Origin of the sequence: Dickeya fangzhongdai (assembly GCF_002812485.1) — a bacterium.
Lineage (GTDB): Bacteria > Pseudomonadota > Gammaproteobacteria > Enterobacterales > Enterobacteriaceae > Dickeya > Dickeya fangzhongdai.
This window is the reverse complement of sequence record NZ_CP025003.1, coordinates 4,030,294-4,087,964: the sequence shown is the minus strand read 5'-3', so window position 1 is coordinate 4,087,964 and position 57,671 is coordinate 4,030,294. Positions and strand designations below refer to the sequence as shown.

At 57.3% G+C, this 57,671-nt stretch carries 48 protein-coding genes and 3 CRISPR repeat arrays (2 of these 51 only partly in view); of the genes, 33 read left to right on the top strand and 15 right to left on the bottom strand.

Features of this window, described 5'->3' with window-relative positions:
* Both uvrA and CVE23_RS18340 read left to right on the top strand, forming a co-directional pair.
* Nucleotides 1-1,051, top strand: the 3' end of a protein-coding gene (uvrA, locus tag CVE23_RS18345) for an excinuclease ABC subunit UvrA (protein ID WP_049855540.1). It extends 1,781 nt beyond the left edge of the window; the window shows 1,051 of its 2,832 coding nt (coding positions 1,782-2,832); the start codon falls outside the window, past its left edge; its stop codon occupies nucleotides 1,049-1,051.
* Nucleotides 1,052-1,141: 90 nt separating this feature from the next.
* Nucleotides 1,142-1,561: a secondary thiamine-phosphate synthase enzyme YjbQ gene (locus tag CVE23_RS18340; RefSeq protein WP_039692539.1), complete on the top strand. Its 420-nt coding sequence runs from the start codon at nucleotides 1,142-1,144 to the stop codon at nucleotides 1,559-1,561.
* 4 nt (nucleotides 1,562-1,565) lie between these two features.
* On the opposite strand, the gene CVE23_RS18335 is transcribed toward CVE23_RS18340, so the two are convergent.
* Both CVE23_RS18335 and CVE23_RS18330 read right to left on the bottom strand, forming a co-directional pair.
* Nucleotides 1,566-2,891, bottom strand: a complete 1,326-nt coding sequence (locus CVE23_RS18335) for a GGDEF domain-containing protein (RefSeq protein WP_167389555.1) — start codon at nucleotides 2,889-2,891, stop codon at nucleotides 1,566-1,568.
* Between the two features lie 274 nt (nucleotides 2,892-3,165).
* Nucleotides 3,166-4,710 (bottom strand): sensor domain-containing diguanylate cyclase, encoded by a 1,545-nt coding sequence (locus CVE23_RS18330; protein WP_225622699.1) that lies wholly within the window; start codon nucleotides 4,708-4,710, stop codon nucleotides 3,166-3,168.
* A 1,037-nt stretch (nucleotides 4,711-5,747) separates the two neighbouring features.
* Here CVE23_RS18330 and CVE23_RS18325 point away from each other — a divergent pair.
* The 7 genes from CVE23_RS18325 to cas6f all read left to right on the top strand — a co-directional run bounded on the left by CVE23_RS18325 (nucleotide 5,748) and on the right by cas6f (nucleotide 17,132).
* Nucleotides 5,748-7,448 carry a methyl-accepting chemotaxis protein gene (locus CVE23_RS18325; RefSeq protein ID WP_100850099.1) on the top strand — a complete coding sequence of 567 codons (1,701 nt, stop codon included), beginning with the start codon at nucleotides 5,748-5,750 and terminating at the stop codon, nucleotides 7,446-7,448.
* Nucleotides 7,449-7,838: 390 nt separating this feature from the next.
* Nucleotides 7,839-8,708: a CRISPR direct-repeat array (repeat unit 28 nt; unit sequence TTTCTAAGCTGCCTACTCGGCAGTGAAC).
* 296 nt (nucleotides 8,709-9,004) lie between these two features.
* Entirely contained in the window at nucleotides 9,005-9,985 is a 981-nt protein-coding gene (cas1f, locus tag CVE23_RS18315) for a type I-F CRISPR-associated endonuclease Cas1f (RefSeq protein WP_038920154.1), read from the top strand.
* Nucleotides 9,982-13,257, top strand: a complete 3,276-nt coding sequence (cas3f, locus tag CVE23_RS18310; protein ID WP_100850097.1) for a type I-F CRISPR-associated helicase Cas3f — start codon at nucleotides 9,982-9,984, stop codon at nucleotides 13,255-13,257. The genes cas1f and cas3f overlap by 4 nt, the downstream gene beginning before the upstream one ends.
* A gap of 14 nt (nucleotides 13,258-13,271) precedes the next feature.
* Nucleotides 13,272-14,612 (top strand): type I-F CRISPR-associated protein Csy1, encoded by a 1,341-nt coding sequence (gene csy1 / locus CVE23_RS18305; RefSeq protein ID WP_100850096.1) that lies wholly within the window; start codon nucleotides 13,272-13,274, stop codon nucleotides 14,610-14,612.
* Nucleotides 14,609-15,547, top strand: a complete 939-nt coding sequence (csy2, locus tag CVE23_RS18300) for a type I-F CRISPR-associated protein Csy2 (RefSeq protein WP_100850095.1) — start codon at nucleotides 14,609-14,611, stop codon at nucleotides 15,545-15,547. The genes csy1 and csy2 overlap by 4 nt, the downstream gene beginning before the upstream one ends.
* A gap of 16 nt (nucleotides 15,548-15,563) precedes the next feature.
* Nucleotides 15,564-16,571, top strand: a complete 1,008-nt coding sequence (gene csy3 / locus CVE23_RS18295) for a type I-F CRISPR-associated protein Csy3 (protein WP_100850094.1) — start codon at nucleotides 15,564-15,566, stop codon at nucleotides 16,569-16,571.
* A gap of 6 nt (nucleotides 16,572-16,577) precedes the next feature.
* Nucleotides 16,578-17,132 carry a type I-F CRISPR-associated endoribonuclease Cas6/Csy4 gene (cas6f, locus tag CVE23_RS18290; RefSeq protein WP_100850093.1) on the top strand — a complete coding sequence of 185 codons (555 nt, stop codon included), beginning with the start codon at nucleotides 16,578-16,580 and terminating at the stop codon, nucleotides 17,130-17,132.
* Nucleotides 17,133-17,261: 129 nt separating this feature from the next.
* Nucleotides 17,262-17,950: a CRISPR direct-repeat array (repeat unit 28 nt; unit sequence GTTCACTGCCGTGTAGGCAGCTTAGAAA).
* Nucleotides 17,951-18,403: 453 nt separating this feature from the next.
* Here the strand turns inward: cas6f and CVE23_RS18280 are convergent.
* The 3 genes from CVE23_RS18280 to CVE23_RS18270 form a co-directional block, all read right to left on the bottom strand.
* Nucleotides 18,404-19,597, bottom strand: a complete 1,194-nt coding sequence (locus CVE23_RS18280) for an amino acid aminotransferase (RefSeq protein WP_100850091.1) — start codon at nucleotides 19,595-19,597, stop codon at nucleotides 18,404-18,406.
* 41 nt (nucleotides 19,598-19,638) lie between these two features.
* Nucleotides 19,639-20,253, bottom strand: a complete 615-nt coding sequence (locus CVE23_RS18275) for a YitT family protein (protein ID WP_100850090.1) — start codon at nucleotides 20,251-20,253, stop codon at nucleotides 19,639-19,641.
* Nucleotides 20,254-20,504: 251 nt separating this feature from the next.
* A complete protein-coding gene (locus tag CVE23_RS18270; RefSeq protein ID WP_033112060.1) occupies nucleotides 20,505-20,981 on the bottom strand; it encodes an Lrp/AsnC family transcriptional regulator in 477 nt (158 codons plus the stop codon).
* Nucleotides 20,982-21,363: 382 nt separating this feature from the next.
* Here CVE23_RS18270 and CVE23_RS18265 point away from each other — a divergent pair, with 382 nt between their 5' ends.
* From CVE23_RS18265 to bhsA, 3 genes are all read left to right on the top strand, one after another.
* A complete protein-coding gene (locus tag CVE23_RS18265; protein WP_049855550.1) occupies nucleotides 21,364-22,737 on the top strand; it encodes an amino acid permease in 1,374 nt (457 codons plus the stop codon).
* Between the two features lie 97 nt (nucleotides 22,738-22,834).
* Nucleotides 22,835-23,162: a CRISPR direct-repeat array (repeat unit 28 nt; unit sequence TTTCTAAGCTGCCTACACGGCAGTGAAC).
* Between the two features lie 205 nt (nucleotides 23,163-23,367).
* Nucleotides 23,368-24,135, top strand: a complete 768-nt coding sequence (locus tag CVE23_RS18260; protein WP_100850089.1) for a transporter substrate-binding domain-containing protein — start codon at nucleotides 23,368-23,370, stop codon at nucleotides 24,133-24,135.
* A 243-nt stretch (nucleotides 24,136-24,378) separates the two neighbouring features.
* Nucleotides 24,379-24,627, top strand: coding sequence for a multiple stress resistance protein BhsA (gene bhsA, locus CVE23_RS18255; RefSeq protein ID WP_038920143.1), 249 nt, complete (start codon nucleotides 24,379-24,381; stop codon nucleotides 24,625-24,627).
* Between the two features lie 134 nt (nucleotides 24,628-24,761).
* Here bhsA and alr read toward each other — a convergent pair whose 3' ends face one another.
* A complete protein-coding gene (alr, locus tag CVE23_RS18250) occupies nucleotides 24,762-25,838 on the bottom strand; it encodes an alanine racemase (RefSeq protein WP_100850088.1) in 1,077 nt (358 codons plus the stop codon).
* Nucleotides 25,839-25,908: 70 nt separating this feature from the next.
* On the bottom strand, nucleotides 25,909-27,312 hold the full coding sequence (dnaB, locus tag CVE23_RS18245) for a replicative DNA helicase (RefSeq protein WP_038665989.1): 1,404 nt from the start codon (nucleotides 27,310-27,312) through the stop codon (nucleotides 25,909-25,911).
* Between the two features lie 121 nt (nucleotides 27,313-27,433).
* Between dnaB and CVE23_RS18240 the strand changes: the two genes are divergently transcribed.
* Nucleotides 27,434-28,435, top strand: coding sequence for a quinone oxidoreductase (locus CVE23_RS18240; protein ID WP_100850087.1), 1,002 nt, complete (start codon nucleotides 27,434-27,436; stop codon nucleotides 28,433-28,435).
* A gap of 370 nt (nucleotides 28,436-28,805) precedes the next feature.
* Nucleotides 28,806-30,212, top strand: coding sequence for a cytochrome P450 (locus CVE23_RS18235; protein ID WP_100850086.1), 1,407 nt, complete (start codon nucleotides 28,806-28,808; stop codon nucleotides 30,210-30,212).
* Between the two features lie 414 nt (nucleotides 30,213-30,626).
* On the opposite strand, the gene pspG is transcribed toward CVE23_RS18235, so the two are convergent.
* Nucleotides 30,627-30,902 (bottom strand): envelope stress response protein PspG, encoded by a 276-nt coding sequence (pspG, locus tag CVE23_RS18225; protein WP_049853828.1) that lies wholly within the window; start codon nucleotides 30,900-30,902, stop codon nucleotides 30,627-30,629.
* A 175-nt stretch (nucleotides 30,903-31,077) separates the two neighbouring features.
* The gene (gene dusA / locus CVE23_RS18220; protein WP_100850084.1) at nucleotides 31,078-32,094 is read right to left on the bottom strand and encodes a tRNA dihydrouridine(20/20a) synthase DusA; all 1,017 of its coding nucleotides are present in this window, start codon (nucleotides 32,092-32,094) and stop codon (nucleotides 31,078-31,080) included.
* 145 nt (nucleotides 32,095-32,239) lie between these two features.
* Between dusA and parS the strand changes: the two genes are divergently transcribed.
* Together parS and CVE23_RS18210 are read left to right on the top strand one after the other, a co-directional pair.
* Nucleotides 32,240-32,692, top strand: a complete 453-nt coding sequence (parS, locus tag CVE23_RS18215) for a type II RES/Xre toxin-antitoxin system antitoxin (RefSeq protein WP_033569168.1) — start codon at nucleotides 32,240-32,242, stop codon at nucleotides 32,690-32,692.
* Nucleotides 32,692-33,150 carry an RES family NAD+ phosphorylase gene (locus CVE23_RS18210; protein ID WP_038666006.1) on the top strand — a complete coding sequence of 153 codons (459 nt, stop codon included), beginning with the start codon at nucleotides 32,692-32,694 and terminating at the stop codon, nucleotides 33,148-33,150. Before parS ends, CVE23_RS18210 begins: the two co-directional genes overlap by 1 nt.
* A 37-nt stretch (nucleotides 33,151-33,187) precedes the next feature.
* Here the strand turns inward: CVE23_RS18210 and CVE23_RS18205 are convergent, their stop codons facing one another.
* On the bottom strand, nucleotides 33,188-33,895 hold the full coding sequence (locus CVE23_RS18205; protein ID WP_049853830.1) for a UTRA domain-containing protein: 708 nt from the start codon (nucleotides 33,893-33,895) through the stop codon (nucleotides 33,188-33,190).
* Nucleotides 33,896-34,146: 251 nt separating this feature from the next.
* Here CVE23_RS18205 and CVE23_RS18200 point away from each other — a divergent pair, with 251 nt between their 5' ends.
* Genes CVE23_RS18200 through CVE23_RS18180 form a run of 5 tightly spaced genes read left to right on the top strand, consistent with a single transcriptional unit; the run spans nucleotide 34,147 to nucleotide 38,713 of the window.
* Entirely contained in the window at nucleotides 34,147-35,199 is a 1,053-nt protein-coding gene (locus CVE23_RS18200; protein ID WP_042860964.1) for an ABC transporter substrate-binding protein, read from the top strand.
* Nucleotides 35,200-35,220: 21 nt separating this feature from the next.
* Complete coding sequence (locus CVE23_RS18195) at nucleotides 35,221-36,045, top strand: alkaline phosphatase family protein (protein ID WP_038920133.1); 825 nt, start codon at nucleotides 35,221-35,223, stop codon at nucleotides 36,043-36,045.
* The gene (locus CVE23_RS18190; RefSeq protein ID WP_100850083.1) at nucleotides 36,042-36,884 is read left to right on the top strand and encodes an ABC transporter permease; all 843 of its coding nucleotides are present in this window, start codon (nucleotides 36,042-36,044) and stop codon (nucleotides 36,882-36,884) included. The genes CVE23_RS18195 and CVE23_RS18190 overlap by 4 nt, the downstream gene beginning before the upstream one ends.
* A 20-nt stretch (nucleotides 36,885-36,904) precedes the next feature.
* Nucleotides 36,905-37,687 carry an ABC transporter permease gene (locus CVE23_RS18185; protein WP_049853831.1) on the top strand — a complete coding sequence of 261 codons (783 nt, stop codon included), beginning with the start codon at nucleotides 36,905-36,907 and terminating at the stop codon, nucleotides 37,685-37,687.
* Nucleotides 37,688-37,720: 33 nt separating this feature from the next.
* Nucleotides 37,721-38,713, top strand: coding sequence for an ABC transporter ATP-binding protein (locus CVE23_RS18180; protein ID WP_038920131.1), 993 nt, complete (start codon nucleotides 37,721-37,723; stop codon nucleotides 38,711-38,713).
* Nucleotides 38,714-38,726: 13 nt separating this feature from the next.
* Here CVE23_RS18180 and CVE23_RS18175 read toward each other — a convergent pair whose 3' ends face one another.
* The gene (locus tag CVE23_RS18175) at nucleotides 38,727-39,662 is read right to left on the bottom strand and encodes a LysR family transcriptional regulator (RefSeq protein WP_100850082.1); all 936 of its coding nucleotides are present in this window, start codon (nucleotides 39,660-39,662) and stop codon (nucleotides 38,727-38,729) included.
* 124 nt (nucleotides 39,663-39,786) lie between these two features.
* Between CVE23_RS18175 and lysA the strand changes: the two genes are divergently transcribed.
* Nucleotides 39,787-41,049, top strand: coding sequence for a diaminopimelate decarboxylase (lysA, locus tag CVE23_RS18170; RefSeq protein ID WP_100850081.1), 1,263 nt, complete (start codon nucleotides 39,787-39,789; stop codon nucleotides 41,047-41,049).
* Nucleotides 41,050-41,064: 15 nt separating this feature from the next.
* On the opposite strand, the gene CVE23_RS18165 is transcribed toward lysA, so the two are convergent.
* Nucleotides 41,065-42,075 (bottom strand): LacI family DNA-binding transcriptional regulator, encoded by a 1,011-nt coding sequence (locus tag CVE23_RS18165; protein ID WP_100850080.1) that lies wholly within the window; start codon nucleotides 42,073-42,075, stop codon nucleotides 41,065-41,067.
* Between the two features lie 127 nt (nucleotides 42,076-42,202).
* Nucleotides 42,203-42,529 (bottom strand): PTS lactose/cellobiose transporter subunit IIA, encoded by a 327-nt coding sequence (locus CVE23_RS18160; protein ID WP_100850079.1) that lies wholly within the window; start codon nucleotides 42,527-42,529, stop codon nucleotides 42,203-42,205.
* Between the two features lie 235 nt (nucleotides 42,530-42,764).
* Between CVE23_RS18160 and CVE23_RS18155 the strand changes: the two genes are divergently transcribed.
* From CVE23_RS18155 to CVE23_RS18135, 5 genes are all read left to right on the top strand, one after another.
* Nucleotides 42,765-44,105, top strand: a complete 1,341-nt coding sequence (locus CVE23_RS18155; protein WP_049853833.1) for a PTS sugar transporter subunit IIC — start codon at nucleotides 42,765-42,767, stop codon at nucleotides 44,103-44,105.
* Between the two features lie 45 nt (nucleotides 44,106-44,150).
* Nucleotides 44,151-45,587, top strand: a complete 1,437-nt coding sequence (locus tag CVE23_RS18150) for a glycoside hydrolase family 1 protein (RefSeq protein WP_100850078.1) — start codon at nucleotides 44,151-44,153, stop codon at nucleotides 45,585-45,587.
* 9 nt (nucleotides 45,588-45,596) lie between these two features.
* Entirely contained in the window at nucleotides 45,597-45,914 is a 318-nt protein-coding gene (locus CVE23_RS18145) for a PTS sugar transporter subunit IIB (RefSeq protein WP_038666046.1), read from the top strand.
* A 181-nt stretch (nucleotides 45,915-46,095) separates the two neighbouring features.
* Nucleotides 46,096-46,863, top strand: a complete 768-nt coding sequence (locus CVE23_RS18140) for an FCD domain-containing protein (RefSeq protein WP_038921112.1) — start codon at nucleotides 46,096-46,098, stop codon at nucleotides 46,861-46,863.
* A gap of 3 nt (nucleotides 46,864-46,866) precedes the next feature.
* Nucleotides 46,867-47,340 (top strand): GNAT family N-acetyltransferase, encoded by a 474-nt coding sequence (locus CVE23_RS18135; RefSeq protein WP_038920124.1) that lies wholly within the window; start codon nucleotides 46,867-46,869, stop codon nucleotides 47,338-47,340.
* Nucleotides 47,341-47,709: 369 nt separating this feature from the next.
* On the opposite strand, the gene galR is transcribed toward CVE23_RS18135, so the two are convergent.
* Nucleotides 47,710-48,720 carry an HTH-type transcriptional regulator GalR gene (gene galR, locus CVE23_RS18130; RefSeq protein ID WP_038921111.1) on the bottom strand — a complete coding sequence of 337 codons (1,011 nt, stop codon included), beginning with the start codon at nucleotides 48,718-48,720 and terminating at the stop codon, nucleotides 47,710-47,712.
* Nucleotides 48,721-49,057: 337 nt separating this feature from the next.
* On the opposite strand from galR, the gene lpxO reads away from it, so the two are divergent.
* Complete coding sequence (gene lpxO / locus CVE23_RS18125; protein WP_038920123.1) at nucleotides 49,058-49,960, top strand: lipid A hydroxylase LpxO; 903 nt, start codon at nucleotides 49,058-49,060, stop codon at nucleotides 49,958-49,960.
* A gap of 264 nt (nucleotides 49,961-50,224) precedes the next feature.
* Here the strand turns inward: lpxO and CVE23_RS22910 are convergent, their stop codons facing one another.
* Nucleotides 50,225-50,581: a hypothetical protein gene (locus CVE23_RS22910; protein ID WP_167389535.1), complete on the bottom strand. Its 357-nt coding sequence runs from the start codon at nucleotides 50,579-50,581 to the stop codon at nucleotides 50,225-50,227.
* Here CVE23_RS22910 and licT point away from each other — a divergent pair.
* The 5 genes from licT to aas all read left to right on the top strand — a co-directional run.
* A complete protein-coding gene (gene licT / locus CVE23_RS18120; RefSeq protein WP_038920122.1) occupies nucleotides 50,486-51,361 on the top strand; it encodes a BglG family transcription antiterminator LicT in 876 nt (291 codons plus the stop codon). The genes CVE23_RS22910 and licT overlap by 96 nt on opposite strands.
* A 306-nt stretch (nucleotides 51,362-51,667) precedes the next feature.
* Entirely contained in the window at nucleotides 51,668-53,566 is a 1,899-nt protein-coding gene (locus CVE23_RS18110) for a beta-glucoside-specific PTS transporter subunit IIABC (protein WP_100850077.1), read from the top strand.
* A gap of 16 nt (nucleotides 53,567-53,582) precedes the next feature.
* Complete coding sequence (locus CVE23_RS18105) at nucleotides 53,583-55,073, top strand: glycoside hydrolase family 1 protein (RefSeq protein ID WP_100850076.1); 1,491 nt, start codon at nucleotides 53,583-53,585, stop codon at nucleotides 55,071-55,073.
* Nucleotides 55,074-55,127: 54 nt separating this feature from the next.
* Nucleotides 55,128-56,525 (top strand): glycoside hydrolase family 1 protein, encoded by a 1,398-nt coding sequence (locus CVE23_RS18100; RefSeq protein WP_100850075.1) that lies wholly within the window; start codon nucleotides 55,128-55,130, stop codon nucleotides 56,523-56,525.
* Between the two features lie 293 nt (nucleotides 56,526-56,818).
* On the top strand, nucleotides 56,819-57,671 hold the 5' portion of the coding sequence (gene aas, locus CVE23_RS18095) for a bifunctional acyl-ACP--phospholipid O-acyltransferase/long-chain-fatty-acid--ACP ligase (protein WP_100850074.1). Its footprint extends 1,346 nt past the window's final position; the window shows 853 of its 2,199 coding nt (coding positions 1-853); the start codon lies at nucleotides 56,819-56,821; the stop codon falls past the right edge of the window.

The following is a 57,671-nucleotide window of genomic DNA, read 5'->3' as shown; positions in this document are numbered from 1 at the left end:
CGCGCGCAAAATCGAGATCCCGACGCAGCGCATTCCGGCGGATCCGGGTAAAGTCCTTAAGCTGATTGGCGCACGCGGCAACAACCTGAAAGACGTCACTCTCACCCTGCCGGTCGGGCTGTTCACCTGCATTACCGGGGTGTCCGGCTCCGGCAAGTCGACGTTGATCAACGATACCCTGTTCCCGATCGCCCAGCGCCAGCTCAACGGCGGCGAGCTGAACGAACCGGCGCCGTATCGCGACATTCAGGGGCTGGAGCATTTCGACAAGGTGATCGACATCGATCAAAGCCCGATCGGCCGCACCCCGCGTTCCAACCCGGCGACGTACACCGGCGTGTTCACGCCGATCCGCGAGTTGTTCGCCGGCGTGCCGGAAGCGCGCAGCCGCGGTTATAACCCCGGTCGTTTCAGCTTTAACGTGCGCGGCGGGCGTTGCGAAGCCTGCCAGGGCGATGGCGTGATCAAGGTGGAAATGCACTTCCTGCCGGATATTTACGTCCCCTGCGATCAATGCAAAGGCAAACGCTATAACCGCGAAACGCTGGAAATTAAATACAAGGGCAAGAGCATCCATGAAGTGCTGGAGATGACTATCGAAGAAGCACGCGAGTTCTTCGACGCCATCCCGGCGCTGGCGCGTAAACTGCAAACGCTGATCGATGTCGGTTTGTCCTACATACGGCTGGGGCAGTCCGCCACTACCTTGTCCGGCGGCGAAGCGCAGCGCGTGAAGCTGGCGCGCGAGCTGTCGAAACGCGGCACCGGGCAGACGCTCTATATTCTGGACGAACCCACCACCGGCCTGCACTTTGCCGATATTCAGCAACTGCTGGCGGTACTGCATCAGTTGCGCGATCAGGGCAACACCATTGTGGTGATCGAACACAATCTGGATGTAATCAAGACTGCGGACTGGATCGTGGATCTGGGGCCGGAAGGCGGCAGCGGCGGCGGTGAAATTCTGGTTTCCGGCACGCCGGAAACGGTGGCGCAGTGCGAGAAATCCCACACCGCCCGTTTCCTGAAACCGATTCTGGAACGCGGTTAAGCGTGTTCCAGACGGCGGTTGTTAAGCGCGGCTTGCCGCGCTTTTTTATGGCATCTTCCGGCAATCATTCATCACCACAGGAGACGTGAGATGTGGAAACAATACGATATTCGGCTGAAACCCCGTGCCCGCGGTTTTCATTTGATTACCGATGAGGTGCTGGCGCAGGTGACGGATCTGCGTGACGTTAAGGTGGGGTTGCTGCATGTGTTTATCTGCCACACCTCGGCCTCGCTGACGCTCAATGAAAACGCCGATCCGACGGTACGGCAGGATTTTGAAAGCGCCTTTAACCATCTGGTACCGGAAGACGAGCCGTATTACCGCCATACCTACGAAGGCAGCGACGACATGCCGGCGCACCTGAAAAGCAGTTTGCTGGGCAGCAGCCTGATGTTGCCGGTGCGCAATGGTCGGCTGCATGTCGGCACCTGGCAGGGAATTTACCTGTGCGAACACCGCAATCACGGCGGCAGCCGTTCGCTGGTGGCGACGCTGCAAGGCGAGTAAGTTATTACAGTTTCTCGTGTTCCGCCGACGGTAAGACGGGCAGGTATGATTCCGATTCGTTTGTGTCCTGCGCCAGAATGCGCAGGGTAGCTCTATCTTTCCCCGCCTGCTTGGACTGATACAGTAGTTTATCCGCCGTTTCGATCGCCATGACAAAATCCGGTGATTGCCGATACTCGAATGTGCAACCGCCGATACTCACCGTGACGTGCCGGGCAATGTCGCCGTCAAGCGTAATCTGCAACTCGCGGATGCTGTCCAGAATGCGCGTGCTGAGGGTATTGAGATACGGTTTGTCCGGTGAGCGCGACAAAATCAGAAATTCTTCGCCGCCCCAGCGCACGGCGAGATCGTGGTGCGAAATATGCGTTTTTATGGTGTGGGAGACGGCCTGAATAATTTTATCGCCATTGCCGTGCCCATAGGTGTCGTTAATGTGCTTGAAGTTATCAATATCGCAGATCAAAACCGACAGCGTGGTCTCTTTGGGTATTTCCTGGACCTTTTTCCACAGGAATTTCCGGTTGTATAGCCCTGACAGATAATCGGTATAAACTTTCCGCTTGATAATGTTGATGGCGAAACGTTTGGCGTAATTCTTTTCACAAATGAGCATGATCACCAGACAGGAAATCAGGGTGTTCAGGCGATAGGAAATCAGGTTTTCAAGATAGATAAGCGAGGTGTCTTTCCAGTAGTCGCCATAATAACGTGTGGAGATAAGGGTATAGACGATGAATAGCGTCAGGCCCGACAGCAGGGCCGACGGATAGAAATTCAGTTTTATCGAAACCAGCGCCAGCGGGATAAGCAGCAGGATGGTTTGTTCCAGCGTGCTGCTTTGTATCAGCAGAATTTGCACCAGCACCGAGGCGGCGATCAGCATCGCGTCGGCTTTATGCCGCTGAACCGCCTTTAATAATGGCGCGCCTGCCCGTTTATAGGCCATCAATCCGGTCAGAATCAGGAACAGCAGAACGCCGGTGGCGATCTGTTCGGTCGCCCAGTCGAGCGATGCCATCACATAATTGCCGTTATCAAGCGAGTACAGCAGGCTGCAATATACCAACGACTGGAGCATGCTGGTCACCACTATCGGCGCACACAAAATGACCGTTCTTCGAATGGGGTAGTACAGGTTCTTAAACCGGATAACCGTCTGCAAGGACAGAAAATAGAGCGGCACAAACAGGCTGTCGATAACGCCGAGCAGCATCTGATTTTGTCGGGAAATATCCTGCGGGATGCTGAATGAGGCCGCCGTGTGGCTAATAAAAAACAGGACAAAAAAAACGGAGTAATGGAGCTGCTTTCTGTTGGTTATCGCCATGAAAGCCATAAAAGCGTTAACCGGCCAGAGCGGGGCGATTTTCGCATTCTGGATGTTAAATAAAAATAAATAAGATAAACAAAAAGATACCAATAAACCGGCACAAAAAAGTTTGGTTTTTTGACAGTCTGCCATTGTCGTTTAACGTCCGATTTTTTGTTGTGATTACACGAATCTATAACATTAGGCAGGGTCTCACAATTAAGCTAATGCGCCCAGGTCGAGCCTTTAGGCAGGCGGAGGAACCGCGCCGCGACACAGCGGCCGGGCGTGGTTAATGCTGTGCCAGAGAAATATCGTCGGAGAGGTATTCCACCACCACCTGATTACGGCCGCCATTTTTGGCTTTGTACAGCGCGTTGTCCGCCGTCTTGATGGCGATATCCAGCGCCGACTTCTGCGGGTTAAAGGTCGTCACGCCAATTGAAATGGTGACCTGATGGTGACGGGAACCAGGCATATAGACGGTGTTGGCGACGTTATTGCGCAGCCGTTCGGCAATTACCGTGGCGACATGAATATCCGCGCCCGGCAGCAGGATCAGGAATTCTTCGCCGCCAATGCGGCAGACCAGGTCGGTCTTGCGGAAGTTTTTACGGATCTGCTGGCTCAGTTTGCGGATCACCTCGTCGCCGACGTCGTGACCAAAAGAGTCATTGATCGTTTTGAAATGATCGATATCAATAGCGATCACCGAGACCTTCTTATATTCGCTGCGGATCTCTTCCATGCTTTCCAGCATGCCTCGTCGGTTCAACATGCCGGAAAGCAGGTCGGTATGGGCTTCCGAGCTGAGGCGGCCAATACGCTTGTGCAGCAATACAGTGCCCATCAGTAAGACCCGTTTTAGCTGTTCTGCTTCCAGGTACCAGGACTTGACCGAGCGGATTTTGCTAATGACGCCGAGCTGATCCATGCTGCTGGCCGATTTGGCCAACTGACGCAGCGGTTTGGAGATGTAATAGGCCAGAATGCTGAGCGCCAGCAGAGTAAGGATACCCAGCGGCGTGCCTTGCTTCAGGACGCTGAGCATCACATCGTTCAGCGCTTCCTCAAGCGAATGGAACGACTGCTGGGTGATAATAATCCAGTCCGCCTTCTGTGTTCGGATAAACGACGCCGGTGAAGGGATGCCTTGTTCATCCGGCATCATAAAACTGCCCTTACCCTGATTGGCGATCGAATTCAGAATATTCGCGTCGCTGAATTTTCTGCCAATCTGACTGGCGTCGCGGTGATAAATAATGGTGCCTTCTTTATCAATCACATAAGTATTAAAACTGTCATTGCTGAATTGCGTATTCATGAATTCATTCAGAATACGGCGGTTATTAAGATAAAGGGAACCGCCGATATAACCGAGATAATTACCGACGTCATCCACGATAGGGTAGGATATATAGACAATATAATTGCCGCTTAGGGACGTATGAGGCGCGCTAATAAAAAACCTTTTGGCTTTTAATGTCGTCATGTGTTCGTTTGAGGTAAGTGTGATGCCTGTCAAATTTAGCGACGTCGGCGAGGCTGCAATGACCTGGCTGTTTGCCGTAATCACCAACATCGAGTTGAATCCGTGGCTTAACTGATGAATACGTTGCAGCTCGGCTTGTAGCGACCGAAAATTACCGGACTGGATATGGTTGGCGATCAGCCTGGCGCTGTAGTCCAGCTGTTCTTCCGACGTAGAGAAAAAGTTATCCACGGTCGCGGATAATTTGGCTGAATAACTAGAGTTTACCTTAACTGCCTGTTCAATAAGCAATTTCTTTTGAACATGATAAAAGGTGAAATAGCTATTCAATAGCGTAACGAACATGCTGGAGAGAGAAATGAACAGGATTAAATGCAAAAGATTTATTTGTAGCAGTTTTTTTATCCGCATTTAGTTATATTTACCGGCTTATTACCATTTCTGGTTGCACAAAATGTGCAATTAATTCATTTCCCAATTAAGGTAGAATATCAGCCTTAATGATTAAGTATTAGTCAAGGTTTAAAATAGTGTCAACAGACGCTACGGGAAATTTTTAGCAGGAGCGGGAATAAGGGAAGGAACCGTGTTTTAATAAAATTAATTCCATGATTATGAATGTCGGATATAAGAATTGTTATCACGTCTGGCTACTTTTGATTAGCCTGGTATTAATTTCGTTTGGTTTTCTTGCTCCCTGGTTTGCTCAAAAATAGGGATTAAAGAAACCAGTCTGGCGACGGTCTTTTTAACTCATTCAGGCCGTTTACCCCGATCACCGTTCGCAATTTTTTTTGCAACTGATTATTTTTATTAATGAAAAATAGTCAGGTTGCTCTTCTTCTCCCTCTCTCTTTTTTAGCCGGCGTTGCCGCGGAACCTTGTTAACGTTTCGCTGCTGATATGCGTTAACCTTGAAAAGAGTATGTCTTTTTTGTGGTTATTTCCGATCGATATCTGAAAACCAATAGCCAATTGCTATTTATAGTTATTATTTGAATGTTTTTATCGATCGAATCATAAAGGTTGTTAGAATGAGGTGCCGATAGTAGGTCAGGGAGCAGGCCAGAGTGCATGTCATGGCGGCCGATGAATACTATTCCGCGTCCGGTCTTAGCCTTACTATTTTTGAATTTCTTTTTTTTATAATGTTTTTGTCTTACACACTGTGGAAAAGAAATGATTTTTGTCGCCTGAAAAGGGGATGAGAAGTATTTCATCGTGATGGCTGGCTGACGTATTAGCCTGATTGTTGCTGTGCCCTTATCACGATTACTGACAGTAACGGATGCGATGCCTGTTTTAACGCGGCTCTGTGTTTTGCCCCTGAGGACGTCATGTTTATGACATTTTGTTATTAGTAAAGGAGTGAGGAACTGAGAATGCGTTTATCTGACTGGCGAATTGGTTATCGTCTGGGGGCCGGATTTGCCGCCCTGGCAGCCATGCTGTTGATAGTGGGAATACTATCAATATTGAAGTTGTCGAGTTTTCATGACAATGCACGCGATATCGTACAAGAGATATATCCCAAAACTGTTGATGCCAATAATCTGATCGAAAATGTTAGTGAAGGTGTCAGGGTATTTCAGCAATTATTGCTGGTGTCTGGTGATGACAAAATCAAGTCCGTCACCGATCAAATTCCTCCTGTTTCCCAGGAAATTACCCGGCTGATGAGTGAGCTGGAAAAATACGCCAATGAATCCAATAATGCAAAAATTCAGCAGGTCATTAGTGATATTCGCACTATTCGTGCTGATTTTTTGAGTTCCGGCCAAAAAGTGATTGCGCTGGTGAAAGCCAATGATCGGGACGCGGCGATCAACGAATTCAACGACCACCTTAATCCGTTACAAAAAGCCTACCGCAAGGCGGTGCGCCAACTGGTGGATTATCAGGACGATATGATGATGAGTACTGTCGATAGCATGTCGGCTACCTATCATGAGATCCGTCTGGTCCTGCTGGCGATTCTGGGTGTCGGCGTGGCGCTCAGTGTGTGGATTGCCTTGGCGATCACCCGTAGCGTCACCCAGCCGATTCAGCAGGCGCTGGTGATGGCGGACCGCGTATCGCAGGGCGATCTCACCTCGCAAATTTCCACCAGCCGCAAGGATGAAGCCGGATTGCTCTTGCAGGCGCTGGACAACATGAACGACAGCCTGCGCCAGATTGTCGGCCAGGTGCGCGACGGCGCGGAGGCGATTTCCACCGCCGCCTCGCAAATTGCCGCGGGTAATCAGGATCTCTCGTCCCGTACCGAAGAACAGGCCAGCTCGCTGGAGCAGACGGCGGCGTCGATGGAAGAGCTGGTGTCGACCATCAAAAACACCGCGGAAAACACCCAGCAGGCCACGTCGATCGCCAATCAGGCGTCGTCGGCCGCGCACCGTAGCGGCGAAGTGATGCTGTCGGTCACCAATAAGATGCGGAGTATTCGTGAAGCCTCTATGCGTATGGCTGAAATCATCGGCGTGATCGATGGCATCGCGTTCCAGACCAACATTCTGGCGTTGAACGCCGCGGTGGAAGCCGCGCGTGCCGGCGAGCAGGGGCGCGGTTTCGCGGTAGTGGCCGGCGAGGTGCGTTCGCTGGCGCAGCGTAGCGCCACGGCGGCCAAAGAGATCAAGGAACTGATTGACGATTCGGTGGACAAGATTCAGGAAGGGATGCAACTGGTGGATACCGCCGAATCCACTATGGATGGCCTGACCGGTCACGTTAAAGATGTGCATAGCATTATCAACGAGATCTCGCAGGCCAGCCATGAGCAGAGCGATGGCATCAGCCAGATCAACATCGCGGTCGGACAAATCGACACTACCACCCAGCAGAACGCGGCGCTGGTGGAAGAGTCGGCATCCGCCGCGCTATCGCTGCAATCGCAGGCGTCGCTGCTGGCCGAAGCGGTCAGCGCGTTCCGCCTGACGCCGCAGGGCAGCAACGGAGCGCCGTCGCCGGCCCGTCGGACGGCGGCGCTATCCCACGCGCTGCCGTCTGCCGCTTCCGTTCGCCCGGTTGCGACTGAAAAACGTGCCGCCGCCACCGCTGGTAGCAATGACGACTGGACGTCGTTCTGAGTGATATTTCCCTCCCCGAGTGGGGGAGGGAATACTGCCGGATGAGGATAGAGAGAACATGTCGGTGCTGTGAAGGGTTTCGTGCGTGATAAACAGAGTCGTTTCTTTGCTACATCATCGCACGCACGACAAGGATAGGCTCAAACGCCGCCTCTCCTTGACCACTGGCTGGAGGCTAAACTACGCCGCTACGCGGTGCCTTCGGCGTTCGCCTTCGCTGTTCGGGCCGCCTGTGACGTGCTCCCAGCACGGCACAGGCTTTCGCCGCGTCCGTGCGGCTCACCCGGCGAAGTCGCCCACCTCAGCGTAGTTTTTAACGCCAGCAACCCCGCCAACCTCTGCCTACTCGGCAGTGAACGGCATGAATGAAACCACTGAATGAGGGTAAGATTTCTAAGCTGCCTATCCGGCAGTGAACTGTCTGCTCTGGTATGGTGGCTTCTTCAGTCATTTCTAAGCTGCCTACTCGGCAGTGAACTTGAACACTGCCGACCAGATTGCTGATGGCAATTTCTAAGCTGCCTACTCGGCAGTGAACTACCAGCATGGCCTTTGTCTTTGTGCGGCATATTTCTAAGCTGCCTACTCGGCAGTGAACGGGGATAGCAACCTGGTGAAAATCATCGCAATTTTCTAAGCTGCCTACTCGACAGTGAACGCCCTCTGTGTCGATGCATCCATTTCAAGAACTTTCTAAGCTGCCTACTCGGCAGTGAACTTACATTTGCCCGAAATGCGGATTCAAGCCGCTTTTCTAAGCTGCCTACTCGGCAGTGAACTAGACCAGACCGCCACCCGGTTTGTTGAATACTTTCTAAGCTGCCTACTCGGCAGTGAACATGTAGTTACTGACTTCGGGGGTAATTTCTTTCTTTCTAAGCTGCCTACTCGGCAGTGAACTCCGGGATTTCTCGGCGGATCAGCGTATCAGCTTTCTAAGCTGCCTACTCGGCAGTGAACTGATCATGGGCGGGGCATCAATGGCGCTGGGTTTTCTAAGCTGCCTACTCGGCAGTGAACAATAATAAGGTTGATATTGTATCAGGGAATTCTTTCTAAGCTGCCTACTCGGCAGTGAACTCCGTCTTTATGGCGTGCTCGGTGCTACCTTTTTTCTAAGCTGCCTACTCGGCAGTGAACTGCCTGTTGTAAGGCGGCGCGGATATCTTCCATTTCTAAGCTGCCTACTCGGCAGTGAACTGCCTGTTGTAAGGCGGCGCGGATATCTTCCATTTCTAAGCTGCCTACTCGGCAGTGAACTGTAGCTCGTTGACTCTAACCCTTTGTATCTCGGCCCACAATTGGCGATTTTCGCCGTCAGACCCTTTTTTTTCGGCCCTCGGTAACTTATTGATTTTTCAATGCCGAAAAAGGCGGCTGAAAAAAGGGTATCGAAGCGGGAAAAGTGTTTCTGGCGTCATTCACTTTCCCGTTTGGGCTGTGCTAGGCTGATTTTCGTTACTTTCCAGTAGATTACGTGTTTTCTAATTCATTATTAGCCTGCGTTTTATTACGCGGGTGGTGTTTGTCTATCACTGCGGCAGAGAGTCTGTTTTATGGATAACGTATTCAGCCCGTCGGATTTAAAAACCATTCTGCATTCCAAACGCGCCAATATTTATTACCTCCAGCATTGCCGTATTTTGGTGAATGGCGGACGGGTGGAATATGTCACTGAAGAAGGAAATCAGTCGCTGTACTGGAATATCCCTATCGCCAATACCAGCGTGGTGATGCTCGGCACCGGCACCTCGGTGACGCAGGCGGCGATGCGGGAATTTGCCCGCGCCGGGGTGATGGTCGGGTTTTGCGGCGGTGGGGGCACGCCGCTGTTCGCCGCCAATGAGGCCGAAGTGGCGGTGTCGTGGCTGTCGCCGCAGAGCGAGTACCGGCCTACCGAATATTTGCAGGATTGGGTCAGCTTCTGGTTTGACGAACAACAGCGGCTGGCAGCGGCCATTGCCTTTCAGCAGGTACGCATCGGGCAGATTCGCCAGCACTGGCTGGGAGGGCGACTGTCGCGCGAATCGCGTTTCGCCATCAAACCGGAACAGGTGGAAGCCTTGCTTAACCGCTATCAGCAAGGGCTGGTTGACTGTCGCACCGGTAACGATGTGCTGGTGCAGGAAGCGATGATGACCAAAGCGCTGTACCGGCTGGCGGCCAACGCGGTGAGCTATGGCGAGTTTACCCGTGCCAAACGCGGCGGCGGCACCGATCTGGCGAACCGCTTTCTCGACCACGGCAACTATCTGGCTTATGGGTTGGCGGCGGTGGCGCTGTGGGTGCTGGGCCTGCCGCATGGTCTGGCGGTGCTGCACGGCAAAACCCGGCGCGGCGGGCTGGTGTTTGATGTGGCCGATCTGATCAAAGACGCGCTGATTTTGCCGCAGGCGTTCATTGCCGCAATGGAAGGCGAAGACGAGCAGGATTTCCGCCAGCGCTGCCTGACGGCGTTTCGCCAGTCAGAGGCGCTGGATGTGATGATCGACAGCCTGCAACAGGTAGCGCAGCAGCGCAGCCAGGTGGCGCGATGAATATTCTGCTGGTTTCCGAATGCAACAAGCGGGCGCTGGTGGAAACCCGCCGGGTGCTGGATCAGTTCGCCGAGCGTAAGGGGGAGCGCACCTGGCAGACCGCCATCACCGCAGAAGGGCTGAAAACGCTGCGCCAGTTGCTGCGTAAAACCGCGCGACGTAACACCGCCGTCGCCTGTCACTGGATTCGCAGCGCCAATCACACCGAACTGCTGTGGATTGTCGGCAATCTGCGGCGTTTCAATCTGCAGGGCAGCGTACCGACCAACCGCACCGAGCGCGATATTCTGCGCAGCAACGATGAAAACCCGTGGCATAGCGCCGAAGCCTTCAGCCTGCTGGCGGCGATTGCCGGCTTGTTCCACGACATCGGCAAAGCCAATGGGTTATTTCAGGCCGGATTGCAGGGTAAAGGGCCGCGCAGCCAGCCTTATCGCCATGAATGGGTGTCGCTGCGGCTGTTTCAGGCGTTTGTCGGCGATCGGGATGACACCGGCTGGCTGATGGCGCTTACCGCCGTCAGCCCGGAGGATGAGGCTACGCTGCTGGCGCGGTTGCAGCAGGATGATCCGGAATCATGGGCATCACCGTTTCGCGCTTTGCCGCCGCTGGCGCAGGTGGTGGGCTGGCTGATTGTGTCGCATCACCGCTTGCCGCTGTTTCAGCCGTGGGAAAAGCAAGATGGCGACAACGTTTCGCCCGATCTGGCGTGCGCTGACCGTTGGCTTACCGGGCAGGTTTCACCGCGCTGGAATGCCGTCAACCATCTGAATTTTGATGGCAGCGATACGCAGTGGGAACAGGTGTGGCAATTCCCGCATGGCACGCCGCTGCAAAGTCGCGTCTGGTGCGAAAAGGCGCGCAAGTTCGCCGCCCGCGCGCTGAAATTGCCGTCGCTGATGACCTTCGGTCAGTTGGATCAACGGTTGACAGTGCATCTGGCGCGGCTGGTGTTGATGCTGGCGGATCACCATTACTCCTCTGCTGCCGCCACGACCGGCTGGCAGGATCCCCGCTATACGGTATGGGCTAACACGGATAGGAAGACCGGCAAACTTAAGCAGCAACTGGACGAACACTGCGTCGGCGTGGGGCAGAATGCGCTGTTGCTGGGGCGCAGCCTGCCGCACCTGCGCGACACGCTGCCCGCCATCACCCGGCACAAGGGCTTTCGCCAGTGCAGCACCGATGCGCGTTTTCGCTGGCAGGATAAAGCGTTTGATAAGGTTTGCGCGATACGTGAGCAGGCCGCCCGCCACGGCTTCTTTGGCGTCAACATGGCCTCTACCGGGCGCGGCAAGACGCTGGCCAATGCCCGCATCATGTACGCGCTGGCAGACGAATCCGCCGGGTGTCGCTTTTCGGTGGCGCTCGGTCTGCGCACGCTGACGCTGCAAACCGGCGACGCGCTGCGCCAGCGCCTGACGCTGGAGGAGGACGATCTGGCGGTATTGATCGGCTCGCAGGCGGTGCAGGAGCTGCATGAGCGACGGCAGCAAGAGGAACGTGCCGCGCAGACCGGCAGCGAATCCGCCGAGGCGCTGTTTGCGGAACATCAGTACGTCAGCTACGAAGGTTCGCTGGATGACGGGCGGCTGAAAACCTGGCTGGAAAAATCGCCGACGCTGCATCAACTGCTGAGCGCGCCGGTGCTGGTCACTACCATTGATCACCTGATGCCGGCGACCGAAAGCCTGCGCGGCGGTCATCAGATTGCACCGATGCTGCGGTTGCTGACCGCCGATCTGGTGCTGGACGAACCGGACGATTTCGGGCTGGAAGACCTGCCCGCGCTGTGTCGGCTGGTGAACTGGGCGGGGATGCTCGGTTCACGGGTGTTGCTGTCGTCCGCCACGCTGCCGCCGGCGCTGATTCGCGCGCTGTTCGAGGCTTATCTGAACGGTCGCGCTGCCTGGCAGCAGGCGTATGGCGAGCCGGGAACGCCGTTGGATATTTGCTGCGGCTGGTTTGATGAATTCGACAGTGACTGCCGGCAGTTGGCGAATACCGCCGCCTTTGCCGAACAGCATCAGGCGTTTGTCGCCGGGCGTATCGACAAGCTGCAACAGCAGGAATTGACGTTACGCTGGGCGGAGATTGAGCCGGTGACCAGCCCGTCGCAAGAGGCGAGCGCTGTGTGCCGGGCGGTGGCGCAAACCCTGCACCAACGGTTGTTTGCGCTGCATCAGCACCATCACCAGACGCATTCCGGCGGCAAAACCGTGTCGCTGGGGTTGATTCGCATGGCGAACATCAACCCGCTGGTGGCGGTGGCGCGTGCGCTGATGGAGATGCCTTCCCCGCCGGATTACTGCGTGCATTATTGCGTTTATCACAGCCAGCACCCGCTGGCGATGCGCTCCCACATCGAAGCGCGGCTGGATGCGGCGCTGATGCGCAAACACCCGGACGCACTGTGGCAGGTGGCGGAAATTCGTGACGCCATCGAACAGCAGCCGCAGCAGCATCATCTGTTTGTGGTGCTGGCGACGGCGGTGGCGGAAGTGGGCCGCGATCACGATTACGACTGGGCCATCGCTGAACCCAGCTCGATGCGTTCTTTTATTCAGTTGGCCGGGCGTATTCTGCGCCACCGCCAGCGTGAAGAGTTTGTGCCGACTTCGCCCAATTTTTATTTGCTGAGCCATAACGTGCAGGCGCTGAAAGGGGAACCGGTGGCGTTTTGCCGCCCCGGTTTTGAATCGAAAGATCGCCGACTGACCAGCCATGACCTGCGGGAATTGCTTAAACCGGAGGACTATCGTGCTATCAGCGCCGCGCCGCGTATTCAGCCACCGGAACTCAAAAAGCCGTTGACGCTGGTGACGCTGGAACATGCCGCGCTGGCCGGGAAACTGTTTGGGCAGAAAAACGTATCGCCTTCGCAGCCAACGGCGGTGCTGTGGTGGCGCGAACCGCTGCACTGGAACGGCGAACTGCAACGGCGCACGGCGTTTCGCCAGTCAGAACTACAGCAGCGCTACTGCCTGTGGCTGGATGACGAAAGCGACGCGCCGCGTTTTATGGTGCCGGACGACGGGCCGAGCGGCTGGAAAGACAGCGAGGCGATCCGGCCCGTAACGCTGACGCTGGCCGAGGGCGTCACCAGTTGGGTGCAGATGGACTGCGCCGCCCGCTATTCGCAACTGGCGGAGGAAAAACAGTGGGAACTGGCGTGGGTCAGCGCCCGCTTCGGTGAAATCAACCTGAGCAAGCGAGATAACCAATGGTTCTGGCATCCGCTGTTAGGGGTGTTTGGGGAGCAATCATGATGACAGGAGGAGGAATGGAGGAGAGTGAATTAAGGCAATTTATTGTCAGTTATATCGAAAATCGAAAGCAGGCCAAGCTGGATGCCTTCGATAAAGCCGCCGATAAGCAGCGGGCGGCGTTAAGCGGTGAGGCGCTGGCCGCGGCGGAGTTAACGTTGGTGCAGAAGCGGCGCAAGATAGAACATGCTTACGAGGTACGCACCTGGTTGACGGATGCTGCCTCTAAAGCGAGCCAAATAAAACGAGCAACGCATGTTTTGAAATTTACCCACAGTTCAGCAAAAGGAAGTAGTCGATTAGATTTGTTCAAGGATCTGTCGTTACCTTTTTTATCCACGGCATCATTAAGTCACCCGATTTTAGATACTGCGGTTGATAATGCGGCGGTTCTTGGTATTGCAACATTCTTGACCGAAGAGCATCAGGGTAATTCGCTGGTGGCGGCGCTACAGCGGGGCGACCACCGCTCATTGGGAGCGCTGGCAGAAAACCCGCAGCAGCTTGCGCAGTGGCTGGCAGGGTTTAAGCAAGTGCTGAGCGATAAGCAGCCCAGTTCTCATTCCCTTGCTAAACAGATCTACTTCCCGGTGGGTGATGGGGAATACCACTTACTCAGCCCGCTGTATTCGTCCTCGCTGTCGCAGGCGCTGGACCAACGCCTGAATGCGGTGCGCTTTGGCGAGCAGGCTAAAGCCATCCGCGAAGCCAGACGGCAGAAGCGCTGGCACGATGAGGTTGACGTCAACTACCCCGGTATTGCGGTGCAGAACATGGGCGGTGATAACAAGCAAAATGTCTCTGCCCTGAATGTCAAACGTAATGGTCGCTCCTATCTGTTCAACTGTTCGCCGCCACAGTGGCGCAGTCAGGATAAACCGCCGGTTGAGCATGACACCATCTTTCGTAACAGTGGTGAGCTGTATACACGGACTCGCGATCAACTCAGTGCGATGCGAAAATTTTTGCTCAGCGTCAAAGAGGTGGACAACAACCGCGAAATTCGCAATCAGCGCCGGCGCTACCTCGACCAGTTGATCGATACCTTGTTTGGCTATGTCGCCACGGTGCAAAACCTGCGCCCGGCGGGCTGGAGTGTGGATTCCCGTCTGAATGTTCCCCTGCAACTGTGGTTGGATCCGTTGCGCGGCTTGCAGGATAAGGATTTTCTGCGTGAACGCGACGCCGGTGACTGGCAGCGGGAGGTCGCTTATGAATTTGGCCGCTGGCTGAATGCGCGATTACAGCACGAGAAACTGATTTTCGGCGAAGTGGAGCGCCGCGAGTGGTCTACCGCTGCGTTGTTCAAACAGCGTCTGCGTGAAACCGAGCGACTGCTGAAGGAGGAACTGGCATGAGCAGCCTGATTATTCTGCGGCGTATTCAGGTGGAAAACGCCAACGCCATCGCCGGGCACACTTACGGTTTTCCCGCCATCAGCCATTTTCTCGGCTTTACCCACGCGCTGTCGCGCCAGTTGCAGCTATCACATGGCCTGACGCTGCAAGGCTGCGGCGTGGTGTGCCATCAGCACCAGTTGCACGCTTACGGCAGCGGCTGGAACCGCAGCTTTGCACTGACGCGCAACCCGCTGACCAAAGAAGAAAAAACCGCCGCCTTTAATGAAGAGGGGCGGATGCACCTCACCGTGTCGCTGCTGATGGAATGTCACGGCATGTTGCCCGGTGAAGACGGGCTTGAGGCGTTAAAACAGCTGTTGCAGCAACTGGCGCTGCGCCAGCGGCTGGCGGGCGGGTTGATTGTGGATATTGAACAGGTAAACGTTCATGACCTGCCTGCCGACGAGAGCAAGACCCGCGGCCTGATGCGTCGTTTGCTGCCGGGCTTTGTCTTGCTGGACCGCACCCCGCTGCTGCTGTCGCATCATCAGACTTTACAGCAGAGTGACCCGCAGGCAGAGATGCTGGATGCCTGGCTGGATTTCGCCGCCCTGAAACATCACGCGGTGCGCTCCCCTGACGATGACGTGAGCTGGCAGCCGCTGCCCAAGCCTGACGGCGGCTATCTGGTGCCGCTGATGACCGGCTACCGCGCCATTTCGCCGCTGTACGCCCCCGGCGAGGTGGAGAAAACCCGCGACCCGTCGACCCGGTTCTGTTTTGCCGAGGCCATTTACGGCGTTGGCGAATGGCGCGGCGCGCATCGCATTAATGATATCAACCGTATCCTCTGGCGTTACCACTATCAAAACGGCACCTACCGATGCCTGCAAACCGCTGACGACCTGAACAGCGCGGCGGATGATTACGACGAACTCGAATTCAATTACTGAGAAAAGGATTAAGAACATGGCAAAAGCAGCAACCACGTTGAAAACCGCATCGGTACTGGCGTTTGAGCGCAAGCTGGCGAATTCCGATGCGTTGATGTTGGCGGGCAACTGGCAGCAGGACCAGTGGACGCCGGTAGTGATTCAGGAAAAATCGGTGCGCGGCACCATCTCCAACCGGTTGAAAAACGCCGTCAGCAGCGACCCGGCCAAGCTGGATGCCGAAATTCAGAAAGCCAACCTGCAAACGGTGGATGTAGCAGCGCTGCCGTTTGATGCCGACACGCTGAAAGTGGTTTTTACACTGCGGGTGCTGGGCAATCTGGCGCTGCCATCGGTGTGTAACGATCAGGATTATCAGCAGGCGCTGACCGAACTGATTAACGGCTACGCCCGCGAGCAGGGCTTTGGCGTGCTGGCGGCGCGTTACGCCGAGAACATCGCCAGCGGTCGTTTCCTGTGGCGCAACCGTATCGGCGCAGAAGCGGTGCAGGTGGTAGTGACACATAACGATAAGCGTTGGGAATTCAACGGCGAAGATTACTCGCTGCGCCAGTTTAGCCAACCGTCTGGCGCGCTGGCCGAGTTAGCGCACGCCATTGAGCAGGCGCTGGCGGGGAGTGATTCAGCGTTCTTCCGCGTGGAAGCGCAGGTGAAGCTGGGCAACGGGCAGGAAGTGTTCCCGTCGCAGGAACTGGTGCTGGATGAGCGGGCGCGCAGCGGCAAGAGCAAGATTCTGTATCAGGTCAACGACGTGGCGGCGATCCATTCACAGAAAATCGGCAACGCGCTGCGCACCGTCGATGACTGGCACCCGGAAGCGGCGGAAACCGGGCCGATCGCGGTCGAACCCTATGGCTCGGTGACCAGCCGCGGCCGTGCCTACCGTCAGCCGAAAGATAAAATGGATTTCTACACGTTGCTGGATAACTGGGTAATCAAAGGCAACGTGCCGGAGGTGGCGCAGCAGCATTACGTGATCGCCACGCTGATTCGCGGCGGGGTGTTCGGCGAGAAAGGCGAGTAACGCGCTATGGACCACTATATCGAGATTCGGGTGCTGCCCGACCCGGAGTTCAGCGGCGTGCAGTTGCTGAGCGCGCTGTTCGCCAAGCTGCACCGGGCGCTGGGGCAGCGGGCGACGGGCGCCATCGGGGTGAGCTTTCCGGATGCGGGCAAAACGCTGGGGGAACGGCTACGGCTGCACGGCAGCGTGCAGGAACTGGCGGCGCTGGAGCAAACCGGCTGGCTGAAAGGGCTGCGCGACTATACCGCCATTACCGAGCCGCTACCGGTGCCGGCGGGGGCGAAGCACCGCATCGTGCGCCGGGTGCAGGTGAAAAGCAGCGCTGAGCGACTGCGCCGCCGGGCGGTGAACAAAGGCCGGATGACTGAGGATGAAGCCGCTGCCCGCATTCCCTATGCGGTGGAAAAACGCACCTCGCTGCCGTATCTGCCGCTGCGCAGCCTCTCCAACGGACAAGCGTTTTTACTGTTTGTCGAGCACGGCCCGTTGCAGGACAAACCGGTCGCCGGAGCGTTCTCCAGTTACGGGTTAAGCGCCGCCGCCACCATCCCGTGGTTTTGACCCTTTTTTTGCGGCCAGAGCTAACGTATTGATTTTAAATACCGAAATCTGGCCGCCAGAAAAAAGGTTTTTTTCGTCAAAATAGCGTTTTTTCTTTAATAATCAGGTGATAAGCGATAATTCACTACAGTTCACTGCCGTGTAGGCAGCTTAGAAAACGACATGGATGCAACATACGCACAAAACGTAGTTCACTGCCGTGTAGGCAGCTTAGAAAACTGGGCTAAATTTTGTCTCCCCGATATTGTCAGTTCACTGCCGTGTAGGCAGCTTAGAAATACGTGCAGCACCGGACCCAGGTCAGCCAGGCGTTCACTGCCGTGTAGGCAGCTTAGAAAGGAGTACACCCACGCACCGAACTGGTCCAGAAGTTCACTGCCGTATAGGCAGCTTAGAAAGCATAGGATATTAGTCACATGAAAACCATCAAGTTCACTGCCGTATAGGCAGCTTAGAAAGCCGCCGGCGTGGTCGGTGCGGCGCTGCCGGAGTTCACTGCCGTATAGGCAGCTTAGAAAGCCGCCGGCGTGGTCGGTGCGGCGCTGCCGGAGTTCACTGCCGTATAGGCAGCTTAGAAACAATCCTCAACTTCGCGTTTTAACTCCCTGATGTTCACTGCCGTATAGGCAGCTTAGAAAACTCAGGATAAGCCATGACGCTTTGTCTTATTGTTCACTGCCGTATAGGCAGCTTAGAAAAACATCCATCGGGATGATCGCTGCAGCGAATCGTTCACTGCCGTGTAGGCAGCTTAGAAATTGTTGTGCGGGCTGCGTTGTTGAGGCCGCCAGTTCACTGCCGTGTAGGCAGCTTAGAAAAGTCAGGAGTTACACAAAACTGTTCTGAAAGGGTTCTCTGCCGTACAGGCAGCGGTTGACGGGGTTTCTGGCGTTAAAAACTACGCTGAGGTGGGCGACTTCGCCGGGTGAGCCGCACGGACGCGGCGAAAGCCTGTGCCGTGCTGGGAGCACGTCACAGGCGGCCCGAACAGCGAAGGCGAACGCCGAAGGCACCGCGTAGCGGCGTAGTTTAGCCTCCAGCCAGTGGTCAAGGAGAGGCGGCGTTTGAGCCTATCCTTGTCGTGCGTGCGATGATGTGGCAAAGAAGCGACACGGTTTATCCCGCACGAAATGACTCGCTACCCCGGCATATATTCACCAGTAACTCAAACTCCCGCTGTTTTTCAACAGCCCCATTCCCGCACAGGAATAAAAAAATCCCCCACCCGTTACCGGCTGGGGGAAAAGGCGTAAAAAAGTGAAAGGAATAACTTACTGTACGGCAGCGAAGGCGGCAGCCACGCGCTGCACGTTGTGATGGTTTAAACCGGCGATGCAGATACGGCCGCTGGCGATAAGGTACACGCCGAACTCTTCGCGCAGGCGGTCCACCTGTGCGGCGCTAAAGCCGGTGTAGCTGAACATGCCGCGCTGGGTCAGCAGGTAGTCGAAGTTGCGATTCGGCAGCGCTTTTTTCAGTTCATCCACCAGCGTCTGGCGCATTTCCAGAATGCGCAGGCGCATGGCTTCCACTTCTTCATGCCAGCTGGCGTTGAGCGAGCTATCGTTCAGCACGCGCGATACCACCTGCGCGCCGAAGCTCGGCGGGCTGGAGTAGTTGCGGCGCACGGTGGCTTTCAACTGGCCGAGTACGCGGCCGGCGGCGTCCTGGTCTTCGCACACCACGGACAACCCGCCGACGCGCTCGCCATACAGCGAGAAGATTTTGGAAAACGAGTTGCTGACCAGCGCGGGCAGGCCGGCGCTGGCGATGGCGCGGATGGCGTACGCATCGTCGTCCATGCCGCCGCCAAAACCCTGATAGGCGATATCAAGGAACGGCACCAGTTCGCCTTTGATCAGCACTTCGATGACGCGGTCCCACTCGGCGTGGGTCAGGTCTGAGCCGGTCGGGTTGTGGCAGCACGGATGCAGCAGCACGATGCTGCGCGGCGGCAACTGTTTCAGGGCGTTGATCATGCCTTCCACGTTGACGCCCAGCGTGTCGGCGTCAAAGTACGGGTAGGTGTGCACCGTAAAGCCCGCGCCGGAGAAAATGGCGATGTGGTTTTCCCAGGTCGGGTCGCTAACCCAGACTTCGGAATCCGGAAAATAGCATTTGAGGAAATCTGCGCCCACTTTCAGCGCGCCGGAACCGCCCAGCGTCTGGATGGTGGCGATGCGCTGCGCGGTGAGCGCCGGGTGGTGTTCGCCGAACAGCAGCGTCTGTACCGCGCTGCGGTAGGCGGCCAACCCTTCCATCGGCAGATAGACCGAAGCCTGCTGCGGCTCGGCCTGCATCTGTGTTTCCGCGGCGCTGACCGCCTGCAACTGGGGAATGACGCCCTGTCCGTCGTAATAAAGCCCAATACTGAGGTTTACTTTGTCAGTACGCGGGTCTTGTTTGAATTTTTCCATCAGGGACAGGATAGGGTCGCCAGCGTAGGCGTCAACATTCTGGAACACGGTCGGTAACTCTCCTGAGATATAAAGGGTCAAGCTGTTCGCTAGGCGGTATAACGGCCAGGTCGATGATTCATGGCGATAATCAGATTCAGCGCCGCCGCACCCAGCACAGACGCGATCAGCATAGGTATGCTTACCACGAACAGGGAAGTCAGCACAATGGTAACATCCACCGCCATCTGGAATTTTCCGGCGCGGATTCCACTTTTGTCCTGTAAATAGAGCGCCAGAATATTCACCCCGCCCAGACTGGCGCGATGCCGGAACAGCACAATGAACCCCAGCCCCATAATCAGGTTGCCAAACAGCGTGGCGTAAATCGGTTGCAGGTGGTCAAAATGGATGAATAACGGGTGCAGGTCGGAAAACAGCGACACCATCGCTACCGCGCAGAAGGTTTTGATCGTGAATTGCCAGCCCATACGCCGAATGGCGAGGTAATAAAACGGCAGATTAAGCAGGAAGAACGCGGCGCCGAACGAGATATGGGTGGCGTAGTGCAACAGAAACGCCATCCCGGCGGTGCCGCCGGTCAGCGCTCCCGCCTGACGCAGCATAATAACCCCGAAGGACACCATCAGGGTGCCGATAAGCAGCGCCAGAACGTCTTCCAGCAGCGTATGTGAAACCGGTTGGGGGGTAATGACGTTATCCATGAAATATCGCCTGATAAAAGAAGGAATACCTGTCTTTTCAAGCAAAAAGCGCACCAGTCGTTATGACGGCAGGTATCGTTTGAAGGTTTTCTGTACGGGAGAAGGGGTAAGGCATTGAATGCACAGGATGAATTTATTATGCGTGTTTTGTGCGCACATTGTGGTTTTTGTGGTTATGTCGTGTGTTTATTTTGTTTTGGGTGCAAGAGTTATGCAATCTTGCACCGTGTGGAAGCAGCGTCCGCACCAATTTAGGGCAACACGGTCGCCGGCGCCATCAGACCGTTCTCTTTCAGGCGGTTGAGCACCACCGAGGTTTTCAGGTGCGCCACGCTTTTGTTGCGCGCCAGAATCTGGCTGATCAGCGCGCTCAGGCCGTGCAGGTCCGCCACCGCCACTTTCAGCATGTAATCCGCGTCGCCGGTGGTTTTGTAGGCGTCGATAATGGCGTCGACTTCGCCCAGCATCTGGTGAAAGCTGTCTACACATTCCTGAGTGTGATTGATTAATCGCACTTCAATCAGGCCCATCACTTCCAGCCCGACCGCATCCGGCGCCAGTCGGGCATGATACCCGAGAATCAGTTGCGCCTGTTCGAGGGCAATACGACGACGAGAACACTGTGAGGCAGACAGCCCAACCAGATCGCTGAGTTCCTGATTGGTAAGGCGTCCGTTCGCCTGCAGCAGTGTGAGGATCTTCAGATCAAAATCATCAATGTTGTACATAGCCCTGCCTTGCCAGAAGCACAAAAAGACAGACTATCAGCTTTTTTTACTTCCGGAAGTTTGTTGTTTGCCATCTTATGCCGCCAGCGCGTTTTTCCGTCTGACCGGCTGCACCATCCTGGTTCATTTTAGTGTATGTCGGCCAGGCTGCCTGGTGATTTCATGCAAATTCTGAATGTTTTTCACACTAAATCAACGCGATGGCTGTTTTGTTGCAAAAAGCGTGAATGTGAAACTTTTTTTAAATTGATTCAGTTTGTTAAGCGCCTTAAACATGTCGCCGCGGTCGGCGATGACGTGGTTGGCCTGATAATTGCTGGATAATTGCGGTGAGAGAGTGATTACTTCAAATGAATTAAACCATTTTTCTGGGGGAAGGGTGATGGACACACAGCAAGACAGCCAATTGCAACGGGGGCTAAAGAACCGGCATATCCAGCTAATCGCGCTGGGCGGCGCGGTCGGCACCGGGTTGTTTCTCGGCATCGCACAGACGATTCGTATGGCCGGGCCGTCGGTGCTGCTCGGTTACGCCATCGCCGGCGTGATTGCTTTTTTCATTATGCGTCAACTGGGTGAGATGGTGGTGGAGGAGCCGGTGGCCGGTTCGTTCAGCCATTTCGCCAACCAATACTGGGGTAATTTTGCCGGGTTTATGTCCGGTTGGAATTACTGGGTGCTGTATGTGCTGGTGAGCATGGCGGAACTGAGCGCGGTGGGCATCTACATCCAGTACTGGTGGCCGGCGGTGCCGACCTGGGTATCGGCGGCGGTGTTCTTTGTCGCCATCAATGCCATCAACCTAAGCAACGTCAAGGTCTACGGCGAGCTGGAGTTCTGGTTCTCCATCATCAAGGTGGCGGCGATTATCGGCATGATCGTGTTCGGCGGCTATCTGCTGTTTAGCGGGCAGGGCGGGCCGGAAGCCAACGTCGCCAACCTGTGGCAGCACGGCGGTTTCTTCCCGAACGGCGTCAGCGGCATGGTGATGGCGATGGCGGTGATCATGTTTTCCTTTGGCGGGCTGGAGCTGGTGGGGATTACGGCGGCTGAAGCGGATGACCCGCAAAAGAGCATTCCGCGCGCCACCAATCAGGTGATTTACCGCATCCTGCTGTTTTATGTGGGCGCGCTGGCGGTGCTGCTGTCGTTGTATCCGTGGCAGAAAGTGGTGGAAGGCGGCAGCCCGTTCGTGCTGATTTTCCACGCGCTGGACAGCAATCTGGTGGCGAACGTGCTGAATCTGGTGGTGTTGTCCGCCGCACTGTCGGTCTACAACAGTTGTGTGTACTGCAACAGCCGTATGCTGTTTGGGTTGGCGCAGCAAGGTAACGCGCCGCGCGCACTGCTGACGGTCAATCGCCGCGGCATTCCGCTGGTGTCGCTCGGCGTCTCGGCGCTGGCGACGGCGCTGTGCGTGCTGCTCAACTACCTGATGCCGGGCAAGGCGTTTGAACTGCTGATGGCGCTGGTGGTGTCGGCGCTGGTGATCAACTGGGCGATGATCAGCATCACCCATCTGAAATTCCGTCAGGCCAAACAGCGCGCGCAACAGCAAACCCGCTTCAAAAGTTTGGGCTACCCGCTTACCAACGTGCTGTGCCTGCTGTTTCTGGCCGGGATTCTGGTGATCATGGCGATGACGCCGGGCATCCAGATCTCCGTGTGGCTGATTCCGTTCTGGCTGCTGGCGCTGGCCGCCGGTTATGCCATCAAAAAGAAAAGAGGGGCGGTTCGCGCACTAGTGGCTGAATAAACCTGAATCCGCTGATGCCGGGGCAACGGCATCAGCGGGATATTGCTGCCTGTACGGCAGTGAACTGTAATCACGTGGCAATCGTGCCAAGTGGTCGTTTCTAAGCTGCCTACACGGCAGTGAACGGCTTTTTTGCTGGCTGGCACACTGGGCTTGCTTTCTAAGCTGCCTACACGGCAGTGAACGTGATCGGCGCCGGCCAGATGTTGGTGTCGTATTTCTAAGCTGCCTACACGGCAGTGAACTTAATGAGCCGAATGGTCTGGCCGAGGGCAACTTTCTAAGCTGCCTACACGGCAGTGAACCATAACGCCCAACTTACTGAGATCATCGAATGTTTCTAAGCTGCCTACACGGCAGTGAACAGCGAAACCGCGTTCGGGGCCTATGACTATGTTTTCTAAGCTGCCTACACGGCAGTGAACCGTAGCAATTTATCGCTGGTGGGCTGATTTTAAAAGAGAAACGAGGATTTTTGTCTGAAAACCCTTTTTTAAAGCCGATCGTTATCATCTTTAAAAATCAGATAGTTATAAACGGGCGAAAAAAAAGGGTCAAAATCGGTGGGCGAGGAAGCGGCGTGCTACAGTGACGCTTTTGCCAGACAGGCGTGACTTGCAAGGAACTATCATGAAAAAACGGTTTTCATTCATTCTGTTACTGGGGCTGGCCGGCAGCGCCGGCGCCGCGTCTCATCTCGATCAGGTGCAGGAACAAGGGGGGCTGAAGGTGTGCACCACCGGCGACTATAAGCCGTACACGTCGCTGAGCGCCAATGGCGATTACGAAGGGATCGATATCGCTATGGCGCAATCGCTGGCTAAAAGCCTGGGCGTGAGAGTAGAGTGGATAAAAACCAGCTGGAAAACCCTGATGCCGGATTTTCAGTCCGGCAAGTGCGATATTGCTATGGGTGGGATTTCCGTGACGCTGGAGCGTCAGAAAAAGGCGTTTTTCTCCAGCATGCTGGACGTGGACGGCAAGATCCCGCTGGTGCGTTGCGACGACAAGAGCAAGTATCAGACGGTGGCGCAGATTAATCAGCCGTCGGTGCGGGTAATCGAACCGGCAGGCGGCACCAACGAGGCGTTCGTTCATGCTCATTTGCCGCAGGCCAACCTGATGTTTCATGACAACGTGACCATCTTCCAGCAACTGGTGGACAAGCAGGCGGACGTCATGATTACCGATGCCTCGGAAGCCTTGTACCAGCAGAAACGCTACCCGCAACTGTGCGCGGTCAATCCGTCCTCGCCGATGCAGTATGGCGAGAAAGCCTATATGTTGCCGCGCGACGACATGAGCTGGAAGTTATACGTGGATCAATGGCTACATCTGACGAAAGCGACCGGGGAATACCAGAAGATAATTTATGAATGGTTGGGTAAAGCGGAATAAAAGTTGGCTATTGTTATGTAAATCAACGTAAGGCAATATATTGAAGAGTATGTAGCGGGATAATATCCCGCCATTGCGCACCATGAGATAGTTTTTGCTTATCTTTTGGTGCTTTTTTTATTCAATTTTTTTGATAAATGACAGCAAATTAACCCGATTTTAACAGCCTGATAACGGCGCTATCCTGCTTCACATCGAAGGCAGTCAAGCCTTCCCAACCTGATTAACGTGAAGAGGCTTACCATGAAATCGATCAAAACTGTTGTTGCTGCTGCCGCTCTGGCTACTCTTTCTTTCGGTTCGATGGCCGCCACCGAAGTGCAATCGGTACAGAGCCGCGACCTGGGCACCGTTTCCGCCACTGCCCGTACTCTGGATGATTTGCAGGCTCAGCTGTCCGCCAAAGCCGATGCCGCCGGCGCCAAATCTTTCCGCATCATCACCGCTACCGGCGATGAACAACTGCGCGGTGTTGCCGAACTGTACAACTAATCGCCGGTTTATTTAATCGCTGATTGATTAATCACTGATTTCTCTAACGGTGAGCGAGAAAGCCCGAACCCCGGATAATCCGAGGTTCGGGCTTTTTGCGTATTGCATGCTCGGTATTGAACAACGAACCGGGGCTAGCCGATGTACTCCAGCCGGGTGCGGCTGGTCAGGCGGGTAATCAGTTCATAAGCGCTGATGCCGGTGCAGGCGGCGATTTTTTCCACCGGCAACGGACCGCCCCACAAAATCACTTCATCGCCGACCTTGTCCTGCGCGTCCGGTCCCAGATCGACGGTAATCATATCCATTGAAACCCGGCCGGACAGCGGCACTTCACGGCCGTTGATCCACACCGGCGTGCCGCTTTTGGCGTCGCGCGGATAGCCGTCGCCGTAGCCAATCGCCACCACGCCCAGCCGGGTATCGCGCGGGCTGCTCCAGGTGCTGCCGTAACCGACCGGCTCGTTTACGTGGTGCTCGCGCACCGCAATCAGGTGCGAAGTCAGTGTCATTGCCGGTTTGAGCTGCCACTGGCTGGCGTCGCCCTGCGCCAGCGGCGAGACGCCGTACTGGATAATGCCGGGGCGGATCTGGTCGCGGTGAGCCTGCGGCCACAACAGAATACCGCCGGAGGCGGCGATGGACTGGCGGCCCGGTTTGTCTTGCGCAAAGGCGTCGAAGCAGTCGAGCTGACGCTGAGTGGTGCCCGCTTCCGGTTCATCGGCGCGGCAAAAGTGACTCATGATGTTCACCGGTTGCACCACGCTGGAGCAGGCGCTCAACCGGGCGTAAAAGGCTTCGGCCTGTTCCGGCAGCACGCCGAGGCGGTGCATGCCGGTATCGAGCTTCATCCACACCGTCAACGGGTGCGGCAGGCGCGCCTGCTCCAGCGCCGCCAGCTGTTCTTCGCAGTGCACGGCGGTTTCCAACTGGTGTTCGGCCAGCAACGGCAGCTCGTCAGCGGCAAAAAAACCTTCCAGCAGCAGGATGGGTTTGGTGATGCCGGCGGCGCGTAACGCCAGCGCTTCGCTGAGGCGGGAAACGCCGTAACCGTCGGCGTCGGAAAAGGCGCGGGCGGCTTCCACGGCGCCGTGTCCGTAGGCGTTGGCTTTGACTATGGCGATCAGCCGGCTTTGCGGGGCCATCTGCCGGATACATTGCAGATTGTGGCGCAAAGCCTGACGATCAATGACGGCGGTTGCCGTTTTCATTCTGAGTCCTTAGTGCGTTTATTCGTCATTGACGGTTATTCATTATCGACGGTTATTCATCGTCATGTGGTTATTCATCGTCATACTGTGGCCCGGCGTAATTATCGAAACGCGACCACTGCCCGTTAAAGGTCAGGCGAACGGAGCCGATCGGCCCGTTACGCTGCTTCCCTATAATGATTTCAGCGATGCCTTTCAGATCGCTGTTTTCGTGATACACCTCGTCACGGTAGATAAACATGATCAGGTCGGCGTCCTGTTCGATGGAGCCGGATTCACGCAGGTCGGAGTTGACCGGACGTTTATCGGCGCGCTGTTCCAGACTACGGTTGAGCTGCGACAGCGCGATGACCGGCACTTGCAATTCTTTTGCCAACGCTTTGAGCGATCGGGAAATTTCGGCGATTTCCAGCGTTCGGTTATCGGACAGCGACGGCACCCGCATCAACTGCAGGTAGTCGATCATGATCAGGCTCAGGCCGTCGTGCTCGCGGAATACCCGGCGGGCGCGGGAACGCACTTCGGTCGGCGTCAGGCCGGAGGAGTCGTCGATGTACATGTTGCGCTTTTCCAGCAGCAGCCCCATGGTGCTGGAGATGCGCGCCCAGTCCTCGTCGTCGAGCTGGCCGGTACGGATACGGGTCTGGTCCACGCGCGACAGCGACGCCAGCATACGCATCATGATCTGCTCGCCGGGCATTTCCAGACTAAAGATCAGCACCGGCTTTTCCTGCGTCATGGCGGCGTTTTCGCACAGGTTCATGGCGAAGGTGGTTTTCCCCATTGAGGGGCGCGCCGCCACGATGATCAGGTCCGACTTTTGCAGGCCGGCGGTTTTCTTGTCCAGATCCTGATAGCCGCTGGAAACGCCGGTCACGCCGTCGTGCGGGCGCTGGTAAAGCTGTTCGATGCGCGAGACGGTGTCTTCCAGAATGCGGTCGATGCTTTTCGGCCCTTCATCCTTGCTGGCGCGGTTTTCCGCGATCTGAAACACGCGGGATTCGGCCAGATCCAGCAGGTCTTCGCTGCTGCGGCCTTGCGGGTCGTAACCGGCGTCGGCGATTTCGTTGGCGACGGCGATCATTTCACGCACTACCGCACGTTCGCGCACGATGTCGGCATACGCGCCGATATTGGCGGCGCTGGGGGTGTTTTTCGCCAGTTCCGCCAGGTAGGCGAAACCACCGGCGGACTCCAGCTCGCCTTTTTGCTCCAGCGACTCCGACAGGGTAATCAGGTCAATGGGCTTGCTCATTTCCAGCAGGCGCTGCATCTCGTTAAAGATCAGCCGGTGGGCGCGGTTGAAAAAGTCGTTGGCGGAGACGCGCTCGGCGACGTTGTCCCAACGCTCGTTGTCGAGCATCAACCCCCCTAGCACCGACTGTTCCGCTTCGATGGAATGGGGCGGGAGTTTTAGCCCTTCTACCTGACGGTCGCGGGATTCTGCCGGTTTAGTTGGTTTTTTTTCTGCCATGAAACGCGTTCTTTACTGGTTGATTTACCTTTAGGGGTGGGAGCATTGTATATCCTAAACTCAGGAATGACATATGTCCGATGACATCACCGGGCACACACGATAGAGCGAGGAGATCATCATGGCAAAACGTATTCAGTTCAGCGACCACGGCGGGCCGGGGGTGCTGGAGTATGTGGATTACACGCCGCGCGAGCCGGGTCTTAACGACGTTCAGGTGGAAAACCGCGCCATCGGCATTAACTTTATCGATACCTATTTTCGTTCCGGGCTGTATTCGCCGCCGTCGTTTCCCTCCGGTCTGGGCACCGAAGCGGCCGGCGTGGTGGTAAAAGCCGGGGCTAATGTAAAACATCTCAAGGTGGGCGACCGCGTGGTGTACGCCCAGTCGGCGCTGGGCGCTTACAGCGAACGGCATAATGTTCCGGCGGACAAGGTAGCGCTGCTGCCGGATGACATCAGCTTTGAGCAGGCGGCGGCCTCATTCCTGAAAGGGTTGACGGTGTATTACCTGCTGCGCCAGACCTATGACGTGAAACCGGGTGAAGTATTTCTGTTTCACGCGGCCGCCGGCGGCGTTGGATTGATTGCCTGCCAGTGGGCGAAGGCGCTGGGGGCGAAACTGATCGGCACCGTCGGTTCCGACCACAAGGCGGAACTGGCAAAACAGGCCGGCGCCTGGGCTACCATTAACTACCGCAAGGAAGATATCGTTCATCGGGTGCTGGAACTGACCCATGAAGAAAAAGTCTCGGTCGTGTATGACTCGGTGGGTAAAGACACCTGGGAAGCCTCGCTCAACTGCCTGAAGCGTCGCGGGCTGATGGTCAGTTTCGGCAACGCGTCCGGCCCGGTCACCGGGGTGAATCTCGGCATTCTTAACCAGAAAGGGTCGCTGTACGTTACCCGGCCGTCGCTGTTCAGCTACATCACCAATCGTCAGGAACTGGAGCAGGCCAGCCGTGAACTGTTCACGCTGATCGCCAGCGGCGCCATCAAGGTGGACGTGCCGGACAGCCAGAAGTTCGCGCTGGAAGACGCCCGGTCCGCTCACCGCGCGCTGGAAAGCCGCAGTACTCAGGGGTCATGCCTGTTGATTCCCGGTTCCGTCTCTCATGGTTAAGTAACCTGAGAACGGTCGGAACAGGCGCCTTTCCCCGTGCTAAAACACAGGGAAAGGCGCACCCGCCACACCTTCTCGCTTCCCCTTGCCGGTGTATTACTTATTAACAAAAAAGCCACAGAGGAATGTTTATTTTTTAACCTGTCGGCCGGTACGATGTGACCCATTGCGGATTCTTTATAACGTCAACCATGCCCCGGAAAACCGGGCGAACGCACTGTTCCGTAGTCTTTTGCGTGCTGTCTTTTTAGCGTCTCATATCTCGTTTTTAGCGTCGTTATTTGCCATTCCTTCTCTCCTTATCTCTTCGGGATCACGATAGTCGCTTTTTCGCAGGTCACTTATCACCTGAGCAGGAAGGACATTGAGTATGAGATCAATCAGGCAACTGCCGGCGCCTCCGGCCAGAAGCATTCTCGGACATGTTGAGTATTTAAAACGACCTGACATCCATTTGCAGATGCTGCACTGGAAAGAGCGCTATGGCCTTTTTTACCGGCTAAGACTGGGATTCACGCCGGCGATGGTGATCGCCGATTCAGAATGGATTCGTACCATAATGAAAGCCCGCCCTGACGATTTTCGGCGTAGAAGCAGTATTGAATCCGTTTTTCAGGAAGCCGGGTTGAATGGCGTTTTCTCCGCGGAAGGCGCACGATGGATGCATCAGCGGAAACTGACGGAACCGATGTTTCAGCCTGCGCATCTGAAACATTTCTACCCCAGTCTCAGGAAAGTCACCGTGCGTTTATCAGAACGTTTCGCCAAATTGGCTGAAACCGGGGAAGTGGTTTCTCTGGTGGATGAATTTAAGCGCTATACGGTGGATATCACGTCGTTATTAGCCTTTGGCGAGGATATCAATATCCTTGAGCAGGGCGAGAATCCGCTATCGGAAAGTTTACGTCGCCTGTTCCCGGTGATTAATGAACGCTGTGGTTCTCCCATTCCGTTATGGCGCTATATCAAGATGGCGCGGGATAAGCAGTTTGATGCCAGCCTGAAGCTGATTCACGACCAGCTTAACGAATTTATTTGTCGTCAGCGGGAACGAATCGAACAGTCTCCCCAGCTCATGGATGCTCCTGAAAATATGCTGCAAATCATGATCGCAGAACAGCAGAAAGACGGGACGATGACGGACGCGGACATTCTGGCTAATGCGTTTACGCTACTGCTGGCGGGAGAGGATACGACCGCGAATACGCTTGCCTGGATGAGTTTTCTGCTTTGCTCTTCACCTTCGGTGGAGGCGCAGGTCGTTAGAGAGTGCCATCAGGCGACTGAGGAGGTGGGGACGGGACTTCCGTGGCCTTTGCCTCGCATGCCGTTGCTCACCGCCGTGATGTATGAGTCGATGCGGCTTAAACCGGTGGCGCCGCTGCTTTACCTGGAGCCGATCAAAGATACCGTCATTGCTGATTTCCTTATCAAAAAGGGAACGCCCCTTTTACTGATGCTGAACGCGAGCGGATTTGAAGAGGCTTTATTCCATCAGCCCGGTGATTTCATGCCTGAGCGGTGGCTTGAGCGCGGACAGGCGTCTTTTTCCGATCTGCAGCCATTTGGCGGGGGGCCGCGCATGTGCCCCGGACGATCGCTGGCGTTAATTGAAATCAAACAGGGATTTCATGCGCTGTGCAGCGGATTTCGTGTTGAAGCGCAACAACCCGCGTCTGACGTGATGGAGAGTTTTGCCTTCACCATGACCCCGACCGGTTTTCGCGTGAGGTTACATAAGCGACCTCAACCCGATACCGCCCAACATGAGGTTTGATATTGCAGCTTATTGCAATATGGGCTGTGTTTTTGATGGCTCTGCGGGTGGTGGAAAAGTCATGACATGGGGGATTTTTCTGCGCTGCGTGCGATAGAACCGGGTAATAATACCGACCCTCGACGAGTCGGCATTATTCCACAGGACGGCTGTTGCCATTACGCTAATTTCATCCACTGCATGTAGGGTACAGTGTGGTGCTCGTCACGAAGGTACCGCTGGGCGGCTATTATTTCCTGACGATGATGAATTAAAGGGTCAGCTCGCACCTTAATGAAAAGGGCGAGCCAGATAGTGAGCGACATCCTAGCAGCCACGATAAGGAAAAAATATCTGCTGGCGCACAATTTTGCATCAGGCGCGGTATAGCCCGTCATTTCCATCCGTTATGCAGATTGTGTTACTTTTCAGGTATTACCACTCACCGCCCCGGCGATGACGAAAGGTATATTTTTTACGGTACGCGTAGCGGTGCACAGTGGATACCGGTCGATCCTGAAACCGCCGCCACAGCCATACTACGACGACCGCCAACAGCAGCCACGGCAGTACTTTTATCGCCACGGCGAACAGCCCGCCAATCAGCATAACCAGAGAGGCGACAACCAGCGCCGCCATTACCCCCAGCAGCGACACGCCGGTGACCAGCAGCATGATAAAAAAGCCGATAACGAAGAAAATTTCCAACATGGTGTGCTCCTTAGCCGTTAAACCGCGTCTTGCGCAGGGGAAAACATCGTTCATGACAAGAGCGGTATTACAAGAACCGTGCCAGAATGCGTCGCTGATAAGTTATTGATTTATCAGCGACAGGCAGAAGGGTGGGGATAGAAGGTTGGTCAAAAATACCAATAATTGGTTTTTTTCAGGCGATGTTAACCAGCGCCAGCGCGCGTTCCACCACGGCGGCATCCGCACCGGGCTTATGGGCATTTTCACTCAGGTAACGCCGCCACTGGCGCGCGCCGGGCACGCCCTGAAACAGCCCGAGCATATGGCGGGTAATGTGGCCTAACGATGCGCCGCCGGAGAGTTCGCGCTCGATATACGGGTACATCGCCCGCACCACGTCGGCCTGATCCGGCGCAATCGAGCCTGCGCCAAACAGTTCACTGTCGACCTGCGCCAGCATACCGGGGTTTTGATAGGCTTCGCGGCCCACCATCACGCCATCCACGTGTTGCAGGTGCTGCTGCGCCTCGGCCAGCGTTTTGACGCCGCCGTTAATCGCCAGCGTCAGCGACGGGAAATCGCGCTTGAGCTGGTAGACGCGCGGGTAATCCAGCGGCGGGATCTCGCGGTTTTCTTTCGGGCTAAGGCCGGACAGCCAGGCTTTGCGGGCGTGTACGATGAAGGTATCGCAGCCGCCCTGCTCGGAAACGGTACGGATGAAATCGCACAGAAATTCGTAGCTGTCCTGATCGTCGATACCGATGCGGGTTTTGACCGTCACCGGAATGTCGACGCGTTCGCGCATCGCTTTCACGCAGTCCGCCACCAGTTGCGCTTCCGCCATCAGGCAGGCGCCGAAACGGCCGTTTTGCACGCGGTCGGACGGGCAGCCGACGTTGAGGTTGACTTCGTCATAGCCGCGCTGTTCCGCCAGCGCCGCGCATTGCGCCAGCGCCGCCGGGTCGCTGCCGCCGAGCTGCAACGCCAGCGGATGCTCTTCCTCGCTGTAGGCCAGATAGTCGCCCTTGCCGTGCAAAATCGCCCCGGTGGTCACCATCTCGGTGTACAACAGCGCGTTGTGACTCAGCAGCCGGTGAAAGTAGCGGCAATGACGGTCAGTCCAGTCCAACATCGGGGCCACGCTAAAGCGGCCGTGCCAGAAGGTCTGGGGCTGGTCGGTGGCGAAAGCGGTTGGGGCTGGACTTGTCACGATACGAACTCACTGTCTGGCTGAAAATAAAGGGGCGTTATAGTAGCGTGATTTGCCGGTCTTTGGGAGGTCGGCGGCGGATTTTGCGTTTCCCGTGCAGTTGCAATAAACTGATGTTGCAACTGCAACGAATCAGGAGGGAATTATGACAGCGCTGTTTACGCCGACCGTACGTGTACTTGAGCACGAGGGGATCTTAGCCGCTCTGTCCCTCTCTTCTTCGCTGGTGCGGGCGCATGAACAGATCAGCGAAGGCTTACCGGTCAGCATCATCCGCGAAGCCGCCAATAAGGCGCAGCTGGATGAAGGTTATTTGCTGCGGCTGGTCGGCGTCGATCGCAGCACCTACCACCGCCGGTTGAAACATCCGGAGAAAACCTGGTCGGTGGAGCAGGGCGCCAGAATTTACGCCAGCGTCCGGGTGCTGGATGCCGCCGCCCGGCTGTTCGATCATGATTACGTCAAAGCCGTTGACTGGCTGAATCAGCCAGCTAAGGCGCTGGGTGGGCAACCGCCGGCCGCCATGTTGAAAACCCCGGCCGGCACCGAAGCGGTGCTGGATCTGATTGGTCGCATCGGCCACGGCGTCATCAGCTGATGGCGACGTTTTACCGCCTGGTAAAGCAGACATATGTGTCACAGGCGTTTGATGGCGCGGGCGCGAAACTGTACGGCGGGCGCTGGAACAACAAGGGCGTTCCCTGCGTCTATCTGGGCGGTACCATCGCGCTGTGCCTGCTGGAGACGCTGGTACATCTGAGGGAAGTGACCATGCTGCCGGCGTTTTCGCTGCTATCGGTGGAGGTGCCCGATACGCTGGTGATGGAATTAAGCCGGGATGCCTTGCCCGCTGACTGGCAACAGGATCCGCCGCCGGACGCCACCCGGCAGATCGGCGATGAGTGGCTGGCGTCGCGCGTCAGTCTGGTGCTGAAAGTGCCGAGCACGCTGACCGGCGAATGGAACGCGCTGTTCAACCCTGAACACCCAGAGGCGCAGCAGGTGTTATCCACGCTGCAGGTGGTGCCGTTCTATTTCGATTCCCGCCTGTTGTAGTTCCGGCGGTCTTCCTGTCCCCTGCGTGGCCTACGGGTCACGCTTCCACATCAATATACAACGCGTCATAGCGCCAGTACTCGCAGTCGCAGTCGATGATGCGGTCGTGCTGATCGCGGTTGATGCGGGTGATGAACAGCGCCGGGCTGCCGGGCGCGAGTTTTAACGCCGGGGCGGCCACCGGCGGCAGCGGCGTCGGCAGCATGGTGAAACGCACCCGGCCGTAACGAATGTCGTATTGCGACTGGTAAAGCTGGGTGAGCGAGCGCGTCAGGTCGCTCTTCAGCAGATCCGGGAACCAGGCCGGGTTCAGGTAGTGTTCCACATACAGCACCGCGCGCCCGTCGAGGCGCCGCAAACGGCGGATACGGTAGATATCCGCGCCTTCCTCCAGCTCCAGATGACGGGCGATCGCCGCATTCGCCGTGATGACACCGGCATCCAGCACCTCGGTGGCGGCTTTACGCCCCTGTTTTTCCGCCATTTCATGAAAGTGACTTCTGTGCAGCGGATTATAGCTAAGCCGCGGCGGTGAGATGAACCAACCGCGCCGCAGTTCGCGATAGATGATGCCCTGCGACTCCAGCAGGGTGAGCGCTTCACGCAGGGTAATGCGGGTAGTGGAAAACTGCTCGCTGAGCGCCCGTTCGGACGGCAGCCGCCCGTGGGCGAACTCGCCCCGGCGAATCCGTTCGTGCAGCGCATCGGCAATCTGGGCGACGGCGGTTGGTTGTATTTTCATCATCGTTAGAGCCTTGATGTTGTGCAGCCTGCACCATAGCAGGGATTGTTGACTATCAGGTTGCATGTCTGTCGGGATGATGCAAATCCCAAGCCGACGGGCGTTAGAAGCCGCCTGCAGGCGCTTGCAGACCGGCGCTGAAACCTTTTCGTCATGCTGCCGACATGAAAACTTCATCGCCGTGTGCTGAATTGGCGTACTTATTGCTGGACTAGACCAGCAGAGTATCACTCCCCTTCCTATGGAGCATAATGATGAAAAAATTGTTGTCTTCTGTATTAATCAGCAGCGCGTTATTTTCGACCGCGGTCATGGCGCAGGATCTGGCGGCGCTGGAAAAAGCCGCCCGCGCCGAGGGCGAAGTTAACAGCGTCGGCATGCCGGACAGCTGGGCCAACTGGAAAGATACCTGGGACGATTTGAGCGCCAAATATGGCCTGAAACACAGCGATACCGACATGTCTTCCGCGCAGGAGATCGCCAAGTTCGCCGCCGAGAAAGAGAACGCCAGCGCGGATATCGGCGACGTGGGCGTGGCCTTCGGCCCTGTAGCGGTGCAGAAAGGCGTGAGCCAGCCGTACAAGCCGACCACCTGGGAACAGGTGCCGGACTGGGCGAAAGACAAAGACGGCCACTGGGCGATGGCCTATACCGGCACCATTGCGTTTATCGTCGATAAACAGCAGGTAAAAGACATTCCGCATAGCTGGGCGGATCTGCAAAAAGGCAAATACGTGGTGACCATCGGCGACGTCGGCACCGCGTCCCAGGCCTCCAGCGGCGTGCTGGCGGCCAGTTTCGCGCTGGGCGGCAACGAGAAGAACCTGAAACCGGCGCTGGATTTCTTTGCCAAACTGGCGAAAGAAGGCCGCCTCGGTCTGACCAACCCGGCTATCGCCAATATCGAGAAAGGCGAAGTGCAGGTGGGCGTGGTGTGGGACTTCAACGGCCTGAACTACCGCGACAAGATCAACAAGGATCGCTTCGAGGTATTGATCCCGTCTGACGGTTCGGTGATCTCCGGCTACACCACCATCATCAACAAATACGCCAAACACCCGAACGCCGCCAAACTGGCGCGCGAGTACATCTTCTCCGACGCCGGTCAGATCAACCTGGCGCGCGGCTACGCTCGCCCGATCCGCGCCCAGCACATTACCCTGCCGGATGACGTGAAAGCCAAACTGCTGCCGCAGGAACAGTATAAAAACGCGCATCCGATCGCCGACGCCGAAGCCTGGGACAAGACGGTGAAAGCGCTGCCGCGTCTGTGGCAGGAAAACGTCATTATCAACATGAAGCAGTAACGGCGCAGGCGGGAGCACGGGATGAAAACGATTCTGGTGATACTGGACGGGCTGAGCTTTCAGGTCGGACGCGAGGCAATGGGCTACCTGCAGGCGGAGTGCGCCGCCGGGCGCGGTTGCCTCTACCAGCTGGAGTGTGAGCTGCCGTCGCTGTCGCGCCCGTTGTATGAGTGCATTCTCACCGGCGTGACGCCGGTGCAGAGCGGCATTATCCACAACGGCGTCGACCGGCTGAGCCGCGAGCGCGGCATTTTCCATTACGCCCGCGACGCCGGCCTGACTACCGCGGCGGCGGCGTATCACTGGGTCAGCGAGCTGTACAATCGCACGCCGTTTGACGCGGCGCGCGATCGTCATACCGTCGAGCCGTCGCTGCCGATCCAGTACGGCCACTTCTACCATGACGACAGCTATCCCGACTCCCATCTGTTTGAAGACGCGGAAAGTCTGCGCCTGCGTTACCAGCCGGACTTTCTGCTGATTCACCCGATGAACATCGATGACGCCGGGCACCGCTACGGCCTGTCGACCCCGCAGTACCGCAACAAGGCGCGCATGGCGGACGGCTACCTGTCGCACTGGATGCCGCGCTGGCTGGAGGAGGGGTATCAGGTGCTGGTGACCGCCGATCACGGCATGAATGACGACCGCAGTCACGGCGGTATTTTGCCGGAAGAGCGTCAGGTGCCGCTGTATGTGTTCGGCGACGGTTTCTCGCTGCAACCGGATGCCGCGCCGCAACAAACCGAGCTGTGCGGTACGGTGTGCCAGCTGCTTGGCGTGGCGCATGACAAGCCTGTGAGCCGCAATTTACTGATAAAAGGCACCGCGGAGGGGCGAGCGTGAGGAGTCGATGGCTGGCGGCGCTGGTTCTGCTGCCGTTTTTTGCGGTGTTTATCGCGTTTCAGATAGCCCCGTTGGTGTGGATGGCGATCAACAGTTTTTACAGCGACATGGAAAGCGCCTGGGGGCTGGCGAACTACCGTGACCTGCTGACGTCGCCGTTCTATTTGCAGGCGATGCGCTTTTCGCTGGATATCTCGTTCTGGTCGAGTTTGTACGGCCTGTTCATCGCGCTGGTCGGCGGCTATTCGCTGCAACAGCTGGGGGAAGGGCGAATCAGGCGCTTGGTGATGTCGTTCGCCAATATGACCAGCAACTTTGCCGGCGTGCCGCTGGCGTTCGCCTTCGTGATCATGCTGGGGCTGAACGGTTTTATCACCCTGTTGCTCAAGCAAAACGGACTGATCGACGGCTTTAATCTCTATTCCCGCGACGGGCTGATCCTGATTTATACCTATTTCCAGATTCCGCTCGGCATCCTGCTGCTCTATCCGGCCTTCGACGGGCTGCGCAGCGAATGGCAGGAGTCGGCGGCGCTGCTGGGCGCCAGCCGCTGGCGTTACTGGCTGCACATCGGCATTCCGGTGCTGACGCCGGCGTTGCTCGGCACCTTCGTCATTCTGCTGGCGAATGCGCTGGGGGCGTACGCCACGATTTACGCGCTCACCACCGGCAATTTCAACGTGGTGCCGATCCGCATCGCGGCGCTGGTCTCCGGCGATATCTCGCTGGACCCGAATCTGGGCAGCGCGCTGTCCATGCTGCTGGTGCTGCTGATGGCGCTGATTACCGTCGCCCACCAATCGCTGCTACGCCGGAGTTACCTCCATGCTGCCCGCTAATTCTGTCGTCGGAGGTCGCGATGTCCCACGCTGAACGCCGTTATCACCTGCTGGTGGTCTGGCTGATATTACTGATTCTGATGTTGCCGCTGCTCTCCACGCTGGTTTACGCGCTCGCCACCGAGTGGGGCGCGACCATCCTGCCGCAGGGATTGACCCTGAAATGGTTTACCGAACTGTGGAGCGACGGCCGTTTTCTGGTGGCGTTGGGTCACTCGCTGCTGATCTGTTTCGGCGCATTGCTGTTTTCGTTGCTGTTGGTGTTGCCGGCGATGTTCGTGATCGCCTGGGCGTTTCCGAAGCTGGACGGGGTGATGAACGTGCTGATTTTGCTGCCGTTCGCGGTGCCGCCGGTGGTGTCGTCGGTGGGGCTGCTGCAGCTTTACTCCGCCGAGCCGCTGGCGCTGACCGGCACCCCCTGGATTCTGATCGGCTGCTATTTCACCATCGCGCTGCCGTTTATTTATCGCGCCATCGCCAACAACATGCAGGCCATCAATTTGCAGGAATTGCTGGACGCGGCGCACCTGCTCGGCGCCAGCACCTGGCAGGCGGCGCTGTGGGTGGTGCTGCCCAACCTGCGTAAAGGGGTGATGATTGCCGTCCTGCTGTCGTTTTCGTTCCTGATCGGCGAGTTCGTGTTCGCCAATCTGCTGGCGGGCACCAACTACGAAACCCTGCAGGTGTACCTCTACAACAAACGCAACGACAGCGGGCATTTCACCAGCGCGCTGGTGATCTCCTATTTTCTGGTGGTGCTGCTGGTGACCTGGCTGGCGAATGCGCTTAACCGCAATCAATGAATCAAGCAATGAGTAAAAAGGGACACGCTGAACATGGCCTACCTTGACGTCATCAATCTGAATAAACACTACGGGCCGACCAGAGTGTTTCAGGATATCCAATTTTCGGCCGATGAAGGCGAGTTCGTCACCCTGCTGGGGCCGAGCGGCTGCGGCAAGTCGACGTTGTTGCGCTGTCTGGCCGGGCTGACGTCGGTGGACAGCGGCCAGATTCTGCTGCAGGGACGCGACATCGTGCCGCTGTCGCCGCAAAAGCGCGATATCGGCATGGTGTTCCAGAACTACGCGCTGTTTCCCAATATGACCGTCGAAGGCAATGTGGCTTTTGGCCTGAAGATGCAGAAACTGCCGGCCGGCGAGATTCGCGCGCGGGTGGCGGAAGTGCTCGCCCTGGTGGAATTGGGCGACTACGCCCGCCGCTATCCGCATCAGTTGTCCGGTGGCCAGTGTCAGCGCGTGGCGCTGGCGCGCTCGCTGGTGACCCGCCCGCGTCTGCTGCTGCTGGACGAACCGTTGTCGGCGCTGGATGCGCGTATTCGTCGCCATCTGCGCGAGCAGATCCGCCGTATCCAGCAGGAGCTGAACCTGACCGCCATTTTCGTCACCCACGATCAGGAAGAGGCGCTGACGTTATCCGACCGTATCGTGCTGATGAACAAGGGCGAAATCGTGCAGAACGGCGACGCCGAATCGCTCTACACCCAGCCGGCCAGCCTGTTCGCCGCCGGGTTTATCGGCAGCTACAACCTGCTGAGCGCCGAACAGGCGATGCGCCTGACCGGCGGACGTTTTTCCAGCCAGGTGGCGCTGCGCCCGGAGTCGGTGCTGCTGTGCGCGCCGGAACAAGGGCTGGCCGGAGAGATCGTCGGTCACAGCCTGCTGGGCAACGTGGTGCGCTATCGGGTGCGCATCAGCGAGGTGGAGCTGTCGGTAGATGTGCTCAACCGCTCGGTGGCCGATTTACACCCGGCCGGCAGCCGGGTCGGGGTGCAGATCGATCTCAGCGCGCTGCGTGAGGTGGCGTAAAGGGGGATTTGCTTTAAACCGGGTCGTGCGCCAGCCAGTGCTGCAACCGGGCGGGAAAGCCTTCGGCGAAGGCGATCAGCTGTTCGGTGAATTGCTCCACCAGTGATGAGGCCGGGCGGTGCAGCGGGCGAATCAGGCTGACGGTAAACGGCACCTCGATGCTGAAACGGCGCACCGCCACCGCGCCGCTGCTGGCGTAATCCACCGCCGTCAGCGGATTGACGATCGACAACCCGACCCCGGCGCGCACCATCGCGCACACCGAGGCGGCGCTGTGGGTGTCCAGCACCAGCCGCCGCGTCACGTTCGCCTGCTCAAACTGCTGGTCCAGCAACTGCCGGTAACTGTCGGTACTGGACAGGCTGACGAACGGCTGGTCGCGGAAATCCTCCGGCGTCAGCACCGCTTTGCGCGCCAGCGGGTGGCCGATGGGCAACACGCAAACTTCATTCAGCTCCATCAGCGTCTGTCGTTCCGTTCCGGCAGGCGTATTCAGGTTTTCCGTCAGCCCCAGATCGTGGCGCTGCGCCGACAGCCACTCTTCCAGCAACGGCGATTCCTGCGGGATGACGTGCAGGTTGAGCGCCGGATAGCGCGCCAGCAGCGGCTGACATACCTCGGGCAGCAACGACTGGGAGAACACCGGCAGACAGGCCACCGATAACGGCGCCTGCCGGAACTGCCGGATATCGCGCGCGGCGTTGATGATGCGATCCAGCCCGTAATAGGAGTGCTGCACTTCGTCGAACAGCTGCAACGCTTGGGCGGTAGGGTGCAACCGCCCGCGCAGGCGCTCAAACAGCGGCATCTGCACCAGATGTTCGAAGCGCGCCAGCTCGCGGCTGACCGTCGGCTGCGAGGTATTGAGCAGCACCGCGGCTTCCGTCAGGTTGCCGGTGGTCATGACCGCGTGAAAGATCTCGATGTGGCGCAGGGAAATATCAGCCATCTGTCCCTCTTTTGTTCGGGTTTCCCATATCAGAAATGAATAGAGTCTGCGAAAAAGGATATTTGTATTATAGGTTGCAGGCCAGCACAATTTCGGCATCTGATAACGCCACGGTACGATATCCATGCCACATGACCTGAATGACTTTTCTCACGCGCTGAACGCCCAGAACCTGCGTGCGCTGCCGGAACGCTTTGGCTGCCCGCTGTGGGCCTACGACGCCGAGACCATCATTGAGCGCATCGGTCAGTTGCGCCAGTTCGACACGATTCGTTTTGCGCAGAAAGCCTGCTCCAACCTCCATATTCTGAAGCTGATGCGCCAGCAGGGCGTGAAGGTGGATTCCGTGTCGCTGGGCGAAATCGAACGCGCGCTGGCGGCCGGGTTCGAGCCGGGCACCGACGCGCATGAGATCGTGTTTACCGCCGATGTGCTGGATGAAGCGACGCTGCAACGGGTGCACGAGCTGAACATTCCGGTGAACGCCGGTTCTATCGACATGCTGCATCAATTGGGCGAGCGCTCGCCGGGTCACCCGGTGTGGCTGCGGATCAATCCGGGGTTCGGTCACGGCCACAGCCAGAAGACCAACACCGGCGGCGAAAACAGCAAACACGGTATCTGGTATGCCGATTTGCCGCAGGCGCTGGAGGCGCTGGGCCGTTACCGCCTGAAGCTGGTGGGCATTCACATGCATATCGGCTCCGGCGTTGATTACGGGCATCTGGAGCAGGTGTGCGACGCGATGGTGCAGCAGGTGCTGGCGGTCGGGCAGGATCTGGACGCCATTTCCGCCGGCGGCGGGTTGTCGATTCCCTATCGTCATGGCGGCGAGCGCATTGATACTCAACACTATTATGGGCTGTGGAACCGGGCGCGGGAGCAGATCGCCGCTCATCTGGAACATCCGGTCACGTTGGAAATCGAACCGGGGCGGTTTCTGGTGGCGGAGTCCGGCGTGCTGGTGGCGCAGGTGCGCGCGGTAAAAGACATGGGCAGCCGTCACTTTGTGCTGGTGGACGCCGGGTTCAGCGACCTGATGCGCCCGGCGATGTACGGCAGTTATCATCACATCACCCTGCTGCCGGGCGACGGGCGCGACCTGAGTCAGTCCGCGCTGCGCGACACCGTGGTGGCCGGCCCGCTGTGCGAATCCGGCGATGTGTTTACCCAGCAGGCGGGCGGCGGGGTGGAAACGCTGGCGCTGCCGCCGGCGCAGGTGGGCGATTATCTGGTGTTCCATGACACCGGGGCTTACGGCGCGTCGATGTCTTCCAACTACAACAGCCGTCCGCTGATTGCCGAAGTGCTGTTTGAACAGGGCCAGCCGCGATTGATTCGCCGTCGCCAGACGCTGGACGAGCTGCTGGCGCTGGAGCGGGTGTAACCACGCTGCGCTGATTCAGCGCGCGTGCGGCCCCTTCGCTACTGAAGCGCGCAGTTTCAACTCGCCGGTAAACGGGGCGATCGGTTTGACCGATTCGCCCTCGCACAATTTCAGCGCCTGGGAAATAGCGGCGCTGATCATCTCTTCAATCGGTAAATACACCGTGGACAGCGCCGGGTTCAGGTAAGGGGCGCTGGGGATATCGTCAAAACCAAATAGCGACACGTCTTGCGGCAGCCGTTTACCGGCTTCGAGCAGCGCTTTCATCGCGCCGATGCACATATCGTCGTTGCTGGCGAAGATCGCGGAAAAACCGGCGTCATGCGCCAGCAGTTCGCGCACGGCCTGATAACCGCCGGGCACCAGATTGTCGCCGTTGATGACCCGCAACGGGTCATAGGGGATGTGATGATGGTCCAGCGCCTGTCGGTAACCCGCCAGACGCGCGCGTGCGGCCGGGGTGTTGATCGGTCCGGTGATGCAGGCAATTTCGCGGTGCCCTTGCTGCACCAGATAATCGATCAACTGAAACACCGCCTGCTGTTGTTCGAACCAGACGCAGCGGTCAGGCGCCATCGGCAGGTGGCGGTTGATGACCACGATCGGCACCGTGGATTGCTCCAGCAGCGCCATCAGCGCCGCGTCGGACATGTGGCGGGTATAGAGCACAATGGCGTCGCAGCGGCGATCGGTCAGCAGTTGCACCGCCTGTTGTTCGTCTTCCGGCGTGTCGTGGCCGTCGGTAACGATCAGGTGCTTGCCGCTGGTTTCGGTGCGTTCCGCCGCCCGGCGCAGCAAACGGCCGAAATAGGGGCCGTCGAAATTGGATACCACCAGCCCAAGGCTGTTTGAGCTACGTTGCGCCAGCGATCGCGCCAGAAAGTTGGGGCGATAGCCCAATTCTTCCATCGCTTTGAACACGGCATCGCGCGTGCTTTGCTTCACCTGACCCGTACCGTTCAGCACCCGTGATACCGTTGCTTTGGATACGCCGGCATGCCTTGCCACATCAAGCATGGTCATCATGGTTTGCACCTTCCCTGTTTTTACCGAAGTCTGTCACAGAGTTGTTATCAATCTTTGTCACATACTAGCACACTGGCACAGCGTCAGTGGGGCAGGCGCAGAATATCTCTCTGCCGGCGCGGCGTCGTCAGGCCGACGGGCGCTCAAACAGTTCTTTGCGCAGCAGCACCAGCTCTTCGGCCAGATCGTGGCATAACATGGCGGTCATCAGATGATCCTGCGCGTGCACCATGATCAGATTGACCGGCACCTTGCCTTCGCCTTCATCCAGCCCGATCAGCCGGGTCTGGATAAGGTGGGCCGCTTTCGCCGCTTCCTTCGAGGCCTGCAACTGTGCGTCGGCCTGCGTCCAGTCCTGCCCGCGGGCGGCCTGAATCGCCATCATGGCGCTGGAACGGGCTTCTCCGGCGTTGATCAGTAACTCCATCACGGTCTGTTCCATATCGAATTCCATCGCATTGTCCTCTTGGTATGCCAAATTTGATGTTTGCCATGTTATTGGAATTCCAATATTGGCTTGTGAGAACAATGTCACAGAAAAATTATTCATTTGTTTTATTTTTTGGCATGCCAAACGCGAAAGCGCTGAACCTGCCGTCCATTCTTCCGCGCGTAACGGCCACTACGGGGGCGATAGCCCCTGATAACAACAACCCCTGAAAATGCAGGTAAATCAAAGAGGTGGAGTTATGTCATTCAAGGATCAGGCCATCGATTCATTGGGATCGTTCGCCAACCAGTTCAACAGCCTGAGATACATCATGGCGATCAAAGCCTCGTTCATCACGCTGATGCCGGTGATCATCGTGGGCGCTTTCTCCGTGCTGATTTCCAATATGGTGCTTGACCCCAGGAACGGACTGGCGAGTTTCGCCATGTTCTCATTTCTGGCGCCGCTCAAGCCGATCATGAGCGGCATTAACTATGCCACGCTGAACTTTCTCACCATCGGCGCCGTGTTTCTGATCGGCATCGAGCTGGGGCGCATCAACGGCTCCCGCGGGCTGTTCCCCGGCTTGCTGGCGGTGATCTGCTTCATTTCCATCACTCCCACCACCATCGATATGGTGATCAACGGACAGACTTTGCCGGTGAAAGACGTGCTGGCGCGCCAGTTTTCCGACACCAAGAGCCTGTTCCTCGGCATGTTTATCGCCATTCTATCAGTCGAAATCTATTCGAAGCTGGAGTCGGTGGACCGGTTGCGCATCAAGATGCCGGACAGCGTGCCGCCGAATGTGTCGGCGTCGTTTTCGGCGTTGATCCCGGCGATCATCACCGTGACGCTGGTGGCGACCTTCGGTTTTACCTTCCAGAAAGTGACCGGCATGTACCTGTATGACGCCATCTATATGGTGGTGCAGCAGCCGCTGGAGTCGGTGGTGCAGAGCCTGCCGGGGCTGTTGATCCTGATGTTCGTCGCGCAGCTGTTCTGGGTGATCGGTATTCACGGCAACCAGATGATCAAGCCGATCCGCGAACCGCTGCTGCTGGGGGCCATCGCGGTGAACATGACCGCGTTCGAGCAAGGCCATGAGGTGCCGAACATCATCACCATGCCGTTCTGGGACGTGTACATGAGCATCGGCGGGTCCGGCCTGACCATCGGTCTGCTGCTGGCGGTGATGATCGCCTCCAAACGCCGGGAGATGAAAGAGATCGCCAAAATCTCTTTCGGGCCGTGCGTGTTCAACATCAACGAGCCGGTGATCTTCGGCATGCCGATCATGCTCAACCCGATTCTGGCTATTCCGTTCATCATCACGCCGCTGGTGACCGGCACCATCGGTTACTTCGCCACCAGCATGGGCTTTGCCGGTAAAGCGGTGGTGATGGTGCCCTGGACCACGCCGCCCATCATCAACGCCTGGCTGTCCACCGCCGGTTCTATGGGCGCGGTAGCGACGCAGATTGTCTGCATCATCGTCGCCACCCTGATTTACCTGCCGTTCGTCAAAGTGGCGTCCCGTCGCGCCGAGCAGGCGCAGCGTGAAGCGGAAGCCGGACAGGTCAGTGCAGCGAAAAACTAGCGAATCGAAACACGAAGCGAATCGAAAAATGAAAGGGAGACAGGCATGAGCAAGGTATCAATGACCCTTCCCGAGGGCTTCATTCTGGGGGCGGCGGCGTCCGCCTGGCAGACAGAGGGATGGTCGGGTAAGAAAGCCGGGCAGGATTCCTATCTGGACTTGTGGTACAAGCGCGACCGTCAGGTGTGGCACAACGGCTACGGCCCGGCGGTGGCTACCGACTTCTACAACCGCTACCGCGAAGATGTGGCGCTGATGAAGCAAACCGGGCTGACCCATTTCCGCACCTCCATCAACTGGTCGCGCTTTATGCTGGACTACGAGAACGGTGTGGTGGATGAAGAATACGCCGCCTACATCGACAACCTGATCGACGAAATGCATCGGCAGGGCATCGAACCGATGCTGTGTCTGGAGCACTATGAACTGCCGGCGGTGCTGTTCGAGAAATATCAGGGCTGGTCGTCCAAACAGGTGGTGGAGTGGTTTGTACAGTACGCCGACGCGGTGTTCGCCCGCTATGCCGGCAAGGTTAAACGCTGGTTCACCTTCAACGAGCCTGTCGTGGTGCAGACTCGCGTCTATCTGGACGCGGCGCGCTATCCCTACCAGCAGGACACCGGCGTCTGGATGCAGTGGAACCACCACAAGAATCTGGCGACCGCCAAAGTGGTGCAACTGTTCCGCGACAAAGGCTATCACCGGCAGGGCGGCAGCATCGGGGTGATCCTCAATCCGGAAGTGACCTATCCCCGCTCCAGCGCCGCGCACGATGTGGAAGCGGCGCGCCTGTATGATCTGTTCTACAACCGGGTATTTCTGGATCCGGCGCTGAAAGGCGAGTACCCGGCGGAGTTATTGACGCTGCTGGAAAAACATCAGGTCAAATGGGATTACAACGAAGAAGAGCTGGCGATCATCCGCGCCAATACCGTGGATGAGGTGGGGATCAACCTCTACTACCCGCACCGGGTCAAAGCGCCCAGTCGGGCGTGGAACAGCAGCACGCCGTTCCACCCGGCCTACTACTACGAGCATTTCGAGCTGCCCGGCCGCCGCATGAATAAGTCCCGCGGCTGGGAAATCAACCCCCGCATTATTTACGACATGGCGATGCGCCTGAAAGACGACTACGGCAACGTGCCCTGGTTCGTGTCGGAAAACGGCATGGGGATTGAAAACGAAGGGCAGTTCAAAGACAGCCGCGGCGTGGTGCAGGATGATTACCGCATCGCGTTCATCGCCGAGCACCTTTACTGGACGCTGAAGGCGCGCGAAGACGGGGCCAACTGTCTGGGCTACATGCTGTGGGCGTTTACCGACAACGTCTCGCCGATGAACGCGTTCAAGAACCGTTACGGCCTGATTGAAATCGATCTGGAGCACGACCGGCAGCGGCGGCCGAAGAAATCGGCAGGCTGGTTCCGTCAGGTGCGGGACAGCGGCGTGCTGGCGTTCGAACTGGACGATGAAGATAAATAAGGGGGAAAGATGAAACGGATCGTACTGGCCTGCTCGGCAGGCATGTCCACGTCGCTGGTGGTGACCAAAATGGAAAAAGAAGCGACGGCGCGCGGCATGGAATACCAGATTTACGCCATTCCCGAACAGAACCTGCGGGATGAACTGCAAACCTACGGCGACGATATCATTGCGGTGCTGCTTGGGCCGCAGGTGCGCTTCAAGCTGGCGGAAAACAAGAAACTGACCGACGAGTACCAGATTCCGATTGCGGTGATCGACTCGGTGGCCTACGGCACCCTGAACGGCGCAAAGGTACTCGATCAGGCGCTGAGTTTGGTAAACTGAGCCCCTGATTGCTGTAAAGCGCGGACCGGTGGTGCAGACCCCGGTCCGCGTTTAGGCTGTAGCCCCTGACGAATGCGCGCGCCGTGCCGGCGAGGCGATGATTCAGGGGCGCGCAGCCTGGTATCCGGCCCCGCGTCGGGGCGGCAGCGGTGTTCAATTCTCGGCCGTTCAGGGTGGCATTGTGGCGAAGGTTGTGGTTCTACAAGAAAGAAAGCAATACCAGGAGATAGGGTGTGACCTGAGGGAGAAAATCCAGCAGGGGGAGTACCCGGTCGGGTCGCGTCTTCCGCCGGAGCGGAATATCGCGGAAACTTACGGCGTCAGCCGTACCATCGTGCGTGAAGCGTTGCTGATGCTGGAGCTGGAAGGCACGGTGGATATCCGCCAGGGGTCGGGCGTGTACGTGCTGCGCGTGCCGTCGGCGGAAGAGCCGTCTCCCAATGCGCAAAACCGCATCGGCGCGTTTGAAATGCTGCAGGCGCGTCAGTTGCTGGAAAGCAATATCGCCGCCTTTGCCGCCCGCATGGCGACCCGTAATGACATCGACACCCTGCGGCATACGCTGGAGCAGGAGCAGGCGGCCATCGCCGCCAACGATTACCGCAGCGATTTCGACAAAATCTTTCATCTGCAGGTGGCGGGCGCCACCCAAAACCAGATGTTGCTGGAAACGGTCAGCAATATCTGGTCCTGCCGGGACGAAAGCCCCATCTGGCAGCAGCTTTACAGCCATGTCGGCAACCACGGCTACCGGCTGAAATGGCTGGCGGACCACCAGACGATACTGGCGGCGCTGCGCCGTCGGGACGTCAGCGGTTCTTATCAGGCGATGTGGCAGCATCTGGAAAACGTCAAAACCACGCTGATGGAGATTTCCGACGCCGAAGCGCCGGAATTTGACGGCTACCTGTTCGACTCGGTACCGATCTTTCAGGGAAAACTGGTCTGACGCATGACGACGATGGAATCTCAGCCAACGATTGGCTATCTGGCGGATTACCCGCATTTTGAAACCCAGGTCGTCGACTGGCTGTGGCAGGCGTTTGGCGACGGGCTGAGTCGGGACTTTTTTGCCAGCGTCGTGCATCACAGCATGGACAAACGGGCGTTGCCGCTGACGTTTGTGGCGCTGGAAGGCGAGCGACTGGTGGGCACCGTCGGGCTGTGGCGTTGCGATCTGATCAGCCGGCAGGATCTGACGCCCTGGCTGGCGGCGCTTTATGTGGACGAGCGCTACCGCGATCGCGGGCTGGGCGCCGAGCTACAGCGCTTTGTGGTGGAATTCAGCCGCGAGCGCGGCTTTGACGATCTCTATCTCTACGCCGATTTCAGCGGTTACTACGAACGCCACGGCTGGCGCTATCTCGGCGACGCGCCGGAGTACCCCGACAAAATGGTGCGGTTGTATCACCGCGCGTTAAGGTAATCTATTTCGTTGGCAAGTCTAACCAATGACGGCTTATATGATGGGTTTTCCGGCGTCAAAAACCGTGCTGAGGCAGGCGGCTTCGCCGGATGCGCGGCAGGGAAGCCGCGCAAGCCCGTGCCGTGTCGGGAGCACGTCACGGGCGGTCCGAACAGCGAAGACGAATGCCGAAGGCACCGCGTTAGCGGCACGGTTTAGCCCTTAGCCAGTGGTCAAGGAGAGGTGGCGCTTGCACCTCTCCTTGTCGTGCGTGCGATGAAGCAACAAGGAAACGACACCGGTTATCCCGCACGAAACCATTCACCAACCAGATATAAATCCATTATTAGTGAGACAACGTGGCTGTTTGTTAACAGCCTTGACGCACCATTAGTGCCCATTATTCAAACTGGCGACGGAATGACGGCGGATCAGCGTCGGGTGGAACAGGTTGATGGCGTTGGGCAGCGGTGTGTCGTTGGCCAGCGCCAGCGCAATCTGCGCCGCCTGCGTCGCCATTGCGGTAATCGGGTAGCGGATAGTGGTAAGGCGCGGGCGCAGGTAACGCGACAGCAGCACATCATCGAAGCCGATCAGCGACATATCCCGCGGCACCTCAATGCCGTTATCGCTCAGCACCGCCAGCGCGCCGGCGGCCATCGGGTCGTTGTAGCAGCTCAGCGCGGTCAGCGGGCGGCCGCGTTCCAGCAGCGTGATCATCGCGGCTTCGCCGCCGCTTTCGTCCGGTTCGCCGTAGGCGATCAACTGCTCATCCAGCGGAATCGCGTGCTCGGCCAGCGCGTCCCGGTAGCCGGCCAGACGGTCATCGGCGTCGGAGATGGCGTGGTTGGAACACAGGATGCCGATCTGACGATGCCCTTGCAGGATCAGGTGTCGGGTCGCCAGCCAGGCGCCGTAGCGGTTATCCAGCGCCACGCAGCGCGCTTCATACCCCGGCAGGATGCGATTGATCAGCACCATGCCCGGAATCTGTTCCATCAGTTGCGTGAGTTCCTCATCCGGCAGCATTTTAGCGTGGACCACCAGCGCCGCGCAGCGGTGGCGAATCAGCTGTTCGATCGCCTGACGCTCCTTGTGCGCCACGTGGTAGCCATTGCCTATCAGCAGGAAGTTGCCGGTGCGATAAGCCTCCTGCTCCACCGCTTTGACCATCGTGCCGAAAAAGGGATCGGATACGTCGGACACCACCAGCCCCAGCGTTTCGGTGGATTGCTGGGCCAGCGCGCGGGCGTTGGCGTTCGGATGGTATTGCAACTGCTGCATGGCCTGCAGTACGGCGTTGCGCGCCTGTGCGCTGGCTTTCGGCGAATCGTTGATGACGCGCGACACGGTTGCGACCGACACGCCAGCCAGCCTGGCGACGTCCTTAATGGTGGCCATGGAGGTTTCCTGTTGTTCCTGATGTGAAATGGTGCGCTGAATCAAGTGACTGCCAGAGTGTCACGGAATTAAGCCGCAGCCGCAAGAGGCGGGGATCGCAACTTTCGCTGTCGGCGCGTCGTCATATTCTCCCCGGCAGCAATATTGGTGAAACGTAAATGCGTTGTTTGCCATAGGTTATGAATGTGTTGTTTGTCATGCGTTATAAATGTGTTTCTTCAACGAGCCGTCATCCTGCGCCGGGTGCTGATGCTCTGTATCGGGAATGACGCCGGAAAGTAGGCCGGCCTTTCCCATGCGGGCAGGATGGGCTCATCGCTCTCAGGGAAGTCACTGCATGAAATATGTCATTCTGATGGTGTTTATTCTGGCGGTCGCCTATGTCCACTTTCGTGGTCGCGTACGTTATAAGTTCTGGCGCCAACTGTCGGATCACTCGACCTTTACCGCGCCGCTCAACGGCTTTATGTACTTGTTTTCCCGCGTCCCGGTGACGCCGTATCTCAGGCCCGGCCATTTCCCCGAACTGGCGGTGTTGCAGGAGAACTGGCCGATGATCCGGGAAGAGGGGGAAAAGCTGCTGGCAATGCAGGAAATCAAAGCGTCGGATCGCTATAACGACGCCGGTTTCAACTCGTTCTTTAAGACCGGCTGGAAACGGTTCTACCTGAAATGGTATGAGGATGCTCATCCGTCCGCGGATGTGATGTGCCCCAATACTACGGCGTTGCTGCGTTCACTGCCGTCGGTAAAGGCGGCGATGTTCGCCACCCTGCCGGATGGCAGTCGTTTGCCGCGCCACCGCGACCCGTACGCCGGTTCGCTGCGTTACCATCTGGGGCTGAAGACGCCCAATGACGATCGCTGTTTTATCGAGGTCGACGGCGAGCGCTACAGCTGGCGTGATGGCGAAGGCGTGCTGTTCGACGAAACCTATATTCATTATGCGGAAAACACCAGCGGTCAGAATCGGCTGATCCTGTTTTGCGATATCGAACGGCCGATGCGCTATCGCTGGGCGCAGGCGATCAATCACTGGGTGGGGCGCAATCTGATGAGCGCGGCGGCTGCGCCTAATACCGACGCGGATCGCACCGGCGGGATTAACCGGATCTTCCGCTATGTCTATGCGATCAGAAAAGTGGGCAAACGGCTGAAAAGCTGGAACAAGCCGGTTTACTATCTGGTGAAGTGGACGTTGTTCGGCGGTATTGCGGCGCTGATCTGGCTGGCGTTATAGCCAGCCCGAGCGGCGATCGTCCGCCGGCTGAATTCTGGTCGGCGTCGGCCGGTAAAGTCGGCCGAATTGCATGACAACCGTTGTTTTTCACGGCTTTATTACAGCTCACTCGAGAATTTTACAGTTGGTTGCACTTCGAACGTTTATCTTTCGATTCTGCGCTAGTGATTCGGGATGACTCTCTTTAGAGTAACAAGTCCCAGAGGTATTGATGGGTGACAAATCGATGTGTTCTCCACATTGAACCATTCAAATTGCACCAACCTACGCGGATGCGTAGGTTTTTTTTTGCCTGCGTTCCGACAGGCGGGAAAATAATACCCTTGTCACAAATAAAAAATAAATCCTGCCACCTGTCAGAGGCGCGATTGACGCCAAAAATAGCGGGTGATAGTTTTTGCTCATTGCATAAGGCTTGTTACCGTTCGGCGGGCAAAACATAAGTGCAGCAATCGTATGAAGTCGAATGACTTCGCCGTCTGCTGTATTTACGTTTTGCCCGTTTCTGTTTTCAGGGGAAATGCGATGAAGATAACTCAAGTCCTGAATAATAATGTAGTCAGCGTTACCGACAATCAGGGGCAGGAGCTTATCTTGACCGGCTGCGGATTGGGTTTTCATTCCCGAACCGGGCAGGATGTGGAAATGCCGCGGGTGGAAAAAATATTCCGTTTGCAGGATAACGTCATTTCCGCGCGTTTTAAGGACCTGGCGCAGGAAGTCCCGCTGGAAATATTGCAACTGACCAGCGACATTGTCGAAACGGTGAAAAAGCAACTACAGCAGAAACTGAGCGAAGGCATTTACGTCACGCTGGCCGACCACCTCGCGTTTGCCCTGCAGTGCCAGCGCAACGGCACCCTGATTCAGAACCCGCTGCATTGGGAAGTGCGCCACTTCTACAAGCAAGAGTATGCCGTGGCGGAGCAAGCGCTCGCGTTGATACGGGAAACGCTGGGCGTCACTCTGCCGGAAGATGAGGCATGCAGTATTGCGTTGCATATCGTCAATGCCGAGCTTGGCGACAATATCGGTAATATGAAGCAGATTACGCAGCTGATTTATCAGGTGCAGAATATCGTCAAATATTATTTTCAGGTGCCGCTGGATGAAAACAACGGCAATTATTACCGCTTCATTACCCACCTGAAGTTTTTTTCTCAACGGGTGGTGGAAGGCGCTTCGCTGGATAATGACGACGGCGATTTATTTACCATGGTTCAGCAACGCTATCAAAAAACGCTGGGCTGTGTGGAAGCCATCAATACCTTTATCAAAAAAAACTACCAACACACCATGACCAATTCGGAGAAACTCTACCTAACCATTCATATCGATAATATGATTCATTATCTTACCCAAAATAATTCGAGTTGCAGGACAAAACGTTCTGCGTTTTGAACAACGCAACGCGTTGGCCCTTTAGGGCAAGGCTCATAAGAGCCTTGTAACGCGGCAACCGAATGAATCCCCGGGAGCTTACATAAGTAAGTGACCGGGGTGAATGAGGGCAGCCAACACACCGGCAACTTGAAGTATAAAGGGTATAAATCATTCCGAATAGGCTTGTTACTGGCAGTGGCGATTCGTCGGAGACGAGGCGATATCCGCTGACGCAGGCAAACCCCAGAGGAACAAGGCGCCACGGTAAATACCGTGCGGTTGTTGCAGAAATCGTAAGATTTCTTTCTGGAAAGAGGAATTGTTATGTCAGTTAATTATCAGGAGACGGCAAAGAACATTGTGGCGCTTGTCGGGGGGGAAGGAAATATCCGACAGGTTTTTCATTGTATTACCCGATTGCGTTTTTATTTGCATCAAGCGCAACGTATCGATCGCGCCCAGCTGGAAGCATTAGACGGGGTAATTGGTATTAATGTCGCCGGCGAACAGTTTCAGGTGATCATCGGCAACGACGTGGCGGATGTCTACCGCGCGTTGATCCGGCAGTTTCCGCTGCTGGCGAGCCAGACCGCCGACGCCCCGGAGGCCGGGCGGCCGCGACACCCTATCTCGGCGCTGCTGGAGGCGTTTTCCAGCATCTTCTCGCCGGTGATCCCGGCCATTGCCGGCGCCGGTATCCTCAAAGGGATCCTGTCGCTGCTGGTGGCGCTGCACTGGGTATCCAACACCAACCAAACCTACCTGATTCTGTCCGCCATCAGCGACGGTATTTTCTACTTTATGCCGCTGGTGCTGGCGTTCAGCGCCGCCCACAAGTTTGGCTGTAATCCGTATGTGGCGGTGGCGCTGGCGGCTACGTTGCTGCATCCCACTCTGACCAAGCTGTTTCAAGGCGGCGGCGAGATTACCTTCCTCGGGCTGCCGGTATCGCCGGTGTCTTACGCTTCGTCGGTGATCCCGATTCTGCTGGCGGTGTGGCTGATGTCCTGGGTGGAGCGCCGCGTCGACCGCATCATGCCCGGCGCGCTGAAAACCATGTTCGTGCCGCTGCTGACGTTGCTGATCGTCGCGCCAGTCATGCTGATCGCCATCGGCCCGCTCGGCATCATCGTCGGAAACCATCTTTCCACCGGTATCGTCTGGCTGGTGGACAACATGGGCATTCTCGCCGGGCTGATTCTGGGCGGCACGCTGTCGATGATCATCATCACCGGCATGCACTATGTGCTGATCCCCATCATGATCAACAACATCAGCAAGATGGGGTTCGATCCGTTCAAGATCATCTTCTATATCGCCAACATGGGGCAGGCGGGGGCGGCGTTCGGCGTGTTCCTGCGCGCCCGCGACAAGAAAACCAAGTCGCTGGCGTTGTCCACCAGCCTGACCGCCACTATGGGCATCACCGAGCCGGCGATGTACGGCGTCAATATCCGTTTCAAACGCCCGTTCGCCGCCGCGCTGATTGGCGGCGCCTGCGGCGGCGCGTTCGCCATGTTTTTCGGGGTGAAGACCTACGCCTTTGCCTTGAGCGGGCTGCCGGGGTTGCCCGCGCTGGTGGGGCCGACCTTCCTGTACGCGCTGGCCAGCATGGCGATTTCGTTCACCACGGCAACGGTGATGACCTGCTTACTCGGATTTGAAGAGAACGTGGGAAAAGCCGCCACGCCGCATGAAGAGCAGACGGTGATGCCGGCCGCGCCGGTGGCGCTGAGCGAGCATAACGAACAGCTATTGCATAACGAAAAACTGTTCGCGCCGGTGGCCGGTCGGGTGGTGGCGCTGGAGAGCCTCAGCGACCCGGTATTTGCCGGGGAGGTATTTGGCAAGGGGATCGCCATCTACCCGGAAAACGGCGAACTGCTGTCGCCAGTCAATGGGCGCATCGAGTCGATATTCGACACCCACCACGCGCTGACGCTCAAAAGCGACACCGGCGCCGAGGTGCTGATCCACATCGGCATCGACACCGTCAAACTCGGCGGCCGCCACTTTATCCGTCACGCCCAGCCCGGGCAGATAGTGGAAGTCGGTGAACCGCTGGTGAGCTTCGACCTGCCGGCGCTGCTGGCGGAAGGCATCGACCCCAGCGTAATCGTGATCGTCACCAATACCGAATGTTATGGCGAAGTGAGCCCGTTGCTGAATGGCGACGTCCACTCGCGCGACGCCTTGATGAAACTGACCGCTGCGGCGGCCTGAGGGAGAGGAAACAAGCATGAGCGTATCAAAAACGTATCCATCGGATTTAAACGCTTTTCCACCGGATTTTCTGTGGGGCGGCGCGACGGCCGCCAACCAACTGGAAGGCGCCTGGAACGTGGGCGGCAAAGGGCTGTCGGTATCGGACGTGTATACCTTTGACAGCCGCACGCCCAAAGAACGCTGGCTGGATCAGTGGCTGTTTATGACCCACCAGCAGGTGGCGGACGCGCAGGACCCGCACAGTAAAAAGTACTATCCAAAACGTAAGGGCAACGGCTTTTATTACCACTACAAGGAAGATATCGCGCTGTTCGCCGAGATGGGCTTCAAGTGCTTTCGTATGTCGATCGCCTGGACGCGCATTTTTCCGCGCGGCGACGAAACCGAACCGAATGAAGATGGGCTGGCGTTTTACGACCGGGTGCTTGATGCCCTGCTGGCGCACAACATTCAGCCGATTGTGTCGTTGTCCCACTACGAGATGCCGCTGTGTCTGGTTACCGAATACGGCGGCTGGCCCAATCGTAAGCTGGTCGATTTTTACGTGCGTTTCGCCACCACGGTATTCGAGCGCTATCGGCACAAGGTCAAATACTGGATGACCTTCAACGAGATCAACTGCGTCAAACATCACCCCTACGTCAGCGTCGGGGTGATCGAAGAAGACAATCCGCATCTGGAGCAGGACAAGTATCAGGGCGTGCACCATCAGTTTATCGCCAGCGCGCTGGCGACCAAAGCCTGTCATCAGATCATTCCCAGTTCGCAGGTCGGCTGTATGATCAGCTACCAGATCCTTTATCCCAACACCTGTCACCCGGACGATCTGCAGGCCTGCGAGGAAGCGCAGCGGGTATCGCTGTTCTTCAGCGACGTGCAGGCACGCGGTTACTACCCGGCCTATACCGACCGTATGCTGGCGGAAAAAGGCGTGGTGCTGAACAAGGAACAGGGGGACGACGAGATCCTGCGGCAGTACCCGGTGGATTACGTGTCGTTTAGCTACTACATGTCCAGCACCGTCAGCGCCCACCCGGAAAAGCTGGAAGGCGCGACCGGCAACCTGATCACCGGCGGCATCCGCAATCCCTATCTGCCCACCAGCGAATGGGGCTGGCAGATTGACCCGAAAGGGTTGCGGCTGGCGCTCAACCAGCTGTATGACCGCTATCAGAAACCGCTGTTCATCGCCGAAAACGGGCTGGGCGCGGTGGATAGCGTCAATCCGGACGGTTCAATCGACGATGACTACCGCATCGAATACCTGCGTCAACATGTGGAACAAATGAAGGAAGCGCTGGCGGACGGCGTCAAACTGTTCGGCTACACCTGGTGGGGGCCGATCGACGTGGTCAGCGCCGGCACCTCGCAAATCTCCAAGCGCTACGGCTTTATTTACGTCGATCAGGACGACGACGGCCACGGCACCCAGCAGCGCTCGCGCAAGAAGAGCTTCTACTGGTATCGAAAATTGATCGCCTCCAACGGCGCGGACCTCGACTGACCCAGACGCCGGCGGCGCGGGCCGTCGGCTTTACCGGACATGTAAGGAGTGATCATGGCTCGTTTCCCGCAAGGGTTTTTATGGGGCGGCGCGATTGCCGCCAATCAGGCGGAAGGCGCCTGGAATGAGGACGGCAAAGGGCCGTCGATTGCCGATGTGGTACGCGGCGGCATCGTGGCGGGCAAACCGGATACGGCCGTCGACCCCGCAAGTTACTACCCCAGCCACGATGCGATCGATTTCTATCACCGCTACCGGGACGACATCGCCCTGTTCGCTGAAATGGGGTTCAAATGCTTTCGTACCTCGATCGCCTGGTCGCGTATTTTCCCGCAGGGGGATGAGACGCAGCCCAACGAAGCGGGGCTGCGTTTCTACGACCAGTTGTTTGACGAACTATTGAAGTACGGCATCCAGCCGGTGATTACCCTGTCGCACTATGAAACGCCGCTGGCGTTGTACCAGCGCTACGGCGGCTGGCACAACCGTAAACTGGTGGAGTATTTCGTCCGCTATTGCGACACGGTGTTTCGCCGTTACCGGCACAAGGTGAAGTACTGGATGACGTTCAACGAACTGAACAACATGAACCGCATCCCGTTCGCCACCGGCGCGGTGCAGCCGGGGACGGAGGAACGGCTGGCGGTGATTTATCAGGCCAGCCATCACATGTTTGTCGCCAACGCGCTGGCTAACCAGCTGTGTCACCAGCTAATTCCGGACGCTCGCATCGGCTGCATGTTGTCGCTGAGCACCGTTTATCCGCACAGTTGCCGCCCGGATGACGTGTTCGAAACGATGCAGATGCGGCGTCGCTCGCTGTTTTACGCCGATGTGATGATGCGCGGTCGCTACCCGGCTTACAGTCAGCGGATGTGGCGCGAACATGGCATTGAACTGGCGATGGAAGCGGGCGATCTGGCGTTGCTGGCGGCGCATCCGTCCGACTACCTCGGGTTCAGCTATTACCGTAGCGCCACCTATCAGGCCGGTATGCCGGTGCTGGCGGATACCGGCGGGGTGATCGGCAAGGAAAATCCGTATCTGCAAAGCACCGACTGGGGCTGGCCGATTGACGCCAAAGGTTTGCGGCTGGTGTGTAACGAACTGGCGGATCGCTATGAAAAGCCGCTGTTTATTGTCGAAAACGGCTTCGGCGGGGTGGATGTGCCGGACGCCAACGGCGTCATCAACGATGACGACCGCATTCGCTATGGGCAACAGCATCTGCACGAGGTGGCGCAGGCGATTGCCGATGGCTGCGACATCATGGGGTACACCTGGTGGGGACCGATTGATATCGTCAGCGCCGGCACCGGCGAGATGAAAAAGCGCTACGGTTTTATCTACGTGGATAAAGACAATGACGGCCACGGCACGCTGGCGCGCCGTAAGAAAAAGAGCTTTGACTGGTACCGGCAGGTGATCGCCAGTAACGGCGAAGTGCTGTAACCCCTTTCCCCTGGGCGGGCCGCACCCGCCCGATCTTTCCCCGCCGCAGTCTGATGATTTTCGGCCGTTTTTTTACTCCCTATTGCCGCTGATTCCGGCGGTGTTTTCATCGCTAATGTTGGTGCGGTTTATGGTATGGTGAACCCGTTGATGGGGGGGGGCGCGCGCTATCCCGACGTCGCGGTTATGCCGACGGCGAAAGTGAACAATCGATGGGAGCGAGCGACCATGAACCATCGGCGGTATGTGGGTCCAAACCGGACTGGGTTACTGTTTACACATAGGGAGGTGGGATGATTTATACCTTTTTACGCTGGGTGCTGAAGCATCTGTACCGCATTCAGATCACGGGTGATGAAAGCAGTTTCCGGCAGTCAAAGATATTGATTACCCCAAACCACGTTTCATTCCTTGATGGCATGTTGATGGCGCTGTTTCTGCCGGTGCAAAGCAAACCGGTGTTCGCCGTCTATTCCAGCATCACCGACCGCTGGTTCATGCGCTGGCTGAAACCGTATATTGATTTTTTGCCGCTGGACCCGACCAAACCGCTGGCGATTAAACAGTTGATCCGGTTGGTGGAGCAGGGTCGCCCGGTGGTGGTGTTCCCGGAGGGGCGTATCTCCGTCACCGGTTCACTGATGAAGATTTACAGCGGCGCGGCGTTTGTGGCCGCCCGCGCTGGCGCAACGGTGGTGCCGGTGCGTATCGAAGGACCGGAGTTCACCCATTTCGGCCGCCTGGGCGGCGTGTTGCGTCGCCGTCTGTTTCCACAGATTTCCCTCCATTTTTTACCGCCGGCCCAGCTGCCGATGCCGGTGGCGTCTTCGGCGCGCGAACGCCGCGAGCTGGCGGGAGAAGCGTTGCATCGCATCATGATGGACGCACGCATGGCGGTGCGCCCGCACCATACGTTATATGAAGCCTTTCTGGCTGCCTGCGCCCGTTACGGCTACCACTCGCCGTGCATTGAAGACATCAACCTGAAGGAAGACAGCTACCACGGATTGCTGAAAAAATCGCTCGGGGTGTCGCGCATTTTGCAGCGCTTTACCGGCGAGCGCGAACATGTCGGGTTGCTGCTGCCCAACGCCACCGTTACCGCCGCCGCGATCCTCGGCGCGTCGCTCGGCAGCCGGGTGCCGG

Excerpts from the sequence above, each read along its gene's own strand:
- CVE23_RS18340 (WP_039692539.1), top strand. The coding sequence starts at position 1,142 with ATGTGGAAACAATACGATATTCGGCTGAAACCCCGTGCCCGCGGTTTT.
- CVE23_RS18335 (WP_167389555.1), bottom strand. The coding sequence starts at position 2,891 with ATGGCGATAACCAACAGAAAGCAGCTCCATTACTCCGTTTTTTTTGTC.
- CVE23_RS18330 (WP_225622699.1), bottom strand. The coding sequence starts at position 4,710 with ATGTTCGTTACGCTATTGAATAGCTATTTCACCTTTTATCATGTTCAA.
- CVE23_RS18325 (WP_100850099.1), top strand. The coding sequence starts at position 5,748 with ATGCGTTTATCTGACTGGCGAATTGGTTATCGTCTGGGGGCCGGATTT.
- cas1f (WP_038920154.1), top strand. The coding sequence starts at position 9,005 with ATGGATAACGTATTCAGCCCGTCGGATTTAAAAACCATTCTGCATTCC.
- cas3f (WP_100850097.1), top strand. The coding sequence starts at position 9,982 with ATGAATATTCTGCTGGTTTCCGAATGCAACAAGCGGGCGCTGGTGGAA.
- csy1 (WP_100850096.1), top strand. The coding sequence starts at position 13,272 with ATGGAGGAGAGTGAATTAAGGCAATTTATTGTCAGTTATATCGAAAAT.
- csy2 (WP_100850095.1), top strand. The coding sequence starts at position 14,609 with ATGAGCAGCCTGATTATTCTGCGGCGTATTCAGGTGGAAAACGCCAAC.
- csy3 (WP_100850094.1), top strand. The coding sequence starts at position 15,564 with ATGGCAAAAGCAGCAACCACGTTGAAAACCGCATCGGTACTGGCGTTT.
- cas6f (WP_100850093.1), top strand. The coding sequence starts at position 16,578 with ATGGACCACTATATCGAGATTCGGGTGCTGCCCGACCCGGAGTTCAGC.
- CVE23_RS18275 (WP_100850090.1), bottom strand. The coding sequence starts at position 20,253 with ATGGATAACGTCATTACCCCCCAACCGGTTTCACATACGCTGCTGGAA.
- CVE23_RS18270 (WP_033112060.1), bottom strand. The coding sequence starts at position 20,981 with ATGTACAACATTGATGATTTTGATCTGAAGATCCTCACACTGCTGCAG.
- CVE23_RS18265 (WP_049855550.1), top strand. The coding sequence starts at position 21,364 with ATGGACACACAGCAAGACAGCCAATTGCAACGGGGGCTAAAGAACCGG.
- CVE23_RS18260 (WP_100850089.1), top strand. The coding sequence starts at position 23,368 with ATGAAAAAACGGTTTTCATTCATTCTGTTACTGGGGCTGGCCGGCAGC.
- bhsA (WP_038920143.1), top strand. The coding sequence starts at position 24,379 with ATGAAATCGATCAAAACTGTTGTTGCTGCTGCCGCTCTGGCTACTCTT.
- alr (WP_100850088.1), bottom strand. The coding sequence starts at position 25,838 with ATGAAAACGGCAACCGCCGTCATTGATCGTCAGGCTTTGCGCCACAAT.
- dnaB (WP_038665989.1), bottom strand. The coding sequence starts at position 27,312 with ATGGCAGAAAAAAAACCAACTAAACCGGCAGAATCCCGCGACCGTCAG.
- CVE23_RS18240 (WP_100850087.1), top strand. The coding sequence starts at position 27,434 with ATGGCAAAACGTATTCAGTTCAGCGACCACGGCGGGCCGGGGGTGCTG.
- CVE23_RS18235 (WP_100850086.1), top strand. The coding sequence starts at position 28,806 with ATGAGATCAATCAGGCAACTGCCGGCGCCTCCGGCCAGAAGCATTCTC.
- pspG (WP_049853828.1), bottom strand. The coding sequence starts at position 30,902 with ATGTTGGAAATTTTCTTCGTTATCGGCTTTTTTATCATGCTGCTGGTC.
- parS (WP_033569168.1), top strand. The coding sequence starts at position 32,240 with ATGACAGCGCTGTTTACGCCGACCGTACGTGTACTTGAGCACGAGGGG.
- CVE23_RS18210 (WP_038666006.1), top strand. The coding sequence starts at position 32,692 with ATGGCGACGTTTTACCGCCTGGTAAAGCAGACATATGTGTCACAGGCG.
- CVE23_RS18205 (WP_049853830.1), bottom strand. The coding sequence starts at position 33,895 with ATGATGAAAATACAACCAACCGCCGTCGCCCAGATTGCCGATGCGCTG.
- CVE23_RS18200 (WP_042860964.1), top strand. The coding sequence starts at position 34,147 with ATGAAAAAATTGTTGTCTTCTGTATTAATCAGCAGCGCGTTATTTTCG.
- CVE23_RS18195 (WP_038920133.1), top strand. The coding sequence starts at position 35,221 with ATGAAAACGATTCTGGTGATACTGGACGGGCTGAGCTTTCAGGTCGGA.
- CVE23_RS18185 (WP_049853831.1), top strand. The coding sequence starts at position 36,905 with ATGTCCCACGCTGAACGCCGTTATCACCTGCTGGTGGTCTGGCTGATA.
- CVE23_RS18180 (WP_038920131.1), top strand. The coding sequence starts at position 37,721 with ATGGCCTACCTTGACGTCATCAATCTGAATAAACACTACGGGCCGACC.
- CVE23_RS18175 (WP_100850082.1), bottom strand. The coding sequence starts at position 39,662 with ATGGCTGATATTTCCCTGCGCCACATCGAGATCTTTCACGCGGTCATG.
- lysA (WP_100850081.1), top strand. The coding sequence starts at position 39,787 with ATGCCACATGACCTGAATGACTTTTCTCACGCGCTGAACGCCCAGAAC.
- CVE23_RS18165 (WP_100850080.1), bottom strand. The coding sequence starts at position 42,075 with ATGATGACCATGCTTGATGTGGCAAGGCATGCCGGCGTATCCAAAGCA.
- CVE23_RS18160 (WP_100850079.1), bottom strand. The coding sequence starts at position 42,529 with ATGGAATTCGATATGGAACAGACCGTGATGGAGTTACTGATCAACGCC.
- CVE23_RS18155 (WP_049853833.1), top strand. The coding sequence starts at position 42,765 with ATGTCATTCAAGGATCAGGCCATCGATTCATTGGGATCGTTCGCCAAC.
- CVE23_RS18150 (WP_100850078.1), top strand. The coding sequence starts at position 44,151 with ATGAGCAAGGTATCAATGACCCTTCCCGAGGGCTTCATTCTGGGGGCG.
- CVE23_RS18145 (WP_038666046.1), top strand. The coding sequence starts at position 45,597 with ATGAAACGGATCGTACTGGCCTGCTCGGCAGGCATGTCCACGTCGCTG.
- CVE23_RS18135 (WP_038920124.1), top strand. The coding sequence starts at position 46,867 with ATGACGACGATGGAATCTCAGCCAACGATTGGCTATCTGGCGGATTAC.
- galR (WP_038921111.1), bottom strand. The coding sequence starts at position 48,720 with ATGGCCACCATTAAGGACGTCGCCAGGCTGGCTGGCGTGTCGGTCGCA.
- lpxO (WP_038920123.1), top strand. The coding sequence starts at position 49,058 with ATGAAATATGTCATTCTGATGGTGTTTATTCTGGCGGTCGCCTATGTC.
- licT (WP_038920122.1), top strand. The coding sequence starts at position 50,486 with ATGAAGATAACTCAAGTCCTGAATAATAATGTAGTCAGCGTTACCGAC.
- CVE23_RS22910 (WP_167389535.1), bottom strand. The coding sequence starts at position 50,581 with ATGAAAACCCAATCCGCAGCCGGTCAAGATAAGCTCCTGCCCCTGATT.
- CVE23_RS18110 (WP_100850077.1), top strand. The coding sequence starts at position 51,668 with ATGTCAGTTAATTATCAGGAGACGGCAAAGAACATTGTGGCGCTTGTC.
- CVE23_RS18105 (WP_100850076.1), top strand. The coding sequence starts at position 53,583 with ATGAGCGTATCAAAAACGTATCCATCGGATTTAAACGCTTTTCCACCG.
- CVE23_RS18100 (WP_100850075.1), top strand. The coding sequence starts at position 55,128 with ATGGCTCGTTTCCCGCAAGGGTTTTTATGGGGCGGCGCGATTGCCGCC.